Origin of the sequence: Cellulomonas sp. B6 (genome assembly GCF_001462455.1) — a bacterium.
Taxonomy (GTDB): domain Bacteria; phylum Actinomycetota; class Actinomycetes; order Actinomycetales; family Cellulomonadaceae; genus Cellulomonas.
Window position 1 is genome coordinate 1 of the sequence record NZ_LNTD01000004.1, and the last position, 57,254, is coordinate 57,254.

Sequence of the window (57,254 nt, forward strand, 5' to 3'; positions counted from 1 at the left end):
GCCCACACCCGCGCCGAGTGCGCCCGATGGCCGCCGAGTGCACCGGAAGCGACAGGTGCACACGGCGGCGTGGTGGCGCACTCGGCGGCGGTGACGTCCCGGGTGGCGGAGCGCGGGCGGGCCCGCGGGTCGCCCGGGGAGCGGGTCAGAGTCGGTCGAGGAAGTCCGTCACCGCGTCGAGGTAGACCTGGCGCGGGCCCTCGGTCGACAGCGTGAGGTCGTGCACGCCGTCCTCGACGACCAGCTCGCGCACGTCGTGCCCCAGCCGCGGCCCGAGGGCGGCGATGGTCGCGACGTCGAGCACGGTGTCGGCGGTGTCGAGGCCGGGGCCGTCGACGTCGGCCGCCGAGCGGGCCGCGCGCGCGACGAGCACCGGCACGTCGATCTCGAGCCCGCGAGCGACGCGCAGGTGACCCGCACGGACGGCCGCGAGCCACCCCGCGCGCGCGGGCACGCCCCCGGGTGACTTCAGCGACGTGTCGAAGTCCCAGCGCTCGGCGAGCCGCGCAGCGTACCGGGACGGCGCCGCGGCGATGACGCGCAGCGGCGCGCGCCGGGCCAGCGGGCGCAGCGCGCCGTCCTGCAGCGGCCGCACCCACGAGCGCTCGAACGACAGGAACGGGCTGTCCAGCACGACCGCGTCGGCGCCGGCACCCCCACGGTGCGCGTGCGCCCACAGCGCGGTCACGAGCCCGCCGCACGAGTGCCCGTGCACGACGACCGGCAGCCCGGGCCACGTGCGCCGCGCGACCGTGACCGCGCGCGTGAGGTCCGACGCCTGCTCGCGCAGGTCGCCCTGGTAGTGCGGCACGTCGCCCGGACGCCACGAGCGACCGGCGCGGCGCGCGTCGAGTCCCAGCGCGGCCCAGCCGTCCGCCGCGAGCGCGTCGACCACGTGCGTCTGGAAGACGTAGTCGTTGTACCCGTGCAGCAGCACGACGACGCCACGCGGGCGTGCGGGCCGCTCGACCGGCCGCACGAGCGTGAGCACGGGGGCGTCGCCGCCCGCGGCGACCTGCCGTGCGAGCGGCCCGACGGCGGGCGGTCGCCACCCGGGCAGGGTCCACGCCTCGTAGCCGGGCAGCAGCCGGTCGGGCTGCCACGCCTCGGCGGCCGGGCCGGGCAGCGCGCTCACGCGTCGGGCGCCGTGACGTCGCGGCGGCCGTCGACCCCCAGACCGCGCGGGAACCGCACGGGCACGAAGAGGACGAGCCCGACCAGCAGCACCGCGACGATCCCCAGGACGCCCCAGTACTGCTCCTGCCCGCCCCCGAGGGCGATCGCGAGCGCGAACGCCGCCGGTGCGAGGAACGTCGCGGCACGGCCCGTGGTGGCGTAGAGGCCGAACAGCTCGGTCTCGCGGCCGGGCTCGGCGAGGCGCGCGAGCAGCCCGCGGGACGCCGACTGCGCGGGCCCGACGCACGCGGACAGCACGAGCCCCGCGACCCAGAACGCGTTCTTGCCCGCGTCGTGCAGGAAGAACACGGCCGACCCGGACAGCACGAGCACGACGAGCGCGACGGTGACGAGGCGCCGCGGCCCGAACCGGTCGTCGAGCCAGCCCGAGACGATCGTCGAGATGCCGGCGACGACGTTCGCGGCGATCGCGAACAGGATGACGTCGGCCGCCGAGAACCCGAACGTGCCCTGCGCGAGGATCCCGCCGAACGTGAACACCCCGGTGAGCCCGTCGCGGAACACGGCGGACGCGACGAGGAACCGCAGCGTCGAGCGGCGCTCGCGCCACAGCTGCGCGACGTGCGCGCCGACCGCGCGGTACGCCCCCGCGACGCCGACCCGCGCGGGCGGTGCGCCGGGGCGGCGGTGGTCGGGCACGAACCGCAGCACGGGCACCGCGAAGACGAGGAACCACGCGCCCGCGACGAGCATCGAGACCCGCACGTCGAGCCCGCCCTCGGACGTCACGCCGAACCAGCCGACGTCGGGCTGGATGAACCCGACGTACAGCACGAGCAGCAGCACGATCCCGCCGACGTACCCGGCACCCCACCCGATGCCGCTGATGCGCCCGATGGTCCGCGGGCCGCTGATCTGCAGCAGCAGCGCGTTGTACGCGACCGACGCGATCTCGAACGCGATGGTGCCGACGGCGAGCAGCACGATGCCCAGCAGCACGGCCTGCGTCATGCCGCCCTCGACGGGCCGGACGAACCACAGCGCGAGCACCGACGCCCCGACGACGCCCGACGTCACCGCGAGCAGCGGCCGCCGCCGCCCGCCCGCGTCGGCGAGCGTGCCCAGCGCGGGCGCGGTGAGCGCGACGAGCAGGCCCGCGGCCGCGAGCCCCCAGCCGAGCCACTGGCTGTGCAGGGCCTTGGTCGCGGCCTCGTCGGCACCCGGCTCGACGAACGCCCCGCTCGTGAGGAAGACGGTGAAGACGAACGTCGTGACGACCGCGTTGAACGCGGCCGACCCCCAGTCCCAGGCCGCCCATGCGGCGACCTGCCCGCGCACGGGGGTGGGGGCGGGGTCGACGACGTCGTCGACGGTGGCCTCGGTGCCGGGGTGACCCATGCGCGCAGCGTAGGCCGTCGTCCCGACCGCCGGGAGACGCCCGGGTGAACGGCGTGCCGGAACCGGTCAGGTCACCCGGGGCCGGCGCCGGGCGCCGCCCGCCACGAGCGGGCCTCGTGCGCCCCGTGCGTCAGCGCGCCTCGCGCACCCCGTGCCCGACGGCCGCGAACGCCGCGACGGCGAGCCGCCGCGCGACCGGGGAACGCCACGTCTGGTCGAGGAACCCGTGCGGCATGCCGTTGGCGGTGAGCACCGACAGCGGCGCACCGGCGGCCCGTGCGCGCTCCGCGAACGCCTCCTCGCCCTCACGGAACGCGTCGAGCTCGGCGATGAGCAGCAGGGTCGGCGGCAGGTCCGCGAGCACCTCGGGCGCCGCGAGGACGGGCGAGACCAGGGGGTCCGTGCGCACGGCGTCGTCGGGCAGGTACGACCGCTCGAACAGCAGCCCGATCTGGTTGCCCGCCGCCGCACGCACGTCGACGTGGTCGACGTCGGGGTACGCCGCGAGCGCGAACGCCGGGCGCGGGCACTCGCCGCGCGTCGCGAGCTGGCACAGCGCGAGCGACACCGACGCACCGGCCGAGTCCCCCGCGACCGCGAACGGACCGGAGACCCCGACGGCCGCGCCGTCGGGGCCGGTGAGCCACCGCACGGCGTCCTGCGCGTCCTCGATCGCGGCCGGGTACGGGTGCTCGGGCGCGCGCCGGTAGTGCAGGCTCACGACCGGCAGCCCCGCGGTCCGCGCGAGCTCGGCGGCCGTGTGCTCGGACGTGTCGAGGTCGCCCAGCACGAACCCGCCGCCGTGCACCCACACCACGAACCCGGGCCCGTCGACCCCGGTCTGCGGGTGGTACACCCGCGCCCGGATCGACCCGGCACGCGTCGGGACCTCGATCTCCCGCCGGTCGACACCCGGTGCGGGCACAGGGCCGAACTGCCCCGTGTCGGCGCCGCGCATGCGCCGCACGGTGTCGAGCCGCTCCTGCGGCGTGGCGCTCGGGAAGTCCTCGGGCGGGGCGGACGGGTCGCGACGCGGCGGTGCGTCGACGAAGTCGGGGTCGAGCCTCATGACCCGCCATCGTAGGGGCGTGCCGCCGAGACCACCCGGGCCGCGCGTCCCGCGGTGTGCGGGCAGCGCCGGGCGTCGGCGTGGCGGAGGGCAAGGGATTCGAACCCTTGAGCACGGGGTCACCGCACCAACGGTTTTCAAGACCGTCGCTTTCGGCCGCTCAGCCAGCCCTCCCGGTGCCGTGCGGACGAGCCGACGGCGCCGACGATCCTCCCACACCGAGGGGCGCGGGTGGGGTGCGTCCGGCGGGCGACGCGGGCGACGCCGCACGGCAGGATGTCCCGCATGGTCGACGCCGCGCAGCCCGCCGCTCCCCGCCCCGGGCGCACCGCCCGCCCGCTCGTCGTGCTGGGTCTGGGGGTCGTGGCGACGGTGGCCGGGTGGTGGGTCGTCCGGACCCACCCGACGACCTTCGGCTGGTTCGCGTACGCGCCGCTCGCCGGGACGGTGTACGCCCCCGGCCGGCCGTGGCAGGCCCAGGCGGGCCAGGCGCTCGTCGTCGTCGGGATCGTGCTCGTGAGCGGCGCGGGCGGCTACCTGCTGGGACGCCGCTCGCGCTGATGTCCGCCCGCAGCCCGCGTCACACGGGCGTGGACGGCTCCTCGGCCGGCACCCGCAGGACGTGCGCCTCCGCATCCCCCGACGTCCGCACGCGCCACCGCTGCCCACCGCGCGGGTACGCGCGCAGCGTCGTGCTGCGCGCGGGCTCGAACGCCTCGAGCAGCGAGCCGTCGACCAGCACCTCGGCGGGCCCGTCCGACGCCCACACGCGCACCTCGTGCGCGCCGTCGACCAGCGACACGACGACCGCCCCGGCGGCCGCGACCCGGAACGACGGCTCGTCGGTGTCGAGCACGCCGTCCGCCAGCGGCAGCGCGCCGCCCCGCAGCCCCGCCAGCTCGGCGACGGGCCGGGTCACGGCCGTGCCCGCCGGCGTCAGCGCCAGCTCGCGCGGGCACGTCAGAACGCCCGCCCAGCCCGCGGCCGCGACCTCGTGCTCGGGCCGCTCGGCGTGCGCGTCGCCGCGCCCCTCCCACGACCAGCCCCACACCAGCACGCGCCCGTCGTCGGCGACGTACGCCTGCGGCGCGTACAGGTCCGGGCCCGCGTCCAGAGGTGCGGCGCGCTCGACGACGAACCGCGGCGCCTCCCCCGACACGTCGAGCCGCCCCGTGAACGCCGTGACGCCGAACCGCTCCGAGTCGCGTTCCAGCCACGACACCAGCAGCACCCACGCGTCGCCGACGCGCACGAGCTGGGGGCACTCCCACACGTGCCCGCGCTGGTCGCCGCCGGTCTGCGAGGCGGCCTCGTCGGCCGTGAGCAGCGTGCCCAAGGGCCGCCAGTCGTCGAGGTCCGCGACGTCGTACACGAGCACCGCGCCCCGGCAGTCAACCCCGGCGCCCTGGACGCCGAGCCGCCGGCCGTCGACCGTCAGCACGAACGGGTCGCGCACGTCCACGACGCCCGGCGCGTCCGGGTGCGGGGCGGCGAGCCGGTCCGGCTGCACCCACGAGCCGTCGGGACCGCGCCGCGCGACCGCGACGCCCGCGCTCGGCTCGCGGTCGCGCACCGCGCTGTACAGCAGCACGACGTCGCCGTCGTCGTGCACCGCGACGCCGCTCCACGCCCCGCCCGCGTCGATCGTGCCCGGACGCGGCGCCAGCGCCGTCGGCTCGTGGTCCCAGCGCAGCAGGTCCGGCGAGCTCGCGTGCCCCCAGTGGATGTCCCCCCACACCGGCGCGTGCGGGTTCCACTGGTACATCACGTGCCAGCGGCCGTCCCACCGGCCGACGCCGTTGGGGTCGTTGAGCCAGCCGTGCGGCGCGCGCACGTGCCAGCGCGGGGCGTGGCGGTCGAGGTCGGCGGTCACGGGACCATCCTCGCCCGCCGCACGTCCCCGGTCAGCCCCACCGGTCAGCCCCACCAGCGGGCCGGACGCCCCGGCGACACGACCGCGAGCCCGACAGCGTCGGCGGCGCGCGCGGTCGGCGCGTCGTACGTCGCGACGGCCCGGACGTCGAGGTGCGCCTGCGCGGCACCCACGTGCAGCGCCACGAAGGGTCCCAGCCCCGGCGGCAGCAGCACTGCACGGCGCAGCGCCTGGTCCGACAGCCGCAGCCGCGGCAGCCGCACGAGCGCGTCGAGCACCGCGAGCATCGCGTCGACACCCACGAGCCCGGCGACGACGCGCGCCTCCAGCACCGACACCTGCGAGACGGCCGCCACCGGCTCGTGCTCCGCGGCCCACGCCGCCCAGGCGCGGGCCTCGGGCGCGGCGGGGACGTACCGGCTCAGCGCCGAGCCGTCGAGGTAGACCTCGGCCACGGGGTCCCGGGCTCGCAGCACCTCCGCGTCGGGGGCGGGACGAGGTGCGGGCACACCCCCATCCTGGCCCCGGACGCACGGACGGCCGGCCCCCGTGGGGGTCCGGCCGTCCGTGGATGACGTGCTCACCGCTGACGCAGGCGCTCCATGGCGAGCTGCACCAGCGCGATGAGGGCCTGCTTGGTGGCCGCACGCGAGCGCGCGTCCGTGTACAGGACCGGGACGTGCGCCGGGATGGCGAGCGCGTCGCGGACGTCGTCGAGCTGGTGCTTGGCGATCCCGTCGAAGCAGTTGACGCCCACGACGAACGGGATGCCGCGCGACTCGAAGTAGTCGACGGCCGGGAAGCACTGGTCGAGCCGGTCGGTGTCGACCAGGACGACCGCACCGATCGCACCGCGCACCAGGTCGTCCCACATGAAGAGGAACCGGTCCTGGCCCGGGGTGCCGAACAGGTACAGCCACAGCGACCCCGGCAGGGCGATGCGACCGAAGTCCATCGCGACCGTCGTGGTCGTCTTGCGGTCGGTCACGCCGCCGGCGTCGTCGACGCCCACGGAGTGCTCGGTCATCGCGGCCTCGGTGTTGAGCGGCTCGATGTCGGAGATCGAGCCGATGAACGTCGTCTTGCCGACGGCGAAGCCGCCCGCGACGACGATCTTGACGACGGTGGGTGCGACGGCGCCCGCGGTCCCCGCCGGAGCGGCGACGGCGGCGTCAGAGGGCGGAAATGCCATTGAGAACACTCTCCAGCACGCTCAGGGACAGGGCGGGGGACTCACCGGTGTTGACCTCGACCGGCTGTGAGGTGTGCACGCGCACGTAGTTGGCATCGGTGAGGTCGGACACGATGATCCGGACGACACCGAGCGGAAGGTGGAGCAGCGCCGACAGCTCGGCGACCGAGATGTACCCGGCCGACGCGTGCTGGATGATGGCGCGCTTCTCGGGGGTCAGGCCCGTGCTCGCCACGGCGCCCGGCATGACCTCGACCAGCGCCTCGAGGGGCAGGTCGGAGCGGGCCGAGCGCACGCGACCGCCGGTCACGGCGTAGGGCCGGACCGTTCTGGCCTCGTACTCGACGTGTTCGCTCATCGTCGACGCCTCAGGCGACCGGGGCCCGGGTGGCGCCGTCGACGGGGAGCTGACCGCGCATCTCGGAGATGAGCTGCGGGGTGAGCGTCGCCTCGGTGCGGGACACGAGCATCGCCATCTCGTAGCCGATGAGGCCGACGTCGCACGTCGACTCGGCGACCACGGCGAGGACCGAGCCGTTCGACACGCTCATGAGGAAGAGGAACAGCTGGTCCATCTCGATGATGGCCTGCCGCACCTCCCCCGCACGCAGCTGCCGCGACGCGCCGCGCGTCAGGCTCGACATGCCGGAGACGATCGCCGCGAGCTGGTCGCCGCTGGTGCGGTCGAGCTGCTCGGACATCGCCATCAGGAGACCGTCGGCCGACACCACGAGCGTGTGGCGAGTGCCGGGCACGGTCCGGACGAAGTTGTCCAGGAGCCAGCCGAAGTTGGCTGCCTCGGTGCTGAGCGCGGTCACACTTCCTCCTTCATGGTGCAGTCTGGGCCGACTGCGGGCGGGGTGTCGACGGTGACACGCAGGTCACCGGGGATCTGGGGATGTCGGATCACTGGTGGTCACCGTTCTCTGTTCCGGTGGAGGCACGGCGCCCGCGCGACGTGCCGGACTGGAAGCTCGACAACCGGGACCGCAGCTGGTCGGCGTCGCGCTGGACGGGGCGCTCCTCCATCGGTGCGGGCGCGGCGGGCACCGCGCTCGGCACACGCTTGGTGAGACGCTCCGAGCCGCCTGCACCGACCGCGCTGGGCCGGTAGGCGGACAGCTGGCTGAGCTCCGAGAGCGCCTGCTCCTGGATGTCGGAGCGCAGGGCGAGCATCGCCGCGACCTCGTCGTCGAGCGTGCCCACGCGGGGCGCTGCCGACGGCGGGACGGACGGGTGCGGCACCGTCGCGGCGGGGGCGGCCGGCTGGTGCGACGCCCACTCCGGCGGCGACCACGACGGTGCGGTCCGCGCCCCGAGGGGTGCGGGCGCCGGGGCCGGTGCCTGCTGGGGCGCGGCCGGGGCCGACCACGCGGGCGCCTGCCAGGCGTCGGCGTCGGGCGCGGGCTGCGCGGGCGCCACCGGCGGGGCGGCGGCGTCCGGGCCCCACGCGGACGAGCGCACGGGCGTGCGCGGCACCGCGGGGGCGGCCTGCGGCGCCTCGGGGGCGGCCACCGGCTCGTCGCGCTTGCGGCTGAAGAAGCTGCCCCAGCGACGACGCGGCTTCTCCTCGGCCGGTGCCACGAGCTCGCTGAAGGCGGGCTGCGCGACGGGCGCCGCCGGGCCCGCGGGAGCCGCGGGCCACACCGGTGCCGGTGCCTCGGCCGCGAACGCGGCAGGAGCCTGCGGCGCAGCGGTCTGCGGAGCAGGTGCCTGCGGCGCGTCGAACGGTGCCACCGCGTCGGCGGACTCGATCGGCGAGAACATCTGCGTCGGCTGCTCGGCGTCGGCGGGGCGCGCCCACAGCGGTGCCGCGGGACGCCACTCGTCGCTGGCGGGTGCCTCGGGAGCGGCCTGGGCCGGCGCGGCGGGCGTCTCCTGCTGCCAGGACGGACGCTGCCACGTGTCGCGCGCCGCCAGGGGTGCCGGCTCGGCTGCGTCGGACGACGGGGTCGCGGCGACGGGCGCCCAGGGCGCGGCCACCTCCTCCTCGTCGTCGGGCTCCAGCTCGACCGTGGGCACCACGGGCTCGGACGCCGACGACGCGGCGGCCCAGGCGGGCTGCGGTGCGTCCGCGGGCGTCGCCCAGTCGGGGTGCGCGTCGGGCTCGGCCGCCCAGGAGGGCTGCGCGTCCGCGTCGGCCGACCACGCCGGCTGCGCGTCCGTCGTGCCCGACCATGCGGGCTCCGCGACGGGCGCGGGCTCCGGGACGACCGGGATCGCACCCGTGTGCCAGGCACGTGCCTCGTCGAGGGAGCGCCCGAACGGTGCGTACGGCTCGGTGTACTCCAGCGCCGGACGCTCCGCACCGCCACCGGCCCAGCCGGAGTAGCCGCTGTACGACGTGAACGACGGCGCCTCCTCGGCGGCCGGCGCCTGCTCGACGTCCTGCACCTGCTCGACGTCCTGCACGGGCTCGGCCTGCGACGCCCCCCAGGCGTCGGGCGCCGCGAGCTCCTCGGGAGCCGCGGGCTCGGCGTGCGCGGGGGTGTCCTCGGCGGCCGGGGCGCCCCAGGGGGTCGCCTCGGCCGACGGCTGCGCGTCCCACGCATGTGCGGCGGGCTGTGCCGGGGACCACGGCTGCTCGACGGGCTCGGGCGCCTGCCACGTCGGGGCGGAGGCCCACGACTGCTCGTCCGTGCGCACGGCCTCGAGCGGCTCCTGGACGTCGGCGTGCACGGGGGACCACGGCTGCTCGTCGGACTCGGGCGCCTGCCACGCGGGCGCCGAGGCCCACGCCTGCTCGGCCGGCTGCGACTCCGCCCAACCCTGCTCAGCAGGCTGCGACTCCGCCCAACCCTGCTCGGCAGGCTGCGACTCCGCCCAACCCTGCTCGGCAGGCTGCGACTCCGCCCAACCCTGCTCGGCAGGCTGCGACTCCGCCTGCACGGGAGACCACGCCTGGTCGTCGGGCTGCGGCGCCTGCCACGCCGCGGCCGCGGCCCAGGGCTGCTCGGGCTGCGTCGGCTCGGCGTGCGTGGCCTCGGGCTCACCGCCGCGCGTGGGGAGCGCGGGACCGTCGCCCTGCCACGCGGGGGCGGGCCACTCGGCGCTCGGTGCGGGTGCGTCGTCCGGCACCAGGCCCGGGACCTCGAACGCGGGTGCCGAGGCCGCCGCGGGCGCGGCGGGCGCGGCCGGCGCGACGTCGCGGCCGCGGAAGCCCGAGAACAGGCCGGCGCGGGCGGCGGGGTCGGCGGGCGCCGCCGGACGCGGGGCGTCGGGCGCGGGCTCGACGAGCGGCGCGGGCGCGGCCGAACGCGACCGCGTGGGCAGACCGCTGGCGCGCGTCGCGGCGGGCACGACCGGCGTCCACTCACCCGTGTCGACCGAGAGCTCGGGCGACAGGGTCGTCTCGGGGGCGGCCGGGAGGACGATCTTGTCCTCGTCGAAGGTCTTGCGAGGCCGCGTGGGCAGGCCGCCGGGCGCCCCGACGGTCGGCACCGGGATCGCCTCGTCGCCGGCCGGCACGGGGCCGGCGGCCGCGGGCATCGCGGTCTGCCGTGCGGCACCGGTGTCGTCGGCGCGGCGCCGGCGCGGGAGACCCAGGTCCGTCTGACCGTCGGTCAGCTCCGCCAGGTCGACCTCGCGCACCTCCGGCGCCTCGATCTGCGGCGCCGACGCGGGCTGGACCTGCGCCGCCGGCGCGGCGCCGTACGCGTTGACCTCGTTGGCCGAGAACAGCGTGCTCGGGAACCGCACGAACGCCTCGGTGCCGGTGCCGCCGACGCGCTTGCGCAGCGTCACCTCCGCGCCGAGGCGCTGCGCGAGGCGGCCGACGACGAACAGGCCGAGGCGCTGGGCGCCGAGCGCGTCGCCCGCCGAGACCGAGACGATCTTGGTGTTCGCGGCCTCGATCTCGGCGTCCGTCATGCCCAGGCCGTGGTCGGTGATCCGCACGATCACGGACCCGCCGGTGATGCCCGTGGTCACCACGACCGGGGTCTCCGGCTCCGAGAACACCGTGGCGTTCTCGAGGAGCTCGGCGATGAGGTGGGCGGCGGAGAGCGCGTTGAAGCCGAGCATGTGGGGGTCGACCTGCAGGTCGAGCTCGACGCGGTCGTACTGCTCGATCTCGGACGAGGCGGTGCGGATGACGTCGGACAGCGGCATCGCGTCGCGCAGGCGGCGGCCGGAGTCGATGCCCGCGAGCACGAGCAGGGACTCGGCGTTGCGGCGCATCCGGGTCGCGAGGTGGTCGAGGCGGAACAGGTTGGCCAGCGTGCCCGGGTCCTCCTCGGCGCGCTCGAGCGAGTCGATGAACGACAGCTGGCGGTTGAGGAGCACCTGGTCGCGACGCGCGACGTTGACGAACATCTCGGCGATGGAGCCACGCAGCGCCGCCTGCTCCTGGGCGACCTGGACGGTCGTCGCGTTCACCGCGTTGAACGCCTGCGCGAGCCGGCCGACCTCGTCGTTGGAGCGCACGGGGATCGGGGCGAGGGTGATCTCCGGGCCCTCACCGGGCGTCGACACCTGCTCGACGAGTCGCGGCAGCTGCTCGCGCACGTCGGCGGCGGCGCCGGTCAGGCGGCGCAGCGGCACGACGATCGACCGGGCGACGGTGATCGCGAGGAGGAAGGAGGCCACGAGGGCCGCGACCGCGATGCCGACGGTGACGACGGCGGTGTCCCGGGCGGACGACGCGGCGGCGGCTGCCGTGTCGGTCGCCTTCTCCAGGATCGCCTGGTTGATCGTCGCGAGGGCCGCGAACTGGCTCGTCGTCTCCTGGGACCACTGCTCCGCGTCGACCGAGGCGAACGCGGAGAGCGTGCCCTGCGTGAGCAGCGCCCGCATCGAGCGGAGCGCGGCGTTGGGGTCACCGGTGCTGACCGCGACGCCGTCGATGCGCAGGTCGCCGACGGCGGTCCGGGCGCGGTCACGTGCGAGCTCGGTGGCGGTCACGCGGTCCGCGAAGCTGCGGGCGGCGACGGGGCTGTCGACCTCGGCGGTCTTGAGCTCGACGCCCGTGACGTACTCGTTCACCAGGGCGTCGACCAGGAGCGCGACCTCGCGGTTGGCGCGGATGTACGTCGAGAGGTCGCGGTCGCGCAGCGAGTTCGCGACACCCTCGACGACGCGGTCCTGACCGTCGACGATGTCCTGGTAGCCGTTGCGCAGGATCGCGCGCTGCGTCTGGTTGTCGACGCGGTCACGGACCTGCTGCAGGCCGCCCTGGTACGTCTTCTGCTGGTCCTGGAAGTCACGGACGACCGAGGCCGGGAACTGCGACAGGTCGATGTCCTGGGTGACCTCGCGCGCAGACTTCAGCGCGGCGTCGGTGGCCTCCCGGGCGCCCGCGATCTGCTCCGCGGAGGCGCCCGTGAGGGACAGGATGCGTTCCTGCTGGAGCGCGGCGGAGACGGGGGTCATGACGTCGAGCGTCCGCACGACGTTCTGCGTCGCGCGGGCGTAGCGCAGGTCCTGGATCGCGGTGTAGGAGATGTACGTGCCCGCGAGGAGCAGGACGATCATGGGCACGGCGAGGACCGCCAGGACCTTGGCACGGATACCGAGCCGTCGCAGCATGTCGATCCTTCCCTTTCGCCCGACGTCGGACGCTCACGCGGGGTACCGCTCGCGCCCGCAACACGGTCACCGCAGGTGACTGCCGTCTGCGCTTCATCGGTACCTGAACACCGGACCATTAGCCCGCCGCCAGAGTTTGCCACGGACGTCACCCCCGCCGATACGCCACGTACGTCGCGAATCGGGCACGCCGGAAGCGCTGTCACCGGCGCGCCTGCGCGGCGTCACCCGACCGGTCGGCCTACGGTGCGGCGGTGCGCGCCGTCGTGGTCGACTCCCCCGGTGGTCCCGAGGCCCTGAGCCTCGTCGAGCTGCCGGACCCCGTGCCGGGCCCCGGCCAGCTGCTGCTCGACGTGGCCGCCGCGGGTGTGAACCGTGCTGACCTGCTGCAACGGGCCGGGCACTACCCGTCGCCGCCCGGCGCACCGCCGTGGCCGGGCCTCGAGGTCGCCGGCACCGTCGTGGCGGTCGGCCCGCCGCTCGCCGCGGACCGCGGGAGCACCGGGACGACCGGGACCGTCCCCGTGCCGGCCGTCGGCGACCACGTCGCGGCACTCCTCGCAGGCGGCGGTTACGCCGATCGGGTGACCGTGGACGCCACCCACGTCCTGCCGGTCGGGAGCACCGAGGACCTCGTCGACGCCGCAGGGCTCCCCGAGGCGCTCGCGACCCTGTGGTCGAACATGCGGGCGGCGCACCTCGCACCGGGCGAGACCGTGCTGGTCCAGGGCGGCTCGGGCGGCGTGGGCTCCGTCGCGGTGCAGGCCCTGCACGCGCTGGGTCACCGGGTGATCGCGACGGCGGGCGGCCCCGCGCGGTGCGCGCGCGTCGCGGACCTGGGCGCCGACGTCGTCGTCGACCACCGCGCGCAGGACCTGGCCGAGGTCGTGCAGGACGCGACGGACGGCCGGGGCGTCGACGTCGTGCTGGACGTGCTCGGCGGGCGCGCGCTGCGCGACAACGTGCGGCTGCTCGCCGAGGGCGGGCGGCTCGTCGTCATCGGGCTGCAGCAGGGCGCCCGCGGCGAGCTCGACCTGCCGTCGCTCATGGCACGCCGCGGCTCGGTGATCGCCACGACCCTGCGGGACCGGCCCGCGGCCGACAAGACGCGGATCGTCGCCGACGTGCACGAGCACCTGTGGCCGCTGGTGCGCGACGGCAGGGTCCGCCCGGTCGTGCAGGAGCGCGTGCCGCTGGCCGACGCCGGCCGCGCCCACACGATGCTCGAGGCGGGCGACGTCTTCGGCAAGCTGCTGCTGGTCCCCTGACCGGCGGCGCCCGGGGTCAGCCCAGCAGCCCCGCGGCGAGCGCCGGCGCGAGCACGGGCGTGAGCGGCAGCCGCGGGATCAACGTCGCCTGCACCGCGTGGTACAGGTCCGCCTTGCCGGCCCACACCGTGCGCGTCACGCGGTTGTCGGTGCCGAGCTCGTGCCACCACGACCCGCCGTCGCGGTCGATCACGTGCTCGCCGACGTACTCCCACCACTGCGTGTAGAGGTCGTCCCAGCGCGGGTCGCCGGTCGCGGCGTGCAGCGCCGCGACCGCGGCGACGGCCTCGGCGACGACCCAGTGCATGCGCTCGCGCACCACGGGGCGGCCCTGCCAGTCGACCGTGTAGACGAACCCCGGGGCGCCGTCGACGTGCCAGCCCTCGCGGACGCCCGCCTCGACCAGGGCCACCGCGTCGTCCAGCAGCCAGGCGGGGGCGACGTCGCCACGGGCGGTCAGCGCGGCGCGCGTGTGCAGCGCGAGCCGTGCCCACTCGAACCAGTGGCCGATCGTCGCGCCGTACGGGCGGAACGGGTGGGCCGGCGTGTCGGCGTTGTACCCGAGGTCCGGGGTCCAGGTCGCGTCGAAGTGCTCGGGGATGCGCCACGCGTTCCCGCGCGCGAAGCCGTGCACGACGCGCTCGACGATCCGCGCCGCGCGGTCGAGCCACACCCGCTCGCCGGTGACGTCGGCCGCCGCGAGGTACGCCTCGACCGTGTGCATGTTGGCGTTGACGCCGCGGTACGCGTCGAGGTCGGTGAACGTGCGGTCCCACTCCTCGACGACCATGCCCGCGGCGTCGTCCCAGAACCGCCGCTCCTGCACGGCGAGCGCCGCGTCCAGCAGCTCACGAGCACCGAGGCGGCCGGCGACGGTCGCGCTCGCGGCGGCCAGCACGACGAACGCGTGCGGGTACGCCGTCTTCGCCGTGTCGCGCGGCGAGCCGTCGGCGTCGACCTCGGCGAACCAGCCGCCGTGCTCGGCGTCGTGGAACGCACCGGTCAGCGCGGCGAGCCCGTGGTCGACCAGCGCGGCGGACCCGGGACGGCCCGTGAGGTGCGCGAGCGCGTACACGTGCGTCATGCGGCACGTGATCCACAGCTCGGCGGGGCCGGGCAGCGGGCGTCCGACGTCGTCGAGCCGGGCGAACCCCGTCGACGCGCGCGACGCGCGCCCGAAGTCCCACAGCCGGTCCGTCTCGCCCTCGAGCCAGCGCGCGTGCGCCGGTGTGCTGAGCCACGCCATGCCGGTCAGCGTAGTTGCGGGGATCGCGCGGCGGGGGCTGCGCGTGCCGTGCGTCTCCACCATGATGGGCCGGGTGAGCGACGGCGAGCAGCGCGACGACCGGACCACCGACGCGACGCGCCCGGGTCGGGTCCCCGACGGGCCGCGCGTCGTGGTGGTCCCGGCGGACGGCCCGGGGGCGGACGGCGGCACGCCCGCGGCGGCGCCGGACGGCACGCGTGACGGGGACGTCACGGGCATGGTCGAGCAGCCCGCCAAGGTCATGCGGATCGGCACGATGATCAAGCAGCTGCTCGACGAGGTGCGCTCGGCGCCGCTCGACGACGCGGCCCGCGCGCGGCTCGCGGAGATCCACGAGCGCTCGCTGCACGAGCTCGAGGAGGGCCTGTCCCCCGAGCTCGTCGCCGAGCTGCACCGCATCACGCTGCCGCTCGCGGAGGACTCGGCGCCGTCCGACGCCGAGCTGCGCATCGCGCAGGCCCAGCTGGTGGGCTGGCTCGAGGGCCTGTTCCACGGCATCCAGACGGCACTGGTCGCGCAGCAGATGGCGGCGCAGTCGCAGCTCACGCAGATGCGTCGCGCGCTGCCGCCCGGCGCCGGGGCCGGGCCGGGCGGGTTCGGGGCGTCGGCACCCCACGCCGGACCCGACGACCTGCGGCCGTCGACGGGGCAGTACCTCTGAGCGGTGCGCCGCGTCGGGGCCGACGTCGTCAGGCGGTCTCGGCCGGGGGCTCCCGCCGCTCGCGCGCGGTCAGCGCGATCGCGCCCGAGACGAGCACGAGGCCGACGAGCTCGAGCCCGTGCGGCAGCTGCCGCAGCACGACCGCGCCGACGACCGCGGCGGTCGCGGGCAGCAGCGCGAGCAGCACCGCGAACGTCGCGGCGCTCACGCGTCGCAGCACGACCTGCTCCAGCACGTAGGGCACGAGCGAGGAGCACACGGCGATGACGACGACGAGCAGCGCGAGCCGCGCGTCGTGCAGCACGGGGCCGGCGCCGCCCGCGAGGAACGGCGCGAGGACGAGCCCGCCGGCCGCCATCGCGACGGCGAGCCCGCTCGCACCGGGCGCCTCGGACCGCGCGACGCGCCGCCCGAGCAGGATGTACCCGGCCCAGCACGCCGCGGCCACGCCGATGGCGACCAGGCCCGTCGCCGCGCCGGGGCCGGTGTCGAGGCTGACACCGGCCAGCAGCACGACGCCGACCGCGGCCACGCCGATCGCCCCGCGCTCGCGCCACCCCGACCCGGTGACGGCCGCGACGGCCACGGGGCCGAGGAACTCCAGCGCGACGGCCGTGCCGAGCGGCAGCCGCTCGATCGCGACGTAGAACGCGACGTTCATGGTCGCCAGGACCACGCCGAACAGCGCGGTGACCGCCAGGCGGCGCGGCTCCCACAGGGCGCGCACGCGCCACGGGCGGCGCCACGCCAGCAGCAGGACCGCCGCGACCGCGACCCGCAGCCACGCGACCGTGCCGGCCGGCAGCACCGCGAACAGCCCGACCGCGACCGCCGCGCCGAGGTACTGCGTGAGCCCGGAGAGGACGAACAGCGCGGGGGCGGGCACGGCGCCAGGCTACGCGGCGCCGTGCCCGCCCCCGCGGGGCGCCCCGGTCAGCCCTTGACGGACCCCGCGAGCAGCCCGCGCACGAAGTACCGCTGCAGCGACAGGAACACCAGCGCCGGGACGATGATCGAGACGAACGCCCCCGCCGACAGCAGGAACCACTGCGAGCCGCGCGTGCCGGTGAGGTTGAACAGCGCCACGGTCATCGGCGCGACCTGGTTGGACGACCCCGCGAACGTCAGGGCCACCAGCAGGTCGTTCCACACCCACAGGAACTGGTAGATGCCGAACGCCGCGAGGGCCGGCTTGAGCAGCGGCAGCATGAGGCGGAAGAACACCGTGACGTGCCCGGCGCCGTCGACCCGTGCCGCCTCGATGAGCTCGCCCGGGATCTCCCGCATGAAGTTGTGCAGCAGGAAGACCGCGAGCGGGAGCCCGAACATGGTGTGCGAGATCCACACCGCCCAGAACGTGCCGGCGACGCCGATGTCGGCGTAGAGCGACAGCAGCGGGATGAGCGTGACCTGGATGGGCACGACCTGCAGCGCGAACACGGCGACGAACAGCGCGTCACGCCCGCGGAACTGCATCCACGCGAACGAGTACGCCGCGAGGGTCGCCAGGAAGATCGGCAGCACGACCGACGGGATCGTGATGACGACCGAGTTGATGATGAACGGCAGCAGCGACTGCGAGGAGTCGACCGCCATGACGGTCTGGTAGTTCTCGAGCGTGAAGTTCGGGCTAGTCAGGACGGTCCACCAGCCGGTGGCGTTGATGTCGGCCGCGGGGCGGAACGACGTGACGAGCAGCCCGAACGTCGGGATGGTCCACAGCACCGCGAGCACGACCGCGGCGAACGTGGCCCACGGCGACGTCAGACGCTTCTTCGTGGCCCGCAGGGTCGCGGCGACGTCGCCGCTCCCGGTGCGCGCACCGGCGCCGGCCGGGCCGACGACCTGGGGCGGGGGCGGGGTGGTGGTCATCGTGCCTCCGCTCGCCGCAGCTGCCGGACGTTGTAGACGATGATCGGGATCACCAGGATGAACAGCAGGACCGCGAGCGCGGCGCCCAGCCCCTGGTTCCCGGCCGTGAAGCTCTGCGTGTAGAACTCGTTCGCGACGACCGAGGTCCCGTAGAGGCCGCCGGTCATGGTGCGGACGATGTCGAACACCTTGAGGCACCCGATCGCGATGGTCGTGAGGACCACGACGAGGGTCGGGCGGATCGCGGGCACGGTGACGAACCGGAACATCTCCGAGGCGGTGACGCCGTCGAGCCGCGCGGCCTCGACGATCTCGCCGGGGATCGCCTTGATCGCGGCCGACAGGATCGTCATGGCGAAGCCGGCCTGGATCCAGATCATCACGACGATGAGGAACAGGTTGTTCCACGGCTGGTTCAGCAGGAACTGCTGGGGCGGCAGGCCGACCCACACGAGCAGCTGGTTGAGCAGGCCGATCTGCGCGGGGTTGTTGGCGACCGTGGGGTCGTAGAACCGGTACTCGTAGACGAACTTCCAGATGATCGAGGCGCCGACGAAGGAGATCGCCATGGGCAGGAAGATCAGCGCCTTGGCGGCCGCCTCGCCGCGGGCGCCGTTGACCCAGATCGCGTACAGCAGGCCGACGACCGTCGCGACGACGGGTGTGACGAGCACCCACAGCACGGTGTTGCGCAGCACCACGAGCTGGTCGGGCGAGCTGAAGACCGCCGTGTAGTTGGACAGGCCGATGAACGACGTGCCCGCCGCGTCGTACAGCGAGCGCACGACCGTGCGCCCCGCGGGGTACACGAGCCCGATGAGCAGCAGCACGACGGTCGGGCCGACGAAGAACCACGCGACGCGGCGGACGCCGCGCCGTTCCAGCAACGAGACGACCAGCAGGACCAGGCCGATCACCGCGGCGAACGCCACGAGCGCCAGCACCATCGCGACGAGCTTGTCGGCGACGTTCATCGAGCCTCCAGGGCAGGGGACCGTGGACGGGGTCGGGCCCGCGCGTGCGCGGCACCCGGTGGTGACGACCGGGCCGCTCCGCCTCGAGGAGGCGGGGCGGCCCGGTCGCGGACCGGACGGGCGGGTCGCTCAGGACCCGCGCGTCACGTCACCCGTCACGGCCAGGCGGCCTCGATCTTGTCGAGCGTCTCGGTCGTCGACTGCCCGGTGATCCACGCCGTGGCCTCGCGCCAGAACGCGCCGTTGCCGACGGCCGCGGGCATCTGGTCGGACCCGTCGAACCGGAACTCGGAGGCCGGGTCGAGCAGGATCTCGGCCGAGAGCTTGTCGATCGGGTTCACGAGGTTCGCGGTGTCGAGCCCCTTGTTGGCGGAGATCCAGCCGCCGTTCGTCTCGTCGGCCGACGCCTTGGCCTTGAGGTTCGCCCACGTGTCGGTGGACCAGAACTCGAGCAGCGCCTGCACCTCGGGACGGTCGGAGAACGCGGTGACGAACTCGCCGGCGCCCAGCACCGGCTTGGTCGAGGCGTCCTTGGCAGGCAGGTAGAACGCGAACACGTCGCCGTCCTCGGCGATGTTCGTGCCCTCGGGGAAGTTGGCGGCGTAGAACGACGCCTGGCGGTGCAGCGAGCACTGGTTCTGCAGGATCGGCAGGCCGCCGTCCTGGAAGGCCGTGGTCGCGATCGTCGAGACGTCGCCGAAGCCGCCGTTCACGTTGGCGGGGTCCTTGAGGTACTCCCCGACCATGTCGAGGGCCTCGGTCGGCACCTCGGAGTTGAACGCGATCTCGTGCTTGACCCACTGGTCGTACACGTCGCCGCCGCCGACGCGCAGGACGAAGTCCTCCATCCAGTCGGTGAGCGGCCAGCCGGTGGCCTCGCCCGACGCGATGCCCGCGCACCACGGCTTGTTGTTGCCGTCGGACGCGATCTTCTCGGTCAGCGTCTTGAGCTCGTCGAGGGTCGTCGGGACCTCGTAGCCGTTGTCCTCGAACTGCTTCGGCGAGTACCAGACCAGCGACTTCACGCTCGCGCCCGACGGTGCGGCGTAGAAGGTCCCGTCGATCGAGCCGAGCTCCTTCCACGACGGGTCCCAGAACTCGTCGACGTTCTTGGCGACGCCGTCGGGCGCCGCGACCACCGTGCCCGTCGCGACGAGCTGGGCGAGCAGGCCCGGCTGCGGCACGATCGCGATGTCGGGCGTGTTGCCCGCCTGCGCGCGGACCAGGATCTGCTGCTCGAACTGCTTGTCGGCCTGGTAGTCGACCTTCGCGCCCGTGCACTCCTCGAACGGCTTGAAGGACGTGATGTAGGGCGTGTCCTCGGGCGCGACGATCCCGGCGTAGACCGTGATCGTCTTGCCGCTGAGGTCGCCGTACTGCTTGTAGTCGGCGCAGTCGACGGAACCGCCGGCCGCGCCTCCGGACGTCCCGGTGCCACCCGGGGTCCCGCCCTCGCCCGTGCTGCAGGCCGCGAGCGCGAGCGCTGCGACCGTCCCGGCGACCAGTGCGCCGGCACGCCTGTTGATGTGCCTCATCGATCCCCCACAACGTCGTCGTCCTGTCGATAACCGGCGCCACGACACAACGCCGTCCCGGCTCGTGTCGCAAGCAGGACAGCGCTCGATTCGGTCACGATTCGGTCACACCGACCAGGACGCACACGGGAATGCGCTCACCTGGGACCTGGTACCCACGCCCCCCGCGCCCCGTCGTGCAGTCCGCGGCCGCACCGCCGCGGGTCGCGCGCCGCGCGTCAGCGCAGCACGCGCCGGAGGACCTCGACCGCGCCGTCGTCCTCGATGGTGCCCGTGACCTCGTCCGCCGCAGCCCGCACGGCCTCGCTCGCGTGACCCATCGCGACGCCGCACGCGGCCCAGCGCAGCATCTCGGCGTCGTTCTCGCCGTCGCCCAGCGCGAGCGTCTCGTACGGCTCGACGCCGAGCTCACGACGCACGTCCTCGAGCGCGCTCGCCTTCGTCACGCCGCCCGGCGTGAGGTCGAGCCACGCCGACCAGCCGACCGCGTACGTGACCTCGCGCAGCCCGACCCGCTCGACGAGCGCGTGGAACTCCTCGGGCGTGCTGTCGGGCGCCCGCACCACGACGCGCGTCGCCGGTGCCGACGCGAGCTCCTCGAGCGTCGCGACCGTCTGCTCCCCCGTGAGCTCGTTCTGCGGGAACGGCTGCGACACCAGGAACCCGACGCCGAGGTCCTCGACCGCGAACAGCGCGTCCGGCAGCTCCAGCGCGAGCGTCCGCAACGCCGGTCCGGGGTCGAACGTCACGGTGCGCACCAGCGCGTACCCGTCCGGCTCGTCGGGATCGAGGCGCGCCGTCACCGCGCCGTTCGACGCGACCACGTACCCGGACGTCAGGCCCAGGTCCGCGGCGACACGCGTCGCCGAGTGCACCGCGCGCCCCGTCGCGACCACCACGTGCACGCCCGCGTCGACGAGCGCCGCGACGCCCGCGCGGACGTCCGCGGAGATCACGCCGTCGTAGGACATGAGCGTGCCGTCGACGTCGAGCGCGACGAGGCGCGTGCGGCTCACCGGACCGGCTCCAGCACCTCGAGGCCACCCAGGTACGGCCGCAGGCCCTCCGGCACGCGCACCGAGCCGTCGGCCTGCTGGTGGTTCTCCAGCAGCGCGACGATCCAACGCGTCGTGGCGAGCGTGCCGTTGAGCGTCGCGACCGTGCGCGTGCCGTCCTCGGTGCGCTCGCGCACCCCCAGCCGGCGGGCCTGGAACGTCGTGCAGTTCGACGTCGACGTCAGCTCGAGCCAGCGCTGCTGGCTCGGCAGCCACGCCTCGCAGTCGAACTTGCGCGCCGCGCTGCTGCCCAGGTCGCCCGCCGCGGTGTCGATCACGCGGTACGGGAGCTCGGCGAGCGCGAGCATCTCCTTCTCCCACGCGAGGATCCGCCGGTGCTCGTCCGCCGCGTCCTCCGGGCGCGCCCACACGAACGCCTCGACCTTGTGGAACTGGTGCACGCGGATGATGCCGCGCGTGTCCTTGCCGTACGACCCGGCCTCGCGGCGGTAGCACGCGCTCCACCCGGCGTACCGCAGCGGACCGTCCGACAGGTCGACGATCTCGCCCGCGTGGAAGCCCGCGAGCGCGACCTCGCTCGTGCCGACCAGGTACAGGTCGTCGGCCTCGAGCCGGTAGATCTCGTCGGCGTGCGCGCCCAGGAACCCGGTGCCCGCCATGATCTCCGGCTTCACGAGGGTCGGCGTGATCGTCAGCGTGAAGCCGTTGCGCGTCGCGAGGTCCACGGCCGCGTTGAGCAGCGCGAGCTCCAGGCGCGCGCCGATGCCGGTGAGGAAGTAGAACCGCGAGCCCGAGACCTTGGCGCCGCGCTCGGTGTCGATCGCGCGCAGGCCCTCGCCCAGGTCCAGGTGGTCCTTCACGACGAAGTCCGGCCCGTACTCGGCCGCGAGGTCGCGCGGCGTGCCGACCTGCTCGAGCACGACGTAGTCGTCCTCGCCGCCCGCGGGCACGCCCTCCTCGACGACGTTGCCGATGCGCCGCGCGAGCTCGGTCGCACGCTCCTCGGCCGCGGCCGCGTCGGCCTGCAGCGCCTTGACCCGCGCCGCGAGGTCCTTGGTGTGCGCGAGCAGCGCCTGCTTCTCGTCGCCGGACGCCTGCGCGACCCGCTTGCCGAGGGACTTCTGCTCGGCGCGCAGCGTCTCGAACTCGGTGAGCGCGGAGCGACGACGCGCGTCCGCGTCGAGCACCTCGTCGACGAGGTGGGGGTCCTCGCCACGCGTCACCTGGCTGGCACGCACGACGTCCGGGTCCTGGCGCAGGAGCTGCAGATCGATCACCCCCCGACCCTACCGACCCGGCCGCGGGGACCGCCCACGGACGCCCCGCGGCGGCGTGCCGGGCACCGGCCGGGCGCACGTCGCGCGTCCCGCCCTGCGCGGGAGCCCGCGCGGCCGTAGATTCCGGGCATGTCATGGGTGGATTGGGTGGCGCTGGCCGCCGCTGTGCTGGCCCTCGTGGCCGTCGGGCTGGGGCTGTGGGTCTACCGCCAGCAGGGCCGCCTGCGTGCGCAGCTGGCACCGGACGCCGCCGCGGGGACGTCCGCCGCGCCGTCGCAGCGCGGCCAGCTCGTCGCGTTCGTCGCCAACCCCTCGAAGCCCGACGTGACGTCGCTGCGCGCGGCCGTCCGCAAGGCCGCGAGCGAGCAGTACCTGCCCGAGCCGCTGTGGTTCGAGACGACCGTCGAGGACCCGGGCGTCGGGCAGGCGCGCGAGGCGGTGGCGGCCGGTGCCGACCTCGTCGTCGCGGTCGGCGGCGACGGCACGGTGCGCGCGGTCGCGGAGGCGCTCGCGGGCACCGACGTGCCGATGGGCCTCATGCCGCTGGGCACCGGCAACCTGCTCGCGCGCAACCTCGACGTGCCGCTCAACGACCCGATCGGCGCGATGCAGCTCGCGGTCGACGGGCAGGACAAGCGCATCGACGTGGGCTGGCTGCGGGTCCTCAAGCACGAGTCCGAGATGGACGACGACGTCGCCGAGGCCGCGGACGACGAGCCCGCCGACACCGACGAGCCGCGCGACCACATCTTCCTCGTCATCGCCGGGCTCGGGTTCGACGCCGCGATGGTCGCCGACGCTGACGACCAGCTCAAGGCACGCATGGGCTGGATCGCCTACTTCGTCGCGGGGGTCAAGCACCTGCACGGCCGCCGGCTGCGCGTCCGGCTCGCGCTCGACGGCAGGCCCGCGCAGCAGGTGCGGCTGCGCAGCCTGCTCATCGGCAACTGCGGGCGCCTGCCCGGCGGCATCACGCTGCTGCCCGACGCGGTGCTCGACGACGGCGTGCTCGACGTCGCCGTGATCGACACGCGTGCCGGCATCGCCGGCTGGGCGCAGCTGCTCGGCGAGGTCGTGCTGCAGGGCGTCGGCGTGCGCAACGAGCTGCCCAACAAGATCGGCCGCATCGACCACGCCCGCGCGCGCGAGCTGCACATCGAGGTCGCGGGCGGCGAGCACGTGCAGGTCGACGGCGACATCGTGGGCCGCGCGCGCGAGGTCGCCGCACGCGTCGACCCCGGCGCGCTCGTCGTGCGCGTCGCGCGCTGAGCCGCGCCCGGCACGGGCGCCGGCGCGAGCACGACGCCCCGGACGTCGCGCGTCAGGTCGCGTCGCCCGCCCGCAGCCGCGACAGCCAGCGCCGCGCCTCGACGAAGTCGGCGTCCGCCGTGCCCACGTGCACCAGCGGTGCGACCGCGTCCGCGCGCGGGTAGGACCCGAGGAACCGCACGTACGGGCAGCGCCGGTGCAGCCCCATCAGCACCTCGCCCATGCGCTCGTCCGTGACGTGCCCCTCGGCGTCGATCGAGAACGAGTACCGACCCAGCGCGTCGCCGATCGGGCGCGACTCGATGCGCGAGAGGTTGACGCCGCGCGCCGCGAACTGCTCGAGCATCGCGAGCAGCGCACCCGCCTCGTTGTCGGGCAGGTGCACCACGAGCGTCGTCTTGTCCGCGCCCGTGGGCGCCGGCACCTCGCCCGGCGGGCCCACGACCACGAACCGCGTGAGCGCCGACGGGTTGTCCGCGACGCGCTCGGCCAGCGGTGCGAGCCCGTACGTCGCGACCGCCGCGGGCGGGACGAGCGCCGCGTCGAACGCGAGCCCCCGGGCCGCGTCCGGGTCCCCCGACGCGAGCGCGTCGGACAGCAGCGCCGCAGGCGCGGTGTTGCTGGTCGCGGGCACGTGCACCGCGTCCGGGACGTGCGCCGCGAGCCACCGGCGGCACTGCACCCACGCGTGCGGGTGCGCCGACACGCGCCGGACCTCCGCGAGACGCGTGCCCGGCGCCGCGACCAGCGTGAACTGCACGGGCACCAGCACCTCGCGCAGCAGGACGAGCGGCGTCCCCGTCGCGAGCGAGTCGAGCGTCGCGGTCACGCCGCCCTCGGCCGTCGACTCGATCGCGACCACCGCACGGTCCGCCTCACCCGCGCGCACCGCCGCGATCGCCGAGCCCACGTCGGTCTGCGGGAGGTACACCGCGTCGTCGCTCGACGCGACCTGCCGCAGCGCCTCCTCCGTGAACGTCCCCGCCGGCCCGAGGTACGCGTAGCGCAGCGCCGTCATGCCCACTCCCTCCGCACGTCGTCCCGCCGTGGCTCGCGTGCGGCCGACCTGTGCGTGCGCCGCGAGGGCTTCGCGTCCGCTCGGTGCGCGGCCGCGTCCCCGGCGCCGCCGAGCCTAGTGCCCGCACGTACGCTGGGGCGGTGCCCCGGACCCTCCGCGCGCTGACCGCTGCCCTCGTCACCGGCCTCGCCGTCCTCGTCGGCGCCCCCGCGCACGCCGCCGAGCCGGACGCCGCACCCGGGCCCGTCGTGCTCGTCGGCGTCACCGGGCTGCGCTGGGACGACATCGGCTCCCTGACCACCCCCGCCCTGTGGGGCCTGTCCCGTGAGGGCTCGGTCGGCACCGTCACGACGCGCTCCGTGCGCTCGCGCGCTTGCCCCGCCGACGGGTGGCTCGCCGTGTCGGCCGGCAACCGCGCCGCCGACCTCCCCGCCGAGGACGGCACGTGCCGCACGCTGCGCGACCCCGGCGAGTCCGGCCAGGTGCCCGGGTGGGACGACTACCGCGCCGCCGCCGCGGGCGAGTCGTACCGCGCCCGGCTCGGCCTGCTGGGGGACGAGCTCCAGCGGTCCGGCACCGTCGCGACGGGCATCGGCCCGGGCGCGGCGATCGCGCTCGCCGGGACCGACGGCGTGCCCGTCGGCACGCACCTGCGCATGCCCGAGCAGGCACGCGACCTGCAGCGCGCGGTCCGCGACGCCTCGGCCACCTCCGGGCTGATCGTCGTCGACGCGGGCGTCGTCCGGGACCCGGGCTGGGCGACCGCGGCGCGGCCCAGCACCCCCACGCCCACCGTCACGCCCGGCGAGGAGGAGGAGGACCCCGGCCTCGGCCTCGGCGGCTCCCAGGAGCTCCCCGGGTCCGAGTCGATCGTCGAGCCGACGCGCGCGCAGCAGGCCGTCACGATCGACGCGCACGTCGACGCCGTGCTCGACGGCCTGCGGGGGCGTGACGCGACCGTGCTCGTCGTCTCGCTCGCCGACTCCGGTCGCGTCGCGCTGCAGCTCGTCGCCGCCACCGGGCCCCGCGCGAGCGGCGACGCGTACGGCGCGAGCCTGCTGACCTCCGGCTCGACCCGGCAGCCCGGACTCGTGCAGACCGTCGACGTCACCCCGACCGTCCTGTCGCTGCTGGGCCTGCCGGACGTCACGACGATCCCGGGAGCGACCGTCGTGCCCACGCCCGGCCCCGACACCGGCGGCGCGCGCGTCGCACGCGTGCTCGACATCCAGGAGGAGGCCAGCGCGATCACCCGGGTGCACGGCGCGTTCTCGGCCCGCATGGTGCTCAGCCAGGCCGCGCTGTTCATCGTCGCCGCGATCGTCCTGCTCGTGCGCGGCCGCACCGACCGCGCACCGCTGCGACCCGCGCTGCGGGTGCTGCAGGTCGCGGCGCTCGCGCTGGGCGCCGCACCCGTCGCGTCGTTCCTCGCCGGGACCGTGCCCTGGTGGCGCTCCGACCGGCCCGCGACCGCGTTCTGGGCGGTCGTCGTCGGCTGGATCGCCGTGGTCACCGTCGTCGCGCTCGCCGGCCCGTGGCGGCGCCACGTGCTCGGCCCCGCCGGCGTCGTCGCGGCGGTCACGGTCGGCGTCATCCTCGTCGACGCCGTCACGGGGTCGAACCTGCTGGTGGACTCGCCGCTCGGCGCGCACCGGATCCTCGCGGCGCGGTTCTACGGCATGAGCAACCAGGCCTTCGCGCTGGTCCTGGCCGCGGGCGTGCTCGTCGCGGTCGTCGCCGCCGACGCCCTGCTGCGCCGTGGGCACCGCCGCGCCGCCGTGGCCGCCGTCGCCGGGATCGGGCTGGCGATCGTCGTGGTGAACGGCTCGCCGTCCTGGGGCGCCGACTTCGGCGGCCCGCCCGCGCTGCTCGTCGCGTTCGCGATGCTCGCGGTCGCCGTGAGCGGGCGGCGCGTGTCCTGGCGGACCGTGCTCGTCGTGTGCGCGGTCGGCGCCGCCGTCGTGCTCGGGTTCGCCTACCTCGACTGGCTGCGGCCGGCCGCCGAGCGCACGCACGTCGGTCGGTTCCTCGACACCGTGCTCGACGGCGGGCTGTGGGACGTCGTCTGGCGCAAGCTGTCGGTCAACCTGCGGGTCCTGACGTCGTGGCGCTACCTGGTGCTGGCCATCGGCGGGGTCGCCCTCGTGCTGCTGGTGCTGGTCGGGCCCCGGCCCCGGCGCGGCGCGCTCATGGGTGAGGGCTCACCCCTCGCCGGGCTGCAGCGCGCGGTGCCGCTGCTGCGCCCCGCGGTCGCCGCGACCGGCGTCGCGCTCACGGTCGGCTTCCTCATGAACGACTCGGGGATCATCGTCCCGGCGATGGGCATCGCGGTCGCGGTGCCGTGCCTCGTGGCCGCAGCCGCGCAGTGGCGTCTCGACGCGCGCGACGACGACGAGGCGATCGCCGCCGGGCCCGGTCGGGACCCGGACGCGGCGGTCAGCGACCGGCCGGACGCTCCCGCGGGGTCGTCGCCCGCCTGAGACCGCCCACCGCGGCGCGCGCGCGGCGCGCGTTCACGGCGATCTGCACGTCGCGGTACTGCGCCGCGCGGTGCAGCTGACCCTTGAGGTCGGAGCCCGAGGGGCGGTGCCGCAGCTCGCACGGCACCTCCAGCACGCGGAACCCCTGCCGCAGCAGGTCGATCGTCATGCCGGTCTCGACGCCCCAGCCCCGCGCGAGCGGGGTCGCGGCCTCGAACGCCTCACGGGTCAGGCAGCGCATGCCCGACAGCGGCTGCGTGGGGGTCCAGCCCGTCATCGACGCGATCGCGCGGCGCGCCGCGCCGACGACGATGCCGCGCCCGCCCGCGCCGGGCTGCGGCGGCAGCAGCGCGATCGTCAGGTCGGCGACGCCCTCGAGCACCGGCGGCACGAGCGGGGCCGTGTTGACGGCCGTCTCGGCGAGGTCGCCGTCGATGAACAGCAGGTGCCGCGGCGCGCGGTCCGGAGCGTCGCGCATCGCGACGACCGCGGCGCCCGTCTCCATCGCGGCGGCCTTGCCGCGGTTGTGCGAGTGCCGCACGACGACCGCACCGGCCTCGCGCGCGACGTGCTGCGTGTTGTCCTCCGAGCCGTCGTCGACCACGAGCACGAGGTCCACGTACGGGATGGCACGCGCGGCGCGGACGGTCGCGGCGATGCGGCGCGACTCGTCCTTCGCGGGGATGATCACCGCCACGCGCTGCCGCGGCGCGCGAGCCCCGCGCGGTGCGGACGCGCGGCGCTCCGCCGTCGGGGGGGTCGCGGTCGCGTCGTCGGTCGCGTCGGCCCCCGGTCGGACGCCCTCGCTCCCCGTGCCAGTCACGGGCACCACCCTAGCGAGCGCCGGCGGGTGGTCGCCTCACGAGCGACGGGGCCGGGCGCGCGCTGCGCCCCCGACCCCGTCCGCGACCTGCCTGCGTGCCGTCGCGCTCAGCGCAGCGTGACCTGCCGGGCCACGAGGCCCGCGCGGGCGCGACGCGCGTCCGCGTCGAGCGGGGCGTCGTCGGCGAGGGCCGCGGCGAGCAGGGGCGCGAACGCCTTCACGCCGTCCTCGACGTCCTCGGCCTCGGAGCCGCGCGCCAGCTCCCACACCGGGACGACGATGCCCGCGGCGCGGAAGTACCCGATGAACTTGTGGCCGTCGAACCCGGACTCGCGGCGGCCGTGCAGCCGCGCGAGGCCGTCGAGCACGACCTGCTCGTCCTCGGCCTGCGCCCACCGCAGGTACTCGCGCGCGCCCATGCGGCACCAGTAGGCGGACTCGGCCGACGCGAGGCGGCGGGTGTCGATGATGCCGGCGTCGGCGTCCTCCATCGCGGCCTGCAGGTCGGGCGTGATCTCGGTGCTCGGGTCCAGCCAGTACGAGAAGCTCTCCTGGACGGTGACCTCGAACGGCACGGTCAGGTCGAGGACGTCCTGCAGCCGCGGGCCGGGCGTCGGCAGGCCGATCGTCTCGATCGCGCTGCCGGGCTCGGCGTCGAGCGCGAGCAGCAGCGCCGCCGCGACGTCGCGCGACGCGTCGCCCGAGCTCGTCCCGGTCTGCAGCGCGACCAGCACGACGCCGTCGGCACGGTGCAGCGCGGCCCAGCTCTCGGGCAGGACCGTCGTGACGACGACGTCCCGCGCGCCGTGCTCGGCGGTGGTCCGGGCGGTCGCGGTCGCGGCGGGCACGAGCTCGCGCATCGCGACCCAGTCGGGCTCCCCGGGCAGGCCCTCGAACGGGCGCAGCACGAAGTCGGTCGTCTTCTTGGCCATGCGCGTCAGCCTAGCGACTCCGCTCCCGCCGACCTCCGCCGCTCCGACCGCCCGCCGACCCACCCCACGCCGACGGGCACCCGCACGGACGACGGACAGCGGCACGCACCTGTCCGTCGTCCGTACGCCTGTCCGTCGGCGAAGAAGGGCGGTGGGCGAAGAGGCGGGGCGGCCCGCGCCGGCGGGTGTCGGGCCGAGGGCGGAGGCGAGCGGTCCGAGCGGGTGCGCGGCGGGCCTCGGCTGCGGGAGGATCGGGGCATGGACCCGCGCGCCGGCACCCCCGCCCAGCCCTCCGACCTCGTCGACGTCGACGCCCTGCTCACCGCGTACCACGACCGCTCCCCCGACCTGGACGACCCGGCGCAGCGGGTCGCGTTCGGCACGTCGGGCCACCGCGGGTCGTCGCTCGACGGCGCGTTCAACGAGGCGCACATCGTGGCCATCACGGCGGCGATCGTCGAGTACCGCCGCACGCAGGGTACCGACGGTCCCCTGTTCATCGGGCGCGACACGCACGCGCTGTCCGAGCCCGCGTGGACGACCGCGCTCGAGGTGCTCGCGGCGGCCGAGGTCGAGGTGCACGTCGACGCGCGCGACTCCTGGACGCCGACGCCCGCGGTGTCGCTCGCGATCCTGCGCCACAACGGCGCGGGCACGGCCGCGGGCGTGCGGACGCAGGGCCCGGGCCTGGCCGACGGGATCGTCGTCACCCCGTCGCACAACCCGCCGCGCGACGGCGGCTTCAAGTACAACCCGCCGCACGGGGGCCCCGCCGGCTCGGACGCGACCGGGTGGATCGCGGACCGCGCCAACGAGATCCTGCGCAGCGGGTGGCGGAACGTGCCGCGCGTGGGTGTCGTGCAGGCGCTCGCGGCGCCCACGACCCGCAAGCACGACTACCTCACGTCGTACGTCGACGACCTCGCGAACGTCGTCGACCTCGACGCGATCCGCGCGGCGGGCGTGCGCATCGGCGCCGACCCGCTCGGCGGGGCGTCCGTCGAGTACTGGGGTGCGATCGGCGAGCGCTACGGGCTCGACCTCACGGTCGTCAACCCCGAGGTCGACCCGCGGTGGGCGTTCATGACGCTCGACTGGGACGGCAAGATCCGCATGGACTGCTCGTCGCCGTACGCGATGGCGTCGCTGCTCGAGCGCATGCAGCCCGGCCCGGACGGCCGGACCCCGTTCGACATCGCGACCGGCAACGACGCCGACTCCGACCGGCACGGCATCGTCACGCCCGACGCGGGGCTCATGAACCCCAACCACTACCTCGCCGTCGCGATCGCGTACCTCTACGGCGGCGCGCGGCCGGGCTGGCCCGCCGGCACCGCGATCGGCAAGACGCTCGTGTCGTCGTCGCTGATCGACCGCGTCGCGGCGTCGCTCGACCGCCGGCTGCTCGAGGTGCCGGTCGGCTTCAAGTGGTTCGTGCCCGGGCTGATCGACGGCTCCGTCGGGTTCGGGGGCGAGGAGTCCGCGGGCGCGTCGTTCCTGCGCACCGACGGCACGGTGTGGACGACGGACAAGGACGGCATCCTGCCCGCGCTGCTCGCCTCCGAGATCCTCGCGACGACGGGGAAGAGCCCGTCGCAGCACCACGCCGAGCTCGTCGACCGGTTCGGCGAGTCGTTCTACGCGCGCGTCGACGCCGCGGCCACGCGCGAGCAGAAGGCGACGCTCGCGGCGCTCTCGCCCGAGCAGGTCACGGCCACCGAGCTCGCGGGCGAGCCCATCACGGCCAAGCTCACGCGCGCGCCCGGCAACGACGCCGCGATCGGCGGCCTCAAGGTCACCACCGAGAACGCGTGGTTCGCGGCGCGGCCGTCGGGCACCGAGGACGTCTACAAGATCTACGCCGAGTCGTTCGTGTCCCCCGAGCACCTCGCGCAGGTGCAGGAGGCCGCGAAGGACGTCGTCGCGCAGGCGCTGCAGGCCTGACGCCGCCGGGGAGGGTGACCGGATCGCACTCTCACGCCCCACGGGGACGGGTGACCCGATCGCACCCTCACGCCCCACGGGGAGGCTGACCCGATCGCACCCTCACTCCCCACGGGGAGGCTGACCCGATCGCACTCTCACGCCCCACAGGGAGGCTGACCCGATCGCACTCTCACGCTCTTCAAGGAAGGGGTGAGAGTGCGATCCGGTCACCGGGTCAGCGGTGGTCCAGCAGGTCCTGGTACTCGGCGTGCCGTGCGACGTACGCCTTGACGAACGGGCACAGCGCGACGACGCGGCGCCCCGACGCGCGCACGTCGTCGAGCGCGCCGCGCACGAGCGCCGAGCCGACGCCCTGCCCCTCGGCCGCCGGCTCGACCTCGGTGTGCGTGAACACCACGCGCCCGGCGTCGACCACGTAGGCCGCGAGGCCCAGCAGCTCACCGTCGGGCGTGCGCGCCTCGAACCGGCCCTCGGCGGGCACGTCGGTCACCACCACGTCGCTCATGGCGACGATCATCGGCGCTCGTCGCGTCCCGCGCACGCGTGGTCCCGAGGTGTCGGCGACGGGTGCGACAGTGAGCACATGCTCAAGCCCTACCGGGACGTCCTCGCGCGCCCTGGCGCACTCGCGTTCTCCGCCACCGGTGTCGTCGCCCGTCTGCCCATGTCGATGGTCGGCATCGGCATCGTCCTCATGGTCTCGTCGTTGTACGGGTCGTACGGCCTGGCCGGGCGGGTGTCCGCCGCGATGGTCGTCGCGCAGGCCGCGGGCGGCCCGCAGATCGCGCGCCTCGTGGACCGGTACGGGCAGGCGCGCGTCATGCGCCCCGCGATCGTGGTGTCGGCGTCGAGCATCGTGGGGCTGATCGTCGCGGCGTCGGTGCACGCGCCGTCCGCGTGGCTGTACGTCACCGCGGTGCTCGCGGGTGCGACGATCGGGTCCTTCGGCTCGCTCGTGCGCGCACGCTGGACGCACGTGCTGGGCGACGACCCGCGGCGCATCCACACCGCCTACTCGCTCGAGTCCGCGCTCGACGAGCTCGTGTTCGTGGTCGGCCCCGTCGCCGCGACCGCGCTCGCCACGAGCGTCGCGCCGACCGCCGGGCTGATCGTGCCCGTCGTCGCGATGCTCGTCGGGGGCCTGGCGTTCCTCTCGCTGCGCCGCACCGAGCCCGGCGTCGCCGCCGCGCACGAGCCGCGCCCGCGCGGCAGCGTCCTCGCGCGGCCCGGCATGCTCGTGATCATCCTGGTGTTCGTCGCGATCGGCGGGATCTTCGGCGCGACCGACGTCTCCACGGTCGCGTTCGCCGAGGAGCAGGGCAGCAAGGGGTCGGCGGGCCTGATCCTCGCGGTCTTCGCGCTCGGCTCGCTCATCTCCGGCCTGCTGTACGGCGCGCGGCACTGGGTGTCGCCGCTGCACCGACGGTTCGCGATCGGCGTGGTCGCACTCGCGCTCGGGGTGTGCGCGTTCTTCCTCACGCAGTCGCTGTGGGTGCTCGCGGGCGTCATGTTCGTGGTCGGGTTCGCGATCGCGCCGTCGATCATCAACGGCAACGCGCTGGTCGCCGAGCTCGTGCCGTCCGGTCGGCTCACCGAGGGTCTGACGTGGGTCGGCACGGGCCTGAGCGTCGGGGTGTCGGTCGGCTCGTCGCTCGCCGGCACGCAGATCGACGCGGGCGGCTCGCACGCGGGCTTCCTCGTCGTCGTCGTGTCCGGCGCGGCCGCGCTCGTCGCGACGCTCGTCGCGCTGCCGTCGCTGCGCCGGCAGGCGGCGGTGCGGTCCGCGGACCCGGCGGACGACGCACCGGGGGACGCGCCGACGGCGGCCGCGGACGCCCGGCCCGCCACGCACGGGCACACGTCCGCCGACGCGACGTGCGTCGAGGACCAGCCGACCAGCCCCACCGCCGGCGCGGCGGTCGCGGCGGCCGAGCTCGCGACCGACCGGACGGCCGAGACCTCCGAGCGCTGAGCCGCCCGCCGCCGCGCGGCAGGTCGTCCGTCCGCACGGCACGTCCGTCCGTACGGCTCGTCCGTCCGCACGGCACGTCCGTCCGTACGGCTCGTCCGTCCGCACGGCACGTCCGTCCGCACGGCACGTCCGCGACGCGGCGTCGAGCACGTCGCGTCCGGCAGCCTCCGGCACGTCCGTCGCGCTGCGCACACCGCACCCCGGCGCGGACCGCGACACCCGGGTGACCCTGCGCAAAGTCCTGGGCCGGGGCCGGTGGCGCCCCTAGGGTGACGGCCGTGAGCAGCGCCGCCATCGCCCCGACCGTCGACGACGCGACGATCGCCGCCCTGACCCGCGTGGTCGCCCCCGTCGGGGAGCTGACCGGCGCGACCCCGCTGACCGGGGGCTACTTCGCCACGACCTACGCGGTCGACCTCGCCGACGGCACGCGCGTGGTCGTCAAGACCGCGCCGACGGCCTCCGAGCGGCTCATGACGTACGAGCTGGACCTCGTGCGCTCCGAGTCGCTGGTCTACGAGCTGGCCGCCGACCGGCCCGAGCTGCGCATGCCTCGGCTGCTGCGGTTCGACGGCTCGCGCACGGACCTGCCGGGCGACGTCGTCGTCGCGTCGTTCCTGCCCGGCACGCCCTGGCAGGAGGCGGGGTTCGGCAAGGTCGACGAGGACCCGCGCGCGGCGCGCACGCAGCACGAGCTCGGGGTGCTCATGGCGCGCCTGCACGCCGTGACCGGTGAGCGCTTCGGGTACGTGCGCTCGGTCGCCGAGCCCGCGGGCACCGACGGGCCCGCCGGTGCGCGGCTGCACGGCGACACGTGGCCCGAGGCGTTCGGGCGGATGGTCGAGGCGATCCTCGGCGACGGCGTGCGGTGGGGCGTCGACCTGCGGCCCGACGACGTGCGCACCGTGCTCGCGCGCCACCACGACGTGCTCGCGCGGGTCACGACGCCCGTGCTGGTGCACGGCGACCTGTGGGAGGGCAACGTCTTCGTCACCGCCGAGGGCGAGCTCGTCGGCGTCATCGACCCCGAGCGGGCGCTGTGGGCGGACCCGCTGATGGACCTGATCGGGGCCGACCAGTTCGGGCGCGACACCCCCGCGCCGCGGCTGCTCGCGGGGCTGCGCGAGGGCGGCGCACCGCTGAGCATCGACGACGAGGACGCCTACGTACGCTTCATGCTCTATCGCATGTACATGAGCATGATCCTGCACGTCGAGGCCGAGCCCCGCGGGTACGACGGCGAGGGCGGTGCGTGGTACCGCCGCACGTCCGGCGAGCTCCTGGGCTGGGCGCTGGACGAGCTGCTGCGTCGCTGAGCGTGGCCGGCCGCGTCAGGCCCACGGCCCATCCGGACCCTGGTCACGCCCGCGGACGACCGACCGCACGCACTACCCTGACCAGGTGACGGCGACCCCGACGGCAGAGACCTCCGGGTCCCCGACCCCCGCCGCACGCAGCCCCCGCGGCCGCCCGCGGGACCCCGACCTCGCGCGACGGGCGCACCGCGCCGCGCTCGGGCTGTTCGCCGAGAAGGGCTGGGCCGGCTTCACGCTCGACGGCGTCGCGGCCCGTGCGCGCATCGGCAAGTCGGCGATCTACCTGCGGTGGTCGGACCGCGCCGAGCTGCTGGTCGAGGCGCTGCGCCGCGTCCAGGACGAGGACGAGGGCGCGACCGGTGGCGCCGCCGCCCCTGGGGAGGCGACCGGCGCCGAGGCCGGCGCCGCACCCGGCACGGCGTCCCCCACCGCCGACGGCACCGCCGCGGCGTCGGCCGACACCGAGTCCGCCCCTCGCACGCTGCGCGACTACCTGGTCCGGCACGCGCGTCGCCGCGCGCAGCAGTACCTCGGCGAGAACGGCATGGCCATGATCCGCCTGTACGCCGAGGCGCAGGCGCACCCCGAGCTGCTCTCCGAGGTGCGTCGCCAGGCGCTGACGAGCTACGTGCTCGCCGAGCGCGAGCGCGTCGCCGAGGCGGTGCGCCAGGGCGAGCTCGCGCCCGACGCCTCCCCCATGCGCATCCTCGACGCGGTCGAGGGCGCCGTGCTCATGCACGTCATCGTGACGCCGCCGCACCTGCGCGACCGGGTCCGGGACACGATCGACGAGTACGTCGAGCTCATGGTCGACGACCAGCTGCGCGCCGCGGGGTACGCGTTCCCGTCCACCGGGCCCCGGACCCCGGCGACGCCCCCGACGCCCGCCACCGCCACGACGGACGACGGCACCGGCACGCGCTGACGCGTCCCGGTGCCGTCGAGGCTCCCTCGGGGAGAGAGGAGCCGTCCTCAGCCCTCGCGGAAGGCCACGCCGAAGCCCCCGCGCGGGTAGTGCCACCGCAGCGCCCCCGGCGCCGCGACCGCCAGGCACGTGCCGCACTCCAGGCAGGCCGCGTACTCGGCGTCGATCGTGCCGTCCTCGCGCTCGGTGTAGACCCCGGCGGGGCACACCGCCACGAGGCGCTTGCCGGTCCCGGTGCTGCGGCACACCTCCTGGTCGATCTCGATGTGCGACTCCTCCTCGTCGAGGAGGAACCGGTTGCGTGCCAGCCGGACCGTGACCGTCTGCGACGTGCTCACAGCGCCCTCACCCCTGCCCATCCGTCGGAGACCAGCTGACGCACGGTCACGGGTGACCGCTTGAACGCCCCGAGCGCGACCTTCGCGAGGTGGCGCCGCGGCGTGGTGTCGAGGCTGAACACGTCGCGGAACAGGTCCGCGGCGAGCTCGCCGTACGCGCCGTACATGCCGGTGCGCTCGAGGAACGCGGGCGCCTTGGCGTACGTGCGCATGTCCGCCATGACGAAGGACTCGTCGAGGTGGCGGCGGTAGGCCGCGAGGCCGTCGCGGCTGACGTCGCCGGCGGCGATCGCCTCGGCGACGCCCGTGGCGGCCGCGAGCGCGGAGCCCACGGCGAGGTCCATGCCGCGCACGGTGAGCCCCGAGTTGATGGTCAGCCCGGCGGCCTCGCCGACGACCACGAGGCCGTCGGTGTGCACGTCCCCGACCATCGCGAGGCCGCCCTCGGCGACCAGGTGCGAGCCGTACTCGGCGATCTCGCCGCCGCGCAGGTAGGGCGCGAGGCCGGGGTGGTCGAGGTAGTCCTCGAACACCTCGATCGCGGTGCGACCCGAGCGCAGCAGGTCGTCGAGCCGCAGCACGACGCCCACGGACAGCGAGTCGGTGTTGGTGTAGAGGAACCCGCCGCCGCCGATGCCGTGCGTGCAGTCCCCGACGATCGCGTGCGCGGCGCCGTCGTCGCCGCTGACGCCGAAGCGGTCCTCGACCGCCTCGCGCGGCAGCCGCACGACGGCCTTCACGCCCACCGCGAGGTGGTGCTCGGGCGGCTGCGGGCGCAGACCGATGCTCCGGGCGAGGAACGAGTTGACGCCGTCGGCGGCGACCACCACGCGGGCGCGCAGCTCGTCGTCGCCCGCGCGCACGCCCACGACCTGCGGGCGGCCGTGCGGGCCGGGCTCGCGCAGCAGCTCGTCGACGCGGACGCCGGGCATGACGAACGCCCCGGCCTCCTCCGCGCGCTCGACGAGCCACGGGTCGAGCTTCGCGCGCAGCACCGTCACGGCGTTGACGGGGTCGGCCAGCGGGCCGCCGCGGTAGTCGAGCGACACCGCGGAGTCCGGTGTGAGGAACGTCGTGACGTGCCGCGTGATGCGGCGCTCGACGGGCGCCTCCTGCGCGAACCCGGGGAAGACCTGGTCGAGCACGCGCCCGTAGAGCACGCCGCCGGACAGGTTCTTCGAGCCCGGGGTCTCGCCGCGCTCGATGAGCACGACCGACAGTCCCGCGGTCGCGAGCTGGTGCGCCGCGACCGCGCCGGCGGGGCCGCCGCCGACGACGATCACGTCGAAGTCGGGCTCCGGGCTGGTCATGCCCCGCCCCCGAGCGCGGCGGTCAGCGCGGGCACGACGTCGTACAGGTCGCCGACGATCCCGTAGTCGCACTGCGCGAACACGGGCGCGTCCTTGTCGCTGTTGATCGCGACGACGGTGCCGGCCCCGCGCACGCCGACCATGTGCTGCAGCTGGCCGGAGATGCCGATCGCGAGGTACAGGTCGGGCGAGACGCGCTGGCCGGAGATGCCGATGTAGCGGTCCTTGGAGACCCAGTCGACGCCCTCGGCGAGCGGGCGCGAGCACGCGAGCTCGCCGCCGAGCGCCTCGGTGAGCGCGGTGACGATCGCGAGGTCGGCCTCGGCGCGCAGTCCGCGACCGATCGCGACGACCGTGCGGGCCGAGCCGAGGTCGCCGCCCGTGCGCTCGCGCGGGCGGACCTGCGTGACGGTGACGCCCGCGAACGGCGTCGCCGGGGCCTCCTCGACCGTGACGGCCGGGCCGTCGGCGGGCACGGCGCCCGCGTCGACCGCGAGCACCGGGACGCCAGCGACGCCCGTGCGGTGCTCGACGAGCCCGCCGAGCACGGCGTGCGTGACCACGGCGCCGTCGGCCGCCGCCTCGACCTGCTGCACGTTGCTGAGGACCGGTGCGCCGAGGCGTGCCGCGACGGCGCCGAGCAGTGCACGCGCGGCGGGGCTCGTCGCGCCGACGACGGCCGCGGGGGCGGCCGCGGCGACGACGTCCGCGACGGCGGCCGCGTACGCCTCGACGGGGACCTGGCCGGGCTCGCCCAGCCACACGACGCGGTCGGCCGCGCGTGCGGCGGCGTCGGCGGCCTCACGCGACCCGACGACGACGGCCACGACCTGCGGCGCGAGCTCCCGTGCGGTGGTGACGAGGCCCGTGACGGCGGGCTCGTCAGCGACGACGACCCACGACTGGTTGCTGTTCATGACGTCTCCTTGGGTGCCGCGCGTCAGCGCGCGCCGGCGAGGTCGAGTGCGGCGACGAGGTCGGCGACGGCCGTCGGGCCCTCGAGCACGACGCGACGGCGCTCGCCCTGCGAGGGGCGGGCGGTCGCGAGCGTGGTCAGGGCGGTGCCGGGCGCCGGCACGTCGAGCGCCGCCAGGGCGAGCGCCTCGACGGGCTTCTTGGCCGCGGCGAGGATGTCCTTCATGCCCGCGACGCGCGGGACGACGGCGTCGGCGGTCGCGGCGAGCACGACCGGGCCGGCGACGTGCAGCACGCTGACGCCGGCCGGCAGGTCGCGCTCGACGACGAGCCCGCCGTCGGCGGCCTCGACCGCGGCGACCCGGGCGAGCCCGAGCCAGCCGAGGTGCCCGGCGAGCGTGAGCGGCACCTGCCCCTCGGCGACGTCGATCGACGAGTCGCCGGTGAGGACGACGTCGACGTCGCCGATGCCGCGCACCGCGGCGGCGAGCACGACCGCGAGGCGTGTGGAGTCGGCGCCGACGAGCGCGTCGTCGGCGACGACCACGAGCCGGTCCAGGCCGCGGGACAGCGCGGCCTTGCGGGCGAGCGGGGTGTCGATCGCGGCGGGCCCGACCGTGAGGCCGACGACCTCGCCACCGGTCGCGTCGGCGAGCCGGCGCGCGAGCTCGAACGCGACCGGGTCGTACTCGCTCACGGCGGGCTTGGCGCGGCCGGCGTCGACGGTGCCGTCGGGCCGGACCTCGAGGTCCTGGGGGTTGGGCGCCCACTTGTAGGCGACGACGATCTTCATGTGCGGGCTCCTTCGTGGTGCCGAGCCGGGGCTCAGGCGTGGTCCTTGACGATCTGGCGGCCCGCGATGTGGACCATGATCTCGTCGGTGCCGCCGCCGAAGCGGTGGCCCCGCAGGTCGCGCCACAGGCGCGAGACGCGCGTGCCGACGGTGACGCCGACGCCGCCGAAGATCTGCATGGCCTCGTCGGCGACCTCGAACGCGGCCATCGCGGCGTACCGCTTGCACAGCGCGCCCTGGCTGCGCAGCGGCAGGTCCTGGTCGAGCAGCCACGCCGTGCGGTAGACGAAGTTGCGGATGTTCTCGAGCTTGATCGCCATGTCGGTGAGCTTGAGCTGGATGAGCTGGAAGTCGCCGATGGGCCGGCCGAACTGCACGCGCTGCGCGGCGTAGGACGCGGCGTCGTCGAACGCGCACTGCGCCAGGCCCAGGCAGGTCGCGGAGATGACGAGGCGCTCGAACTCGAAGTTGCGCATGAGCTGCTTGAAGCCGTTGCCCTTGACGCCGACCAGGCAGCTCTCGGGCAGCGTGACGTCGTCGAGGAAGATCTCGCAGCTGTCGGAGATGTGCCACAGGATCTTGTCGAGCTGGTTGGTGGTCAGGCCCGGCGCGTCCATCGGCACGAGGTACATCGAGATCGCGTGGCGCTTGTCCTCGACCTCGGGGTTGCGGGCCATGAGCAGCAGGTACTTGGACTGCAGCGCGTTGGTGATGAGGGTCTTGGTGCCCTTGAACGTCACCATGCCGTCGTGGTGCACCGCGGTGGTGGCCATCGCGGAGTTGTCGGAGCCGGCGCCGGGCTCGGTGAAGCCGAGCGCGAAGGGCACCTCGCCGTTGGACAGCAGGCCGAGGATCTCGTCCTTCTGCTCGGTCGAGCCGAACTCGAGGATGTCCATGGCCTGCAGGAGCTCGAGGCCGAACCCGTTGTTGAGGCCCTGGCGGCACACGCGCTCGGCGAGCAGCACGAGCGTGACGGCGTCGGTCGGCATGCCGCCGTACTCCTCGGGGAAGCCAAGGGACATGAAGCCCGCCTCGTGCATCGCCTTGCGGAAGCTCGTCGGCGGCTGGTGGTGCAGGTCGAGGTCGGCGACGTAGGACTCGGGACACTCCCGCTCCAGCAGCTCGTCGAGGCTCGACAGCAGCAGCTCCTGCTCGTCGGTCAGTCCGAAGTCCATGGTCCGCCCCTTCGCGTATCCGGTGGTCGTTCAACGGACGATCTTCGTCCGCAACACCTGCCGACCATGGTGGCGCGACCGCCACGGGGGCCGCGCAGGACGATGGTCCCCGTTTCGGACGCACCCGGTCCGGAAGGTCAGGACGATGGTCCTCATTGCGGACGCGCACGGTCCGGAACTGTGAGCACGGGTCACCAGACGAAGGAGTGTGGACCGTGGCACGTGTCATCACCGCCCAGGAGGCGGCCGCCCTGATCGGCGACGGAGCGACCGTCGGCCTCTCGGGCTTCGGGCTCGCGTGCGTCAACGAGGAGACGATCGCGGCCGTCGAGCAGCGCTTCCTCGCCGACGCATCGCCGCGCGACCTCACCGTCGTGCACGCCTCCGCCGTGGGGAACCGGCGCGACAAGGGCATGAGCCACTGGGGCCACCCCGGGCTCATCAAGCGCTGGATCGGCGGCATCGCGATCGCCTCCCCCGCGCTCGCGAAGCTCATCGAGGCCGACGGCTGCCAGGCGTACAACCTGCCCCAGGGCGTCATCACCCAGCTCTACCGCGAGATCGCCGGCGCCCGCCCGGGCGTCATCACCAAGGTCGGCCTCGGCACGTTCGTCGACCCGCGCGTCGAGGGCGCGCGCATGTCACCCTCCTCCACCGACGACGTCGTGCAGGTGCTCGAGCTCGCGGGCGAGGAGTGGCTGTTCTACCCCTCGTTCCCGATCGACGTCGCGCTGATCCGCGGCACCGTCGCCGACGAGAACGGCAACCTCACGCTCGACCACGAGGGCCTCAAGATGGAGGTCCTGCCGCTCGCGCAGGCCGCGCACAACTCCGGCGGCGTCGTCATCGCGCAGGTCGAGTCGGTCGCCGCCGCGGGCACGCTCGACCCCAACCTCGTCAAGGTCCCCGGCGTGCTCGTCGACTACGTCGTCGTCTCGCAGCCCCCGAGAACCACTTCCAGACCGAGAACACGCACTACAACCCGTCGTTCTCCGGCCAGCTGCGGGTCCCGCTGTCGTCCGTCGCACCCATCGCGCTGTCCGAGCGCAAGATCATCGCGCGCCGCTGCGCGATGGAGCTGCGCCCCGGCGACGTGCTCAACCTCGGCGTCGGCATCCCGTGCGACGTCGGCACCGTCGCCGCCGAGGAGGGCTTCGCCGACCAGGTCGTGCTCACCACCGAGGCCGGTGCCGTCGGCGGCGTCCCCGCGGGGCTGCGCGACTTCGGCCACGCGTACAACCCCGAGGCCCTGGTCGACATGCACGCGCAGTTCGACTTCTACGACGGTGGCGGCCTCGACGTCGCGGTGCTCGGGCTCGCGCAGAGCGACGCGCACGGCAACGTCAACGTCTCGAAGTTCGGGTCACGCGTCGCCGGGTGCGGCGGGTTCATCAACATCTGCCAGTCCGCGACGACCCTCGTCTTCGCCGGCACCTTCACCGCCGGCGGGCTCGAGGTCACGGTCGAGGACGGCGAGCTGCGGATCCTCACCGAGGGCCGGGCCCGCAAGTTCCTCGCCGACGTCGAGCAGATCACGTTCTCCGGCCCCTACGCCGCCCGACGCGGGCAGCGCGTGCTCTACGTCACCGAGCGCGCCGTCCTCGAGCTCGTCGACGGCGTCATGACGCTCGTCGAGATCGCGCCCGGGGTCGACCTGCAGCGCGACGTGCTCGACCTCATGGACTTCGCCCCGGCGGTGTCCCCCGACCTGCGTCCCATGCCCGCGGGGATCTTCCGCGAGACCTGGGGCGAGCTGTGCACCGTCACGTCCACCGAGCGTCCGGCCCCCGCCGGCGCGACGCTGTAAGAGAGGCACCGAGATGCCCACCGTCAACCGCTGGCGGGTCCTGTCCGGGTCCGTCCTGATCCTGCTCTGCACGGGCGCGATCTACGCGTTCTCCGTGTTCGCGGTGCCGCTCACGCAGGCTCACGGCTGGACCATGCCGCAGGTCATGCTCGCGTTCACCATCAACGGCGCGGTCGCGCCGCTGCCGATGATCTTCGGCGGCTTCCTCATCGACCGGGGCGGCGCACGCTGGGTCATCACGATCGGCGCCGTGCTGTTCGCCGCCGGGTTCGTGCTCACCGGCACCGCGACGACCCTCACGCAGCTCTACCTGTTCTACGGCGTGATCGCCGGCCTCGGGCAGGGCTTCGCGTACGCCGGGTGCCTCAACAACACGATCAAGCTGTTCCCGGACCGGCGCGGCATGGCCGCCGGGATCATCACCGCCGGCATGGGCGCCGGGTCGGTCATCGCGGCGCCGGTCGCGCAGCAGCTCATCCGCACGTCGGGCACCGACGCGGCGTTCCTGCGCATGGGCGCGGTCTACGCGGTCGTCGTGGTCCTCGGCTCGCTGCTCGTGCGGCCCGCCCCGGTCGGCTACGCGCCCGCGGGCTGGACCCCGCCCACCGGGGCCGCCGCCCCGGTCACCATGACCTGGACGCAGATGCTGCGCACGCCGAGCGCCTACCTCATCTTCGTGATGCTCGGCGCCGGTGCGTTCTCGGGGCTCATGATCGCCTCGCAGCTCTCGCCCATCGCGCAGACCGCGTCCTTCGGCATCTCGGCCGCCACCGCCGCCGTGCTCGTGTCGGTGTACTCCGTGTGCAACGCCACGGGGCGGTTCGTGTGGGGCGCGGTGTCCGACCGGCTCGGGTACACCAACGCGATCGTCTGCATCTACGCGGTCGTCGCGCTGTCCATGGTCGTGCTGCTGACCATGCACTCGACGCTCGGGTTCGTGCTCGGAATCGTCGGGCTCGGCCTGTGCTTCGGCGGCGTCATGGGCGTGTTCCCCGCGCTCACGATGAAGACCTACGGCCCCCGCTTCCAGGGGGTCAACTACGGGATCATGTTCAGCGCGTACTCGATCGCCGCGTACTTCGGGCCGAAGGTCGGTGCGACCCTCGGCGGCGGCGCCACGGGCGACTACACCCGCCCGTTCGTCATCGCCGTGGTCGTGGCGCTGGTCGGCCTCGCGCTGACGGTCGTGCTCGCGCGCGTCGGGCGCGCCACCACCGCCCCGACACCCGCCGCACCGGCCCGCGCGGCCGCCTGACCCCGCCACCGTCCGACACCGACCGGGCGCGGCCGGCCCTCCACCGGCCGCGCCCGGCACCCCCACCACGCAGGACCGACGGGAGACGACACATGGCGCACGAGCGGTCGCTGCTGGCGGCGATCGACCGCCGCGCGACCACGGCCCCCGCCGCGCTCGCGCTCGTCGACGACGACGGCACGACGCTGACCGCCGCGCAGCTGCGCGACGCGGCGACGGCCCTCGCCGGGCGCCTGCACGCGGCCGGGACCCGCGCGGGCGACCGCGTCGCGTGGCACGGCCGCAACCACCGCGGCACGGTCGTCACGCTGCTCGCCGCGCAGCACCTCGGCGCGGTCTTCGCCCCCCTGAGCTTCCGCGCCGCCCCGCGCGAGCTGACCGACGCGTTCGCGCTGCTCGAGCCGCACGTCGTCGTGACCACGCCCGACGTGGTCACCGCACCGTGGGGCGACGGCGGCCCCCGGCATCTGCCCTGGTCGGACGCCGCCGCGGCCCCCGAGGCGCCGCGCGCGCCCCTGCACGACGACGACCTGGCCGTGCTGCTGTGCACGTCGGGCTCGTCCGGCCACCCCAAGGCCGTCATGCTCAGCCACACCAACCTGTGGTGGAGCACCCACAACCTCGAGGACACGCTCGACCTGCGCCCCGACGACGTCGCGCTCGCCGTGGCACCGCTGTTCCACGTCGGCGGCCTCAACGGCGTGATGCTCGGCACGCTCGCGCGCGGCGGCACCGTGCTGCTGCGCGCCGGGTTCGACCCCGCCCGTACGCTCGTCGACCTGCGGGACCACGGCGTCACGACGATGTTCGGCGTCCCCGCGATGTTCGGCGCGGTCGCGCACGAGCCCGGGTTCGACGACGCCGACCTGTCCGGCCTGCGCGCCGGGATCGTCGGCGGCGCACCCGTCCCCACCGCGCTGCTGCGCGCGTGGACGGCCCGCGGCGCGCGCCTGCACGCGTCGTGGGGCATGACCGAGACGGCACCGGCCGGCACGCTCGTGCGCGACCCGTGGTCGGTGCCGCGTCCGTGCGGGATCGGCACGCCGCTGCCGCACCTCGAGGCCCGCCTGGTCGAGGTCGAGACGGGCGCCGAGGTCACCGTGCCCGGCCGGGTCGGCGAGCTCACGGTCCGCGGGCCCCAGGTCATGCTCGGCTACTGGCGCGACCCGGTCGCGACCGACGCGGCGCTGCGCGACGGCTGGCTGCGCACGGGTGACCTCGCCACGTGGGACGCCGACGGCGCGCTGCGGATCTCGGGGCGGCTCACCGAGGTCGTCAACACCGGTGGCGAGAAGGTCCCCCCGGTCGAGGTCGAGGCGGCGCTGGCCGACCTCGACGTCGAGGAGGTCGTGGTCGTCGGCGTGCCCGACCCCGCGTGGGGCGAGGTCGTCGTCGCGGTGGTCGTGCCGCACGCGGGGCGCCCGGTCGACCTGGCGACGGCCCGGGCGCTCGCCGAGCGCTCGATCGCGCGCTACAAGCTGCCCAAGCACCTGGTCGAGCTCACGGAGCTGCCTCGCACCGCGAGCGGCAAGGTCGACCGCCGGTCCGTGCGCGAGCTCGCCGCGTACCTCCTGGGCCGCCGGGCGTCAGCACCGTGCGTGGTGGAGCGGCCGCCGGCGCGCTGAGCACGCCCCCGGGCGCGCCGCCGCTGCAGGACGGCGGCGCCGACGTCTCGCGGCTCACACCCCGTGCGGGTGCGGGCACCCGGAGGCGGGCCGACGATGAGGAGGAACCCCACCACCCCTCGGAGGTCACCGTGGCACGTCGTACCGTCGCCGACCAGCTCGTCTCGCAGATCATCGCCGCGGGTGCGCGGCACGTGTACGGGATCGTCGGGGACAGCCTCAACCCCGTGGTCGACGCGGTGCGGCGCGCCAAGGAGGGCGGCGCCGACATCGAGTGGGTGCACGTGCGGCACGAGGAGGCCGGTGCGTTCGCGGCGGCCGCCGAGGCCGAGCTCACGGGCCGGCTCGCGGTGTGCGCCGGGTCCTGCGGGCCCGGCAACCTGCACCTCATCAACGGGCTGTACGACGCGAACCGCACGCGCGTGCCCGTGCTCGCGATCGCGTCGCACATCCCCTCGGCGCAGATCGGCACGCAGTACTTCCAGGAGACGCACCCCGACCGGCTGTTCCTCGAGTGCTCGGTGTACTCCGAGCTCGTGTCGACCGCGGAGCAGGCGCCGCGCGTGATCCGCTCGGCGATCCACCACGCGTACGGCGCACCGGGCGTCGCGGTGCTGAGCCTGCCGGGCGACGTCGCCGACCAGGCCGCGCACGACGACGGCGTCGACGTGCTCACGCCGCCGCCCGCGCCACGGGTCGTCCCCGACGCGGACGCCGTGCAGGCGCTGGCCGACGCGATCGACGCGGCCGACAAGGTGACGATCTTCGCCGGCGCGGGCGTCGCGGGTGCGCGCCCCGACGTGCTCGCGCTGGCCGACCTGATCGCCGCGCCCGTGGGTCACTCGCTGCGCGGCAAGGAGCACGTGCAGGTCGACAACCCGTTCGACGTCGGCATGTCCGGGCTGCTCGGGTACGGCGCCTGCCAGGCCGCGATGGAGGGCGCCGACCTGCTGCTGCTCCTGGGCACCGACTTCCCGTACGACCAGTTCCTGCCGGGCGACGTGCGCACCGCGCAGGTCGACGTCGACCCCACGCGGCTGGGCCGGCGCACGCGCAACGACCTCGCCGTGCTCGGCGACGTCGGCGAGACGGTGCGCGCGCTGCTGCCGCTCGTGCAGCGCAAGCGCAGCCGGCGGTTCCTCGAGAAGATGCTCGACAAGCACCGCAAGGCGATGAGCGGGGTCGTCGGGGCGTACACCAAGGACGTCGAGCACCACACGCCCATCCACCCCGAGTACGCGGCCGTGCTGCTCGACGAGGAGGCCGCCGACGACGCCGTGTTCACGGTGGACACCGGCATGTGCAACGTGTGGGCCGCGCGGTACGTCACGCCCAACGGACGACGCCGCGTCATCGGGTCGTTCCTGCACGGCTCGATGGCCAACGCCGTGCCGCACGCGATCGGCGCCGCCCTCGCGGCGCGCGACGACGGCGGCCCGCAGCGCCACGTCGTCGCGATGGCCGGCGACGGCGGCCTGTCGATGCTGCTGGGCGAGCTCATCACGCTCAAGCACTACGACCTGCCGGTCAAGGTGATCCTGTTCGACAACGCGACCCTCGGCATGGTGCGCCTCGAGATGCTCGTCGACGGTCTGCCGTCGTACGCGACCGACTCGCCGCACGTCGACTACGCGGCCGTCGCGCAGGCGGTCGGCATCCCGTCGGTGCGCGTCGAGGACCCCACGCAGATCCGCGCGGCGCTGCGGCAGGCGTTCTCGCACGACGGCCCCGCGCTCGTCGACCTCGTCACCGACCCCCGCGCGCTGTCCCTGCCGCCCAAGATCACGCGCAAGCAGGTCGCCGGGTTCACCGCCGCGATGAGCAAGGAGGTGCTCGGCGGCGGGATCGGCGAGGTCATGGCGATGGCGCGGTCGAACCTGCGGAACGTCCCGCGCCCCTGACCGGCGCCTGACGCCCCGGACGACGTCAGCCCGCGTCGAGCGCCGCGTACAGGTCGATCGCGTTGCCGTCGGGGTCGAGCAGCACCGCGTACCGCTGACCCCAGAACGCGTCCCACGGCGCGCGGTGCCCGGTGTGCCCGGCGGCGACCATCGCGGCGTACGTCGCGTCGACCCCGGCCGGCGACCCCGCGTCGAACGCGAACGCGACATGGTGGCCGCCGGTCGGCGGCACGTAGCCCGGGTCGAACGAGCGGATCGCCTCGACCGTGTCCCACGCGAGCAGCGTGCCGTCGTCGAGCCGCGCCTCGACGTGCGGGGCGTCGTCCTGCCCGTCGTCGATCGCGACCCCGAGGGACCGGTAGAAGCGGAGGGACGCGGCCATGTCACGCGTGACGATGCCGAGCAGACCGAGCGAGAGCGCCATGCGGGGAACCGTACGGCCCGGCACCGACACCGGCACTGACCGCTGGCCGGCGGACACCGCACCGCACCGCACCGCACCGCACCGCACCGCACCGCACCGCACCGCACGCGAGCCTTGCACGACGCGATCGTCAAACAGGCAAATTTGTGATTTGCTTGCTTTGTCATCCGGAAGCGCTCGCTTCCCCGAGCCCGCCCTGAGGGCCGAGCCGCAGGAGGCCGCATGGGCCGGTGGGAACGCGTCGCCGTGGCACCGGACTTCCAGGGATACACGCGTCGCGAACGCGAGGGCGGGCACTACCTGCGGTACCACCCGTCGCCGATGCCCACCGCCTACCGGACGCCCGATCCGGCGCTGGGTGAGCTGGTGACCGATGCGTCGGCGCGGGTGGCGGCGCTCGGTCAGCGACTCCGCGACCGGCCGTTGCGTCTGCTGTACGCCACGCTCCTGCGGTCCGAGTCGATCGCCTCGTCCTGGATCGAGGGCCTGCGTGACACCCCGAGGAACGTGCTCGCCGCACGACTCGACGAGGTGCACGGTCTGGGGTCGACCTCCCACGAGGTGCTCCGCAACATCGACGCCATGTCGAGCGCCGTGACGACCCTCGCCCGCTCGTCGTGGCAGCACACCGACGTCCACGCGGTGCACGACGCCCTCCTCCCGCACGACGCCCGGTCGAGCTACCGGGACGAGCAGGTGTTCATCGGTGGCCGGTCGCCCCTGACCGCGTCCTACGTCGCGCCTCCGCACGGTGACGTCACCGGACTCATGGACGACCTGCTCGGGTACGTCCGCAGCACGGGTGACCCACCCCTCGTCGCCGCAGCGCTCCTGCACGCGCAGTTCGAGACCATCCACCCGTATCCCGATGGCAACGGCCGAACGGGCAGGGCCCTGTTCCACGCGTACCTGGCACGATCCGGGCTCGTCGACCACGGCGTGCTCCCGCTGTCGCTCGTGCTGCGCGACGACACGCAGGGATACGTCGACGCGTTGACCGGGTTCCGGTCGGGATCGGCAGCCACCTCGGAGGTCGATGCCGCGCGGGGCGCGTACCTCACCTACATGCTGAACGCCGTGGTCGACGCCGCCCAGATCGCCGACGCGACGTTCGCCGGCGTCGACGACGTGCTCGCTCGGTGGGGGCCGTACGTCGGCAGGCTCCGCGCCGACTCCAGCATCCACCGGCTCCTCGACGTCCTCGTCGAGCAGCCGGTCGTCACTCCCGGATACGTCATGGACGCCCTGGGCGTCACCCGCACCACGGCGAGCAACTCCCTCGTCGAGCTGGAGCGCGTCGGCATCGTGCAGCGTGCGGGCGGTCGGTTCCGACGTCAGGTCGTCTACCAGGCCAACGACGTGCTCGCCATCCTCGACCGACACGTCCCGGGCCCCCCGACGGTCACGGTCAACCCGATGCCGCCCGTCGCGCCCGTCCGACGCTACGGCGGTGCGCGATGCGGGGCACTCCTCTCCCGCAAGGGCGTGCCGTGCACGCGGACGGCGGGACACCCCGGACCGTGCCGGGCCCCGTAGCTTCTCAAGGCGTCGGGTGCAGCGCGTCGTAGCGCCAGAACGTGCGCTGCGCGCGCACCAGCACCCACAGCAGCACGACGCACGCGACACCGCCCAGCACCGCCGCCCAGCCCTCGCCCACGCGCGTCGCGAGCGCGCCGAGCACGAGCTCGCCCAGGCGCGGCCCGCCCGCGACGACCACGACGAACACGCCCTGCAGGCGCCCGCGCATGTCGTCGGGCGTCGCGGTCTGCAGGATCGTCTGGCGGAACACCGCCGACACGGTGTCCGACGCGCCCGCGAGCGCGAGCGTCACGACCGCGAGCGCCAGCGCGACGGGCAGCACGTGGTCGGGCGTCGTGCGGCCCGCCGTCACGAGCACGAGGCCGAACGCGACGATCGACAGCCCCCACGCGGTGATCGCGACGGCGATGATGCGGCCCTGCCAGCGCACGCGCGCGAGCCCCCCCGAGAACAGCCCGGCCACGATCCCGCCCACGGCGATGGCCGCGACGAGCACGCCCGTCGTCGTTTCGCCGCCGCCCAGGTACAGCACGCCGACCGCGGGGAACAGCACGCGCGGCATCGCCGTGATCATCGCGACCAGGTCGACCAGGAACGTCATGCGCACGTTGCGCTGCGTGCCCAGGTACCGCAGGCCGTCGACCACCGACCCGAGACCGAGCCGCTCGCGGCGGTGCGCCGACGGCTCGGGCGGCACGGGCGGCAGCCGCAGCAGCGCGGTCAGCGCGAACGTGAACAGCACCGCGTCGACCGCGTACGCCCACGCGTACCCGACGCCCGCCACGAGCAGCGCTCCCGCGAGCGGCCCGACCGTGAGCGCGGTGTTCCAGCCGATGGTCTGCAGCGCGTTCGCCGCGGGCATGAGCCGCGGCTCGAGCAGCCGCGGGATGATCGCCGACCGCGCCGGGGAGTTCACGGCACCGGCCGCGGACTGCACGGCGACCAGGCCGTACAGCAGCCCGACGTGCTCGTTGCCGAGCGCGGCCTGCGTGACCAGCCCCAGCACCGCGACCCACGACACGACCGACGCGACCAGCGCGACGGTCCGGCGGTCGTAGTGGTCGACGAGCGCGCCGCCGTACAGGCCGAAGACGACGAGCGGCACGAGCGCGCAGACCCCGAGCACGCCGACCGCCAGCGTCGAGGCCGTCAGCGCGTAGACCTGCAGACCGACCGCGACGACCGTGAGCTGCGAGCCGAGGTTGGCGACCGAGAGGCCGAGCCACAGCCGCCGGAACGCCGGGCTGACGCGGACGGGGGTCAGGTCGACGAGCACGGACGGCACCCGCAGCAGCCTACGGGCGCCCGACGACGGCCGAGGTCACGCCCGCCCGGGGACCGGACGGCGGTCCGGACGGCGGTCCGGCCGCGGGACCCGACGTCAGGCCGGGCGCCACGCCTCGAGCGCCGCGAGCGCGTCCGCCACCACGACGTCGGGCGCCCCCGCGACGGGCACGGTCACGCCGTCCTCGTCGACCTGCAGCGGCTCGAGCGTCGCGAGCTGCGACTCCAGCAGGCTCGGCGGCATCCAGTGGCCCGAGCGGTGCAGCATGCGGTCGCGCAGCACGTCGGCCGGCACGTCGACCAGCACGAACCGCACCCGGCCCTGCGCCTCGCGCAGCACCGCGCGGTAGACGCGCCGCAGCGACGAGCACGCGACGACCGTCGACGTGCCCGCGGCCGCGTGCTCGCTCATCGCGTCGCGCAGGGTCCGCAGCCACGGCCACCGGTCGTCGTCCGTGAGAGGCACGCCGTCGCGCATCTTGACGACGTTCGCCTCGGGGTGGAACGCGTCCCCCTCGAGGAACGGCCGGCCGAGCCGGTCCGCGAGCGCCTGCCCGACGGTCGACTTGCCGGTCCCGGAGACGCCCATGACCACGATGTGCTCGACACCCACGGCCCTACCCTGCCATCGACCGGGCCGTGGGTGCCGGGACGTGTCAGGGACGCGTCGCGTCCGGGTTCGCGTCGTCCGCGTCCACGAGCGGCCCGTCCGACGGCTCCCACGTGCCCGCGGTCGGCGCGGACGCGTCGTCGTCGGACCCCGAGAACCGGGCCTTGGCCGTCTGCACGGCCTTGTCCTTGAGCGCCGAGCCCTGCGTGCGCGCGAACTCGGTCGCGGCCTGCTCGGCGTCCTGCACGTAGCCCTGGACGCGCGGGTCGTGCCACGTGTCCGACGCCCACGCCTTGATCTTCTCGAACTGCTGTCGTCCCGCGCGGGTGCCCAGCAGGTAGCCGACACCGGCACCGACGACGAACGCGGCCTTGCCCTTCATGGGTCCTCCTTCGCGCCGTGCCCCCACGGGCCGGCGGGTCGTGTGCGAGCGGGTGGGCGGACGACCCGGCCCACCGGCACGCACGGCCGGGCGCCGGGCCACGCCGCCGGGGCTGCGAGCGTAGGTCGGCGGTGCCGCGCCCGCTCGCCGAGCGGGCCGACCGACCCGGCGTGACACTGACGGCAGCGACGGCGCCGGGCCGTCCGACCCCGGGAGGTCGCCGTGGCCCTCGACCCCACGTCCGCCGCCGCGGACCGCACGACCGGTGCCCCGGACGGGGGCGAGCCCGCCCTGCGTCGCACGGTCGGCCGGAAGATGCTCCTCGTCTTCGTCGTCGGGGACATCCTCGGCGCCGGGATCTACGCGCTGACCGGCAAGGTCGCCGCCGAGGTGGGTGGGGCGATCTGGATCCCGTTCGTCGTGGCGTTCGGGCTCGCCGCGCTCACGGCCACGGCGTACGCCGAGCTCGTGGGGCGGTTCCCGCGTGCGGCGGGCGCAGCGGTGTACGCGCAGCGCGCGTTCGGGCGGCCGTTCGTCACGTTCCTCGTCGCGTTCGCGGTGCTCATGAGCGGCATCACGAGCGCGAGCGCCGCGGCCCGCGCGTTCGGGGGCGACTACCTCGCCGAGCTCGTCACGGTCCCGACCCTCGTCGCGGCGTGGGCGTTCGTCGTGCTCGTCGCGGTCGTCAACGCGATCGGCATCAGCGAGTCGGTGCGCGTCAACCTCGTGCTGACGGCCGTCGAGGTCACGGGGCTGGTCGTCATCCTCGTCATCGGCGTGCGCGCGTTCCTGGCCGGCGAGGGCGACCCGTCGCGCGCGATGACGCTGACGACCGACGGACCGGCGTGGATGGCCGTGCTGGGCGGCACGGCGCTCGCGTTCTACGCGCTGCTCGGGTTCGAGGACTCGGTGAACCTCGCCGAGGAGTGCCGGGGCCCGCGCCGCGACTTCCCGCGCGCGCTGTTCGGCGGCATCGCGATCACGGGCGTCATCTACCTCGCGGTCGCGTTCACGACGTCGATGCTGGTCGAGACGGACACGCTCGCCGGGTCCAGCGGACCGCTGCTCGAGGTGGTGCGCGTCGCCGGTCTGGTGTTCCCGCCGTGGCTGTTCGCGCTCATCGCGCTGGTCGCCGTGTCGAACACGGCGCTCATCAACATGATCATGGCGTCGCGCGTCGTCTACGGGATGTCCCGCGAGGGGATCGTGCCCGCGTGGCTGGGCCGCGTCGACCGGCGTCGGCGCACGCCGTGGGTCGCGATCGCGTTCACGACCGTCGTCGCGCTCACGCTCGTCAGCACGGGCGACCTGTCGGGCCTGGCCGACACGACCGTCCTGCTCCTGCTGCTGGTGTTCGCCGTGGTCAACGTGTCGGTGCTCGTGCTGCGCCGCCGCCCGCGGGACGAGGACGAGCGGGTCGAGGGTGACGCCGCCCGCGGCTTCCGGGCGCCGACGTGGGCGCCCGCGCTCGGGGCCGTCGTGTCGCTCGTGCTGGCCTCGCCGCTGACCGGCCGCGACGGCGACGTCTACGCACGCGCCGGGCTGCTGCTCGGCATCGGCGTCGTGCTGTACGTCGTCAACCGGCTGCTCGTCGGCCCCGCGCGCCAGGCCGACGCGGTCGCGGCGACCGCCCACCACGACCCCCGCTGACCTCGCGCGGGCGCCCGCTCGCCGGCGGACCGCGGTACGGCCCCACGGACAGCGGCGTGCGCGTGTCCGTCGAGCGTGGCGCCGTCCGTCGACCGGGCGGGGGCGACGCGGGGGCGTAGGTTCACCTGTGACCCTGCCGCGCCGACCGTGAGGTGACGCATGGACCTGGTGGCCGCCGGCGTGCTCGCCGTGCTCGTGATCGTGGCGGTGACGACGTTCGCCCCGCGGGTCGGCGTCGCGGCGCCCCTGCTGCTCGTGCTCGTCGGCGTGGGCGTGAGCTTCCTGCCGTTCGTGCCCGAGATCGAGATCCAGCCCGAGTGGGTGCTCGGGATCGTGCTGCCACCGCTGCTGTACTCCTCGGCCACGAACATGCCGACGATGGACTTCCGGCGCGACCTGCGCACGATCTCCGCGTTCTCGGTCGTGCTGGTGCTCGTGTCGACGGTCGCGGTCGGGTTCGCGCTCGACGCGCTGCTGCCCGACCTCGGCCTGGCCACGGCCATCGCCGTCGGCGCGATCGTCAGCCCCACCGACGCGGTCGCGACGTCGATCGTGCGCAAGGCGGGCGTGTCCCCGCGGATCGTCACGGTGCTCGAGGGCGAGTCGATGCTCAACGACGCGTCGGCCCTGGTGCTGCTGCGCTCGGCGATCGTCGCGACCGCCGGCACCGTGTCGCTGTGGGGCGTCGCGGGCGACTTCGTGTTCGCGGTCGTCGTCGCCGTGGTCGTCGGGTACGTCGTGGGGCGCCTGCACGTGTGGGCCCGCGGGCACATCACGCAGACGACGTCGAACGTCGCGATCTCGTTCGTCGTGCCGTTCGTCGCGTACCTGCCCGCCGAGCACCTGGGAGCGTCGGGCCTCGTCGCGGCCGTGACCGCGGGGCTCGTCACGGGGCACGCGGCACCGGCTGCGCTGCGGGCGCGCGACCGCGTCACCGAGCACGCCGTGTGGCGCACGGTCGAGCTGCTGCTCGAGGGCGCGGTGTTCCTCGTCATGGGGCTCGAGGTGTTCGGCCTGGTCGTCGACGTGCGGGAGGCGCACGGCAGCCTGTGGACGGCGGTCGGGCTGGGCGTGCTGGCCGCGACGATCGTCATCGTCGTGCGCTCGGCGTTCGTCGCGTGGTCGGTGTGGGAGCTGGCGCGCCGCGCCGAGCGCACGCCCGAGCTGCGCGACTGGCTCACGCTCGCGCAGGAGCGCCTGGACGACGGGCAGATGCCGCAGGCACCCCGGATCGCCGGGCGGCGTCGGCGGTTCCGCGCGGGGCGCCGGGTCGCCGCCGCCGCGATGCCCGACCCGGCGGACCGTGCGCAGGCCGTCGGACGGCGCGTGCGCCGCAAGATCGCGGACATCGACTACCTCACGGCCGAGCGGTTCGGCCCGCGCGAGGGCGTCGTGCTGGTGTGGGCGGGGATGCGGGGCGCCGTGACGCTCGCGGCCGCGCAGTCGCTGCCGTCTGACACGCCGCAGCGCTCGCTGCTCGTGCTCGTCGCGTTCGTCGTGGCGGCCGGGACGCTCGTGGTGCAGGGCGGCACGCTGCCCTGGCTGACGCGTCGGCTCGGCCTGACCGCGCGCGACGACGACGACGCCGAGCAGCTCGCCGCGCTGCGCACCGAGCTGCGGCGGGCCGCGGTGCAGCGGCTCGACGACCCGGGGCTCGCGCAGCCCGACGGCACGCCCTACCCGGGGGTGACGGTCGAGCGGGCGCGCCGCCGGCTCGCGGCGATCGACGCGGCGGTCGAGGCGGACGACGAGCAGCACGCGGCGCAGCGCACCTCCGACCAGCGGCTCATGGTCACGCTGCTGGCGGCGCAACGCGCCGAGCTGCTGCACCTGCGCGACCTGGGCACCTACCCGTCCTCGACGCTCGACCGCGCGCTCGCCGAGCTCGACGCGGTGCAGATCGGTGTCGAGCTGCGGGGCTGAGCCGCGCCTAGCATGGGCGGGTGCACCACGGTCGCAGCGGGTTGGCCCCGCTCCTCGCCGTCGGCCTCGTCATCGTGGTCGGCGTGGTGGCCCTCCTCGTCGCGGGGCCGCTGGCCGAGCGGTGGGCCCGCACCGACCGGTCGTGCGAGGACCTGGTCCCCCGCGCCGAGGTCGAGGCCGACCTCGCCGCGAAGGCCGACGCCGTCGCCGAGCTCGAAGCCCTCTCGCCCGACGTCCGCGTGGGCGTCGGCGAGCCGTGCGCCGAGCAGCCGGGCATGGCCCGCATCGAGGTCACGTACGGGCCGGGCACCCCGCTGGACGTCGTGCGGCGGAAGATCTCGACCTCCGGGTTCGACGCCCCGCTGGCACTCCTCGCCCCCTGACGTCACGCGCACCGGTCCGGTGCGACACCCGCCCGAGCCACGCGCTGCCCGGGTGAGGCTCTCGGCCGTCGACGCGGACGACATCGTGGACGACGAGCACCGTGCGACCCACCGCACGTCCCACCAGCGGCCCATGGTCAGCGCCCGGCGCGCCGCGCTGCTGCACCTGACGCAGACCTAGCATGGCGCCGTGCAGAACGGCCGGAGCCAGCGGCTCCCCCTCATCCTCATCGGCGTCATCATCATGATCGGCGCGGTGGGCTACCTCGTGGCCGCGCCGCTCATGGACCGCTGGGCCGGCGCGGACCGCTCGTGCGAGAACCTCATGCCGCGCAGCGAGGTCGAGGCCGCGCTCGCCGCGAACCCGGACGTCGCGGCGAAGCTCGAGGCCGTCTCGCCCGACGTCCGCGTCGAGGTCGTCGAGCCGTGCGCCGAGAAGCCCGGCATGGCGACCATCCGGGTCAGCTACGGGCAGGAGGCCGACCTGGAGTACCTGCGCAGCACCCTCATGGTCAGCCGGTTCGGTGACGCCCCGACGGTGCTCCGGTCCCGCTGAGGGCACGGCCGTCGGGCCGGTGAGACACCGGCCCGAGCCTCGCACGACCGGCGTTATGGTGCGGGCATGGATCCCATGAGCAGCCTCGGGTGCGCGGCGCGCCGCGGCCCCTGCGCCCGGTAGCGGGCCCTCCCCCGGCGGACGCACGGCGTCCGCGGCTCGACGGCCCGCGCTGATCGACACCACCCCCGCCGGCGGCGTCCGGCTCGATCACCCGGGACCTCTCATGACCTTCCTGTCCTCCTTCCGTGCTGCCCACCCGCGCTCGGGCCCGCTGCTCGCGCTGGGCCTCGTGCTCGTCGGCTCGTCGAGCATCCAGGTGTCGGCGGCGCTGTCGTCGTCGCTGTTCGCGACCGTCGGGACGCTCGGCGTCAGCGGTCTGCGCATGGCCGTCGCGGCGCTCGTGCTGCTGGCCCTCACGCGGCCGTCACTGCGGGGTCGTCCACCGCGCGCGTGGCGCGGCGTCGTGCTCTACGGCGTCGCGATGGCCGCGATGAACGTGCTGTTCTACGCCGCGGTGCAGCGGCTGCCGCTGGGCCTGGCGGTGACGCTCGAGTTCCTGGGGCCGCTCACGGTGGCCGCCGCGGGGGTCGCGCGGCGGCGCGAGCTCGCGCTGCCGGCCGCGGCGCTCGTGGGCGTGCTGCTGGTCGCCGGACCGGTGGGCGGCGTCGACGCGCTCGGCGTCGGGTTCGGCCTGGGCGCGGCGGTCGCGTTCGGCGCGTACACGTTCCTCGCGGGCCGTGTCGGCGACGACACCGCGGGCCTCGACGGGCTCGCGCTGTCGGTCGCCGTGGGGGCGCTCGCGCTGCTGCCGTTCTCGGTGCCGGCCGTGCCGCGCGTCGCGGCCGGCGGGTGGGGCGTGCTCGTCGTGTCGGGCCTGCTGGGCGTCGCTCTCGCGTTCTCGCTCGACTTCCTCGCGGTGCGGGTGAGCTCCACGCGCGTCGTCGGCACGCTGTTCGCGATGGACCCCGTGACGGGCGCGCTCGTCGGGGCCGCGCTGCTGGGCGACCCGCTGGGCGTGCGAGCCGTCGCCGGGATCCTGCTGGTGTCGGCGGCGGGCGCCGCGACGATCTGGGTCGCGGGGCGGGCCGCGAGCGGGGCAGCGGACGACGCCATCGACACCGCCCCCGTACCGGCCCCGCTCGGCTGAGCCGGTCCCGGGTCGCCCGTCGGTCACCGCTCCCGACGGGCGACCCGGGGCCGTCAGCGTCCGGCGAGCAGGTCCTCGACCCCGGCGCGCAGCGTCGTGCGGGCCTGCTCGACGTCGCCCAGGTAGGCGCCGACCATCGCGCCGTCGCGCAGCGTCATCCACCGTCCGCCCGCGGCCCGCGGGTCGGGGTGGCCGGTGCGCGCGAGGGCCGCCGTCGCGGTGCCCTGCAGCCACTCGCGGTGCTCCCGCACGGCGACCCGCACGGGGCTGGCGGGGTCGGGGTACTCGGCGGCGGCGTTAATGAACGCGCAGCCGCGGAAGCCGGGCCGGCACAGCTCGTCACCGATCTGCGACGTGAGCCTGCGCAGCCACGACGCGACCTCGGCGGGGTCGTCGGGCTGCTGCCCGGCGCGCGAGCGCGTGGCGTCGTCGACGGCCTGCAGGTAGGCGACGACGAGCGCCTCCTTGCCGGCGAAGTGCCGGTAGAACGTCGCGCGCGTGACCGACGCCTCGGCGACCACGCGGTCGACGCCGACCGCGCGCACCCCCTCGGCGTAGAACAGCGCGGACGCGGTGCGCAGCAGCCGGTCGCGCGCGGCCGACCTGGGCGGTCCCGGTGCCGGTGGGGTCTGCTCGGCCATGGTCGAACCGTAGGCGGCGTCGTGCGTGCTTGACATCCCGACCTCCTCGGAGTGAAGTGTACGCCGTAGGTAGAACGATCGTTCTTTCTCTTGTCTTTCTCTTGGAGGCCTCCCGCATGACCGCCGTCTACACCGCCGTCGCCACCGCCACCGGCGAGGGCCGCGAGGGCCACACCCGCACGTCCGACGGGCTGCTCGACCTCGACCTCGCGGTCCCCCGCGAGCTGGGCGGCCCGGGTGGCGGCACCAACCCCGAGCAGCTCTTCGCCGCCGGCTGGTCGGCCTGCTTCCACAGCGCGCTCAAGAGCGTCGCGCGCCGCGACAAGGTGACGTTCACCGACTCGGCCGTGACCGCCGAGATCGGCATCGGCCCGAACGGCGAGGGCGGCTTCGGTCTCGAGGCCACGCTGCACGTCGAGCTGGGCGGGATCGACCAGGCCGGTGCCGAGCGCCTCGTCGAGGCCGCGCACCAGGTCTGCCCCTACTCCAACGCGACCCGCGGCAACGTGCCGGTCACGCTCGAGGTCGTCACGGCCTGACGCGCCAACGCCCCCGTGAGAGGTCGATCCAGCTCCGTGCCGGATCGACCTCTCACCACCGGGCGGAGGACGCGCGCGACCGACCCGCGGCCCTGACGCCCGCGGGCGCGGAGCAGGGCGCCCGACCTACACTGGCCACCGGTGTGCCGGGAAGTCTGGTCGGCTGGCGCTGCGACGCGCCATCGACGTCCGGACGACCCGAGGAGCGCCGTGCGCCCCACCTCCCCTGCCTGCCCGCGCGCCACCACCACCCTCCCGGGGCGGTGAGCGGCGTGACCGAGAGCATCTACCGGACGCTGCACGACCC

At 75.0% G+C, this 57,254-nt stretch carries 52 protein-coding genes, 1 tRNA gene and 1 pseudogene (1 of these 54 running past the window's edge); 23 read left to right on the forward strand and 31 right to left on the reverse strand.

The features are described 5' to 3' along the window. Window positions 1–145: 145 nt before the first annotated feature. The 4 genes from ATM99_RS00155 to ATM99_RS00170 all read right to left on the reverse strand — a co-directional run bounded on the left by ATM99_RS00155 (window position 146) and on the right by ATM99_RS00170 (window position 3,778). On the reverse strand, window positions 146–1,135 hold the full coding sequence (locus ATM99_RS00155) for an alpha/beta fold hydrolase (RefSeq protein WP_223304731.1): 990 nt from the start codon (window positions 1,133–1,135) through the stop codon (window positions 146–148). Next, entirely contained in the window at window positions 1,132–2,535 is a 1,404-nt protein-coding gene (locus ATM99_RS00160) for an MFS transporter (RefSeq protein ID WP_062100942.1), read from the reverse strand. Before ATM99_RS00160 ends, ATM99_RS00155 begins: the two co-directional genes overlap by 4 nt. Before the next feature lie 130 nt (window positions 2,536–2,665). Further along, window positions 2,666–3,604, reverse strand: coding sequence for an alpha/beta hydrolase fold domain-containing protein (locus ATM99_RS00165; RefSeq protein WP_062100943.1), 939 nt, complete (start codon window positions 3,602–3,604; stop codon window positions 2,666–2,668). A gap of 81 nt (window positions 3,605–3,685) precedes the next feature. Next, a tRNA-Ser gene (locus ATM99_RS00170) sits at window positions 3,686–3,778 on the reverse strand. 111 nt (window positions 3,779–3,889) lie between these two features. On the opposite strand from ATM99_RS00170, the gene ATM99_RS00175 reads away from it, so the two are divergent. Continuing rightward, a complete protein-coding gene (locus ATM99_RS00175; RefSeq protein ID WP_062100944.1) occupies window positions 3,890–4,165 on the forward strand; it encodes a hypothetical protein in 276 nt (91 codons plus the stop codon). A gap of 19 nt (window positions 4,166–4,184) precedes the next feature. On the opposite strand, the gene ATM99_RS00180 is transcribed toward ATM99_RS00175, so the two are convergent. The 6 genes from ATM99_RS00180 to ATM99_RS19835 form a co-directional block, all read right to left on the reverse strand. Then, window positions 4,185–5,477 carry a glycoside hydrolase family 32 protein gene (locus ATM99_RS00180; RefSeq protein WP_062100945.1) on the reverse strand — a complete coding sequence of 431 codons (1,293 nt, stop codon included), beginning with the start codon at window positions 5,475–5,477 and terminating at the stop codon, window positions 4,185–4,187. A gap of 44 nt (window positions 5,478–5,521) precedes the next feature. Then, a complete protein-coding gene (locus tag ATM99_RS19125; RefSeq protein ID WP_062100946.1) occupies window positions 5,522–5,986 on the reverse strand; it encodes a hypothetical protein in 465 nt (154 codons plus the stop codon). Between the two features lie 71 nt (window positions 5,987–6,057). Further along, window positions 6,058–6,669 (reverse strand): ATP/GTP-binding protein, encoded by a 612-nt coding sequence (locus ATM99_RS00190; RefSeq protein WP_062100947.1) that lies wholly within the window; start codon window positions 6,667–6,669, stop codon window positions 6,058–6,060. Next, a complete protein-coding gene (locus ATM99_RS00195) occupies window positions 6,650–7,027 on the reverse strand; it encodes a DUF742 domain-containing protein (protein WP_062100948.1) in 378 nt (125 codons plus the stop codon). The genes ATM99_RS00190 and ATM99_RS00195 overlap by 20 nt, the downstream gene beginning before the upstream one ends. Window positions 7,028–7,037: 10 nt before the next feature. After that, window positions 7,038–7,487 carry a roadblock/LC7 domain-containing protein gene (locus ATM99_RS00200; RefSeq protein ID WP_062100949.1) on the reverse strand — a complete coding sequence of 150 codons (450 nt, stop codon included), beginning with the start codon at window positions 7,485–7,487 and terminating at the stop codon, window positions 7,038–7,040. 88 nt (window positions 7,488–7,575) lie between these two features. Beyond that, entirely contained in the window at window positions 7,576–12,195 is a 4,620-nt protein-coding gene (locus ATM99_RS19835) for an ATP-binding protein (RefSeq protein WP_062100950.1), read from the reverse strand. A 254-nt stretch (window positions 12,196–12,449) separates the two neighbouring features. Here ATM99_RS19835 and ATM99_RS00210 point away from each other — a divergent pair, with 254 nt between their 5' ends. Continuing rightward, window positions 12,450–13,463, forward strand: coding sequence for an NAD(P)H-quinone oxidoreductase (locus ATM99_RS00210; RefSeq protein ID WP_062100951.1), 1,014 nt, complete (start codon window positions 12,450–12,452; stop codon window positions 13,461–13,463). A 16-nt stretch (window positions 13,464–13,479) separates the two neighbouring features. Here ATM99_RS00210 and ATM99_RS00215 read toward each other — a convergent pair whose 3' ends face one another. Further along, the gene (locus ATM99_RS00215) at window positions 13,480–14,709 is read right to left on the reverse strand and encodes an AGE family epimerase/isomerase (RefSeq protein ID WP_062100989.1); all 1,230 of its coding nucleotides are present in this window, start codon (window positions 14,707–14,709) and stop codon (window positions 13,480–13,482) included. 64 nt (window positions 14,710–14,773) lie between these two features. Here ATM99_RS00215 and ATM99_RS00220 point away from each other — a divergent pair, with 64 nt between their 5' ends. Continuing rightward, window positions 14,774–15,391 (forward strand): bacterial proteasome activator family protein, encoded by a 618-nt coding sequence (locus tag ATM99_RS00220; RefSeq protein WP_190278737.1) that lies wholly within the window; start codon window positions 14,774–14,776, stop codon window positions 15,389–15,391. 28 nt (window positions 15,392–15,419) lie between these two features. On the opposite strand, the gene ATM99_RS00225 is transcribed toward ATM99_RS00220, so the two are convergent. From ATM99_RS00225 to serS, 6 genes are all read right to left on the reverse strand, one after another. Next, window positions 15,420–16,277 (reverse strand): DMT family transporter, encoded by an 858-nt coding sequence (locus tag ATM99_RS00225; protein WP_062100952.1) that lies wholly within the window; start codon window positions 16,275–16,277, stop codon window positions 15,420–15,422. A 47-nt stretch (window positions 16,278–16,324) separates the two neighbouring features. After that, entirely contained in the window at window positions 16,325–17,263 is a 939-nt protein-coding gene (locus tag ATM99_RS00230; protein ID WP_062100953.1) for a carbohydrate ABC transporter permease, read from the reverse strand. Next, entirely contained in the window at window positions 17,260–18,237 is a 978-nt protein-coding gene (locus ATM99_RS00235; RefSeq protein ID WP_062100954.1) for a carbohydrate ABC transporter permease, read from the reverse strand. The genes ATM99_RS00230 and ATM99_RS00235 overlap by 4 nt, the downstream gene beginning before the upstream one ends. 155 nt (window positions 18,238–18,392) lie before the next feature. Beyond that, window positions 18,393–19,772, reverse strand: a complete 1,380-nt coding sequence (locus ATM99_RS00240) for an ABC transporter substrate-binding protein (protein ID WP_062100955.1) — start codon at window positions 19,770–19,772, stop codon at window positions 18,393–18,395. A gap of 218 nt (window positions 19,773–19,990) precedes the next feature. Further along, window positions 19,991–20,788, reverse strand: a complete 798-nt coding sequence (locus ATM99_RS00245) for an HAD family hydrolase (RefSeq protein WP_062100956.1) — start codon at window positions 20,786–20,788, stop codon at window positions 19,991–19,993. Next, on the reverse strand, window positions 20,785–22,065 hold the full coding sequence (serS, locus tag ATM99_RS00250) for a serine--tRNA ligase (RefSeq protein WP_062100957.1): 1,281 nt from the start codon (window positions 22,063–22,065) through the stop codon (window positions 20,785–20,787). Before serS ends, ATM99_RS00245 begins: the two co-directional genes overlap by 4 nt. A gap of 129 nt (window positions 22,066–22,194) precedes the next feature. On the opposite strand from serS, the gene ATM99_RS00255 reads away from it, so the two are divergent. Beyond that, a complete protein-coding gene (locus ATM99_RS00255) occupies window positions 22,195–23,334 on the forward strand; it encodes a diacylglycerol kinase family protein (RefSeq protein WP_062100958.1) in 1,140 nt (379 codons plus the stop codon). A gap of 52 nt (window positions 23,335–23,386) precedes the next feature. Here ATM99_RS00255 and pheA read toward each other — a convergent pair whose 3' ends face one another. After that, window positions 23,387–24,352, reverse strand: coding sequence for a prephenate dehydratase (gene pheA, locus ATM99_RS00260; RefSeq protein WP_062100991.1), 966 nt, complete (start codon window positions 24,350–24,352; stop codon window positions 23,387–23,389). 140 nt (window positions 24,353–24,492) lie between these two features. Between pheA and ATM99_RS00265 the strand changes: the two genes are divergently transcribed. After that, on the forward strand, window positions 24,493–26,832 hold the full coding sequence (locus tag ATM99_RS00265; RefSeq protein WP_082659086.1) for a hypothetical protein: 2,340 nt from the start codon (window positions 24,493–24,495) through the stop codon (window positions 26,830–26,832). Here the strand turns inward: ATM99_RS00265 and ATM99_RS00270 are convergent. Continuing rightward, complete coding sequence (locus ATM99_RS00270; RefSeq protein ID WP_062100992.1) at window positions 26,789–27,655, reverse strand: glycosyltransferase family 2 protein; 867 nt, start codon at window positions 27,653–27,655, stop codon at window positions 26,789–26,791. The two genes, ATM99_RS00265 and ATM99_RS00270, sit on opposite strands and share 44 nt — an antisense overlap. 107 nt (window positions 27,656–27,762) lie before the next feature. Further along, a complete protein-coding gene (locus ATM99_RS00275) occupies window positions 27,763–28,587 on the reverse strand; it encodes a DUF5926 family protein (protein ID WP_062100959.1) in 825 nt (274 codons plus the stop codon). A 258-nt stretch (window positions 28,588–28,845) separates the two neighbouring features. Between ATM99_RS00275 and pgm the strand changes: the two genes are divergently transcribed. Then, a complete protein-coding gene (pgm, locus tag ATM99_RS00280; protein ID WP_062100960.1) occupies window positions 28,846–30,531 on the forward strand; it encodes a phosphoglucomutase (alpha-D-glucose-1,6-bisphosphate-dependent) in 1,686 nt (561 codons plus the stop codon). 217 nt (window positions 30,532–30,748) lie between these two features. On the opposite strand, the gene ATM99_RS00285 is transcribed toward pgm, so the two are convergent. Beyond that, on the reverse strand, window positions 30,749–31,039 hold the full coding sequence (locus ATM99_RS00285; protein ID WP_062100993.1) for a GNAT family N-acetyltransferase: 291 nt from the start codon (window positions 31,037–31,039) through the stop codon (window positions 30,749–30,751). A 78-nt stretch (window positions 31,040–31,117) separates the two neighbouring features. Between ATM99_RS00285 and ATM99_RS00290 the strand changes: the two genes are divergently transcribed. The 3 genes from ATM99_RS00290 (at window position 31,118) to ATM99_RS19130 (ending at window position 34,747) form a co-directional block, all read left to right on the forward strand. Continuing rightward, the gene (locus ATM99_RS00290) at window positions 31,118–32,506 is read left to right on the forward strand and encodes an MFS transporter (protein ID WP_062100961.1); all 1,389 of its coding nucleotides are present in this window, start codon (window positions 31,118–31,120) and stop codon (window positions 32,504–32,506) included. Between the two features lie 278 nt (window positions 32,507–32,784). Next, window positions 32,785–33,822: a phosphotransferase family protein gene (locus tag ATM99_RS00295; protein ID WP_223304732.1), complete on the forward strand. Its 1,038-nt coding sequence runs from the start codon at window positions 32,785–32,787 to the stop codon at window positions 33,820–33,822. A gap of 85 nt (window positions 33,823–33,907) precedes the next feature. Continuing rightward, window positions 33,908–34,747, forward strand: a complete 840-nt coding sequence (locus ATM99_RS19130; RefSeq protein ID WP_062100962.1) for a TetR/AcrR family transcriptional regulator — start codon at window positions 33,908–33,910, stop codon at window positions 34,745–34,747. Between the two features lie 47 nt (window positions 34,748–34,794). On the opposite strand, the gene ATM99_RS00305 is transcribed toward ATM99_RS19130, so the two are convergent. From ATM99_RS00305 to ATM99_RS00325, 5 genes are read right to left on the reverse strand one after another with little or no spacing between them, the layout of a single operon-like run. Continuing rightward, a complete protein-coding gene (locus tag ATM99_RS00305; RefSeq protein ID WP_218779953.1) occupies window positions 34,795–35,085 on the reverse strand; it encodes a ferredoxin family protein in 291 nt (96 codons plus the stop codon). Then, window positions 35,082–36,395 (reverse strand): FAD-dependent oxidoreductase, encoded by a 1,314-nt coding sequence (locus ATM99_RS00310; RefSeq protein WP_062100964.1) that lies wholly within the window; start codon window positions 36,393–36,395, stop codon window positions 35,082–35,084. The genes ATM99_RS00305 and ATM99_RS00310 overlap by 4 nt, the downstream gene beginning before the upstream one ends. After that, on the reverse strand, window positions 36,392–37,312 hold the full coding sequence (locus ATM99_RS00315) for an electron transfer flavoprotein subunit alpha/FixB family protein (RefSeq protein ID WP_062100965.1): 921 nt from the start codon (window positions 37,310–37,312) through the stop codon (window positions 36,392–36,394). The genes ATM99_RS00310 and ATM99_RS00315 overlap by 4 nt, the downstream gene beginning before the upstream one ends. A gap of 23 nt (window positions 37,313–37,335) precedes the next feature. Then, entirely contained in the window at window positions 37,336–38,103 is a 768-nt protein-coding gene (locus ATM99_RS00320; RefSeq protein ID WP_062100966.1) for a hypothetical protein, read from the reverse strand. 32 nt (window positions 38,104–38,135) lie between these two features. Continuing rightward, on the reverse strand, window positions 38,136–39,278 hold the full coding sequence (locus ATM99_RS00325; RefSeq protein ID WP_046529386.1) for an acyl-CoA dehydrogenase family protein: 1,143 nt from the start codon (window positions 39,276–39,278) through the stop codon (window positions 38,136–38,138). 215 nt (window positions 39,279–39,493) lie between these two features. On the opposite strand from ATM99_RS00325, the pseudogene ATM99_RS19885 reads away from it, so the two are divergent. The 5 genes and pseudogenes from ATM99_RS19885 to ATM99_RS00345 form a co-directional block, all read left to right on the forward strand. Next, a pseudogene (locus ATM99_RS19885) lies at window positions 39,494–40,153 on the forward strand (CoA-transferase); the annotation flags it as partial. A 197-nt stretch (window positions 40,154–40,350) separates the two neighbouring features. Further along, window positions 40,351–41,085, forward strand: coding sequence for a hypothetical protein (locus ATM99_RS19570; protein ID WP_223304734.1), 735 nt, complete (start codon window positions 40,351–40,353; stop codon window positions 41,083–41,085). 13 nt (window positions 41,086–41,098) lie between these two features. After that, window positions 41,099–42,340, forward strand: a complete 1,242-nt coding sequence (locus ATM99_RS00335; protein WP_062100967.1) for an OFA family MFS transporter — start codon at window positions 41,099–41,101, stop codon at window positions 42,338–42,340. 92 nt (window positions 42,341–42,432) lie between these two features. Beyond that, window positions 42,433–43,965, forward strand: a complete 1,533-nt coding sequence (locus ATM99_RS00340) for a class I adenylate-forming enzyme family protein (protein WP_062100968.1) — start codon at window positions 42,433–42,435, stop codon at window positions 43,963–43,965. Between the two features lie 131 nt (window positions 43,966–44,096). Continuing rightward, entirely contained in the window at window positions 44,097–45,866 is a 1,770-nt protein-coding gene (locus tag ATM99_RS00345; RefSeq protein ID WP_062100995.1) for a pyruvate dehydrogenase, read from the forward strand. 25 nt (window positions 45,867–45,891) lie between these two features. On the opposite strand, the gene ATM99_RS00350 is transcribed toward ATM99_RS00345, so the two are convergent. Continuing rightward, the gene (locus tag ATM99_RS00350) at window positions 45,892–46,290 is read right to left on the reverse strand and encodes a VOC family protein (RefSeq protein ID WP_062100969.1); all 399 of its coding nucleotides are present in this window, start codon (window positions 46,288–46,290) and stop codon (window positions 45,892–45,894) included. Window positions 46,291–46,512: 222 nt separating this feature from the next. Here ATM99_RS00350 and ATM99_RS00355 point away from each other — a divergent pair, with 222 nt between their 5' ends. Next, window positions 46,513–47,826, forward strand: coding sequence for a Fic family protein (locus ATM99_RS00355; protein ID WP_062100970.1), 1,314 nt, complete (start codon window positions 46,513–46,515; stop codon window positions 47,824–47,826). 4 nt (window positions 47,827–47,830) lie between these two features. Here the strand turns inward: ATM99_RS00355 and ATM99_RS00360 are convergent, their stop codons facing one another. The 3 genes from ATM99_RS00360 to ATM99_RS00370 form a co-directional block, all read right to left on the reverse strand. Then, window positions 47,831–49,114, reverse strand: coding sequence for an MFS transporter (locus tag ATM99_RS00360; RefSeq protein WP_062100971.1), 1,284 nt, complete (start codon window positions 49,112–49,114; stop codon window positions 47,831–47,833). Between the two features lie 96 nt (window positions 49,115–49,210). After that, window positions 49,211–49,726, reverse strand: a complete 516-nt coding sequence (locus tag ATM99_RS00365) for a gluconokinase (protein WP_082131489.1) — start codon at window positions 49,724–49,726, stop codon at window positions 49,211–49,213. 43 nt (window positions 49,727–49,769) lie between these two features. Beyond that, window positions 49,770–50,105, reverse strand: coding sequence for a YtxH domain-containing protein (locus ATM99_RS00370; protein ID WP_062100972.1), 336 nt, complete (start codon window positions 50,103–50,105; stop codon window positions 49,770–49,772). 222 nt (window positions 50,106–50,327) lie between these two features. Between ATM99_RS00370 and ATM99_RS00375 the strand changes: the two genes are divergently transcribed. The 6 genes from ATM99_RS00375 (at window position 50,328) to ATM99_RS00395 (ending at window position 55,767) form a co-directional block, all read left to right on the forward strand. Next, window positions 50,328–51,755, forward strand: coding sequence for an APC family permease (locus tag ATM99_RS00375; protein ID WP_062100973.1), 1,428 nt, complete (start codon window positions 50,328–50,330; stop codon window positions 51,753–51,755). 159 nt (window positions 51,756–51,914) lie between these two features. Next, window positions 51,915–53,678 carry a sodium:proton antiporter gene (locus ATM99_RS00380; RefSeq protein WP_062100974.1) on the forward strand — a complete coding sequence of 588 codons (1,764 nt, stop codon included), beginning with the start codon at window positions 51,915–51,917 and terminating at the stop codon, window positions 53,676–53,678. A 20-nt stretch (window positions 53,679–53,698) separates the two neighbouring features. Further along, complete coding sequence (locus ATM99_RS00385; protein WP_062100975.1) at window positions 53,699–54,061, forward strand: hypothetical protein; 363 nt, start codon at window positions 53,699–53,701, stop codon at window positions 54,059–54,061. A 52-nt stretch (window positions 54,062–54,113) separates the two neighbouring features. Further along, entirely contained in the window at window positions 54,114–54,242 is a 129-nt protein-coding gene (locus ATM99_RS19795; protein WP_255356759.1) for a hypothetical protein, read from the forward strand. Between the two features lie 9 nt (window positions 54,243–54,251). Continuing rightward, the gene (locus tag ATM99_RS00390; protein ID WP_062100976.1) at window positions 54,252–54,617 is read left to right on the forward strand and encodes a hypothetical protein; all 366 of its coding nucleotides are present in this window, start codon (window positions 54,252–54,254) and stop codon (window positions 54,615–54,617) included. A gap of 226 nt (window positions 54,618–54,843) precedes the next feature. Beyond that, on the forward strand, window positions 54,844–55,767 hold the full coding sequence (locus tag ATM99_RS00395; protein ID WP_062100977.1) for a DMT family transporter: 924 nt from the start codon (window positions 54,844–54,846) through the stop codon (window positions 55,765–55,767). A 53-nt stretch (window positions 55,768–55,820) separates the two neighbouring features. Here the strand turns inward: ATM99_RS00395 and ATM99_RS00400 are convergent, their stop codons facing one another. Continuing rightward, entirely contained in the window at window positions 55,821–56,408 is a 588-nt protein-coding gene (locus tag ATM99_RS00400) for a TetR/AcrR family transcriptional regulator (protein ID WP_062100978.1), read from the reverse strand. Window positions 56,409–56,524: 116 nt separating this feature from the next. Here ATM99_RS00400 and ATM99_RS00405 point away from each other — a divergent pair, with 116 nt between their 5' ends. Both ATM99_RS00405 and ATM99_RS00410 read left to right on the forward strand, forming a co-directional pair. Beyond that, entirely contained in the window at window positions 56,525–56,947 is a 423-nt protein-coding gene (locus ATM99_RS00405; RefSeq protein WP_062100979.1) for an organic hydroperoxide resistance protein, read from the forward strand. A 272-nt stretch (window positions 56,948–57,219) separates the two neighbouring features. Beyond that, window positions 57,220–57,254, forward strand: partial view of an alpha/beta fold hydrolase gene (locus tag ATM99_RS00410; RefSeq protein WP_062100980.1) — the 5' end (the start) only. 835 nt of this gene lie beyond the right edge of the window; 35 of the gene's 870 nt are visible here — the first part of the coding sequence; its start codon is at window positions 57,220–57,222; its stop codon lies beyond the right edge, outside the window.

Coding starts and splice junctions, on each gene's coding strand:
- ATM99_RS00355 (WP_062100970.1), top strand. CDS start 46,513: ATGGGCCGGTGGGAACGCGTCGCCGTGGCACCGGACTTCCAGGGATAC.
- ATM99_RS00370 (WP_062100972.1), bottom strand. CDS start 50,105: ATGAAGGGCAAGGCCGCGTTCGTCGTCGGTGCCGGTGTCGGCTACCTG.
- ATM99_RS00340 (WP_062100968.1), top strand. CDS start 42,433: ATGGCGCACGAGCGGTCGCTGCTGGCGGCGATCGACCGCCGCGCGACC.
- ATM99_RS00240 (WP_062100955.1), bottom strand. CDS start 19,772: ATGAGGCACATCAACAGGCGTGCCGGCGCACTGGTCGCCGGGACGGTC.
- ATM99_RS00315 (WP_062100965.1), bottom strand. CDS start 37,312: ATGAACAGCAACCAGTCGTGGGTCGTCGTCGCTGACGAGCCCGCCGTC.
- ATM99_RS00285 (WP_062100993.1), bottom strand. CDS start 31,039: ATGAGCGACGTGGTGGTGACCGACGTGCCCGCCGAGGGCCGGTTCGAG.
- ATM99_RS00310 (WP_062100964.1), bottom strand. CDS start 36,395: ATGACCAGCCCGGAGCCCGACTTCGACGTGATCGTCGTCGGCGGCGGC.
- ATM99_RS00160 (WP_062100942.1), bottom strand. CDS start 2,535: ATGGGTCACCCCGGCACCGAGGCCACCGTCGACGACGTCGTCGACCCC.
- ATM99_RS00320 (WP_062100966.1), bottom strand. CDS start 38,103: ATGAAGATCGTCGTCGCCTACAAGTGGGCGCCCAACCCCCAGGACCTC.
- ATM99_RS19570 (WP_223304734.1), top strand. CDS start 40,351: ATGGAGCTGCGCCCCGGCGACGTGCTCAACCTCGGCGTCGGCATCCCG.
- ATM99_RS00405 (WP_062100979.1), top strand. CDS start 56,525: ATGACCGCCGTCTACACCGCCGTCGCCACCGCCACCGGCGAGGGCCGC.
- ATM99_RS00165 (WP_062100943.1), bottom strand. CDS start 3,604: ATGAGGCTCGACCCCGACTTCGTCGACGCACCGCCGCGTCGCGACCCG.
- ATM99_RS00400 (WP_062100978.1), bottom strand. CDS start 56,408: ATGGCCGAGCAGACCCCACCGGCACCGGGACCGCCCAGGTCGGCCGCG.
- pgm (WP_062100960.1), top strand. CDS start 28,846: ATGGACCCGCGCGCCGGCACCCCCGCCCAGCCCTCCGACCTCGTCGAC.
- ATM99_RS00195 (WP_062100948.1), bottom strand. CDS start 7,027: ATGAGCGAACACGTCGAGTACGAGGCCAGAACGGTCCGGCCCTACGCC.
- ATM99_RS00335 (WP_062100967.1), top strand. CDS start 41,099: ATGCCCACCGTCAACCGCTGGCGGGTCCTGTCCGGGTCCGTCCTGATC.
- ATM99_RS00350 (WP_062100969.1), bottom strand. CDS start 46,290: ATGGCGCTCTCGCTCGGTCTGCTCGGCATCGTCACGCGTGACATGGCC.
- ATM99_RS00215 (WP_062100989.1), bottom strand. CDS start 14,709: ATGGCGTGGCTCAGCACACCGGCGCACGCGCGCTGGCTCGAGGGCGAG.
- ATM99_RS00190 (WP_062100947.1), bottom strand. CDS start 6,669: ATGGCATTTCCGCCCTCTGACGCCGCCGTCGCCGCTCCGGCGGGGACC.
- ATM99_RS00395 (WP_062100977.1), top strand. CDS start 54,844: ATGACCTTCCTGTCCTCCTTCCGTGCTGCCCACCCGCGCTCGGGCCCG.
- ATM99_RS00325 (WP_046529386.1), bottom strand. CDS start 39,278: ATGGACTTCGGACTGACCGACGAGCAGGAGCTGCTGCTGTCGAGCCTC.
- ATM99_RS00275 (WP_062100959.1), bottom strand. CDS start 28,587: ATGGCCAAGAAGACGACCGACTTCGTGCTGCGCCCGTTCGAGGGCCTG.
- ATM99_RS00230 (WP_062100953.1), bottom strand. CDS start 17,263: ATGACCACCACCCCGCCCCCGCCCCAGGTCGTCGGCCCGGCCGGCGCC.
- ATM99_RS00380 (WP_062100974.1), top strand. CDS start 51,915: ATGGACCTGGTGGCCGCCGGCGTGCTCGCCGTGCTCGTGATCGTGGCG.
- ATM99_RS00175 (WP_062100944.1), top strand. CDS start 3,890: ATGGTCGACGCCGCGCAGCCCGCCGCTCCCCGCCCCGGGCGCACCGCC.
- ATM99_RS00220 (WP_190278737.1), top strand. CDS start 14,774: ATGGGCCGGGTGAGCGACGGCGAGCAGCGCGACGACCGGACCACCGAC.
- ATM99_RS00290 (WP_062100961.1), top strand. CDS start 31,118: ATGCTCAAGCCCTACCGGGACGTCCTCGCGCGCCCTGGCGCACTCGCG.
- ATM99_RS00255 (WP_062100958.1), top strand. CDS start 22,195: ATGTCATGGGTGGATTGGGTGGCGCTGGCCGCCGCTGTGCTGGCCCTC.
- pheA (WP_062100991.1), bottom strand. CDS start 24,352: ATGACGGCGCTGCGCTACGCGTACCTCGGGCCGGCGGGGACGTTCACG.
- ATM99_RS19835 (WP_062100950.1), bottom strand. CDS start 12,195: ATGCTGCGACGGCTCGGTATCCGTGCCAAGGTCCTGGCGGTCCTCGCC.
- ATM99_RS00235 (WP_062100954.1), bottom strand. CDS start 18,237: ATGAACGTCGCCGACAAGCTCGTCGCGATGGTGCTGGCGCTCGTGGCG.